Annotated in this window: 46 protein-coding genes and 1 pseudogene (2 of these 47 running past the window's edge); 27 read left to right on the forward strand and 20 right to left on the reverse strand. The window is 42.3% G+C overall.

What is annotated here, in order from left to right; all coding sequences use genetic code 11:
* The 6 genes from AQ505_RS25050 to AQ505_RS25075 form a co-directional block, all read right to left on the reverse strand.
* A protein-coding gene (locus tag AQ505_RS25050) for a helix-turn-helix domain-containing protein (protein WP_062550679.1) crosses the window boundary here: on the reverse strand, window positions 1-2,126 show its 5' portion. It extends 157 nt beyond the left edge of the window; 2,126 of the gene's 2,283 nt are visible here — the first part of the coding sequence; its start codon is at window positions 2,124-2,126; its stop codon lies beyond the left edge, outside the window.
* A gap of 185 nt (window positions 2,127-2,311) precedes the next feature.
* Window positions 2,312-3,835 (reverse strand): sulfatase family protein, encoded by a 1,524-nt coding sequence (locus tag AQ505_RS25055; protein ID WP_062550680.1) that lies wholly within the window; start codon window positions 3,833-3,835, stop codon window positions 2,312-2,314.
* A gap of 56 nt (window positions 3,836-3,891) precedes the next feature.
* A complete protein-coding gene (locus AQ505_RS25060) occupies window positions 3,892-5,550 on the reverse strand; it encodes a RagB/SusD family nutrient uptake outer membrane protein (RefSeq protein ID WP_062550681.1) in 1,659 nt (552 codons plus the stop codon).
* A gap of 11 nt (window positions 5,551-5,561) precedes the next feature.
* Window positions 5,562-8,891, reverse strand: coding sequence for a TonB-dependent receptor (locus AQ505_RS25065; protein WP_062550682.1), 3,330 nt, complete (start codon window positions 8,889-8,891; stop codon window positions 5,562-5,564).
* Window positions 8,892-9,226: 335 nt separating this feature from the next.
* On the reverse strand, window positions 9,227-10,423 hold the full coding sequence (locus tag AQ505_RS25070) for a FecR family protein (RefSeq protein ID WP_157262557.1): 1,197 nt from the start codon (window positions 10,421-10,423) through the stop codon (window positions 9,227-9,229).
* Between the two features lie 81 nt (window positions 10,424-10,504).
* A complete protein-coding gene (locus AQ505_RS25075; RefSeq protein ID WP_062550684.1) occupies window positions 10,505-11,074 on the reverse strand; it encodes an RNA polymerase sigma-70 factor in 570 nt (189 codons plus the stop codon).
* Between the two features lie 220 nt (window positions 11,075-11,294).
* Here AQ505_RS25075 and AQ505_RS25080 point away from each other — a divergent pair, with 220 nt between their 5' ends.
* Both AQ505_RS25080 and AQ505_RS25085 read left to right on the forward strand, forming a co-directional pair.
* Entirely contained in the window at window positions 11,295-14,108 is a 2,814-nt protein-coding gene (locus AQ505_RS25080; protein ID WP_062550685.1) for a TonB dependent receptor, read from the forward strand.
* Between the two features lie 4 nt (window positions 14,109-14,112).
* Entirely contained in the window at window positions 14,113-14,889 is a 777-nt protein-coding gene (locus tag AQ505_RS25085) for a GLPGLI family protein (protein WP_062550686.1), read from the forward strand.
* Here the strand turns inward: AQ505_RS25085 and AQ505_RS25090 are convergent.
* The 3 genes from AQ505_RS25090 to AQ505_RS25100 form a co-directional block, all read right to left on the reverse strand.
* Window positions 14,886-15,581 (reverse strand): response regulator transcription factor, encoded by a 696-nt coding sequence (locus AQ505_RS25090; protein ID WP_197286266.1) that lies wholly within the window; start codon window positions 15,579-15,581, stop codon window positions 14,886-14,888. The genes AQ505_RS25085 and AQ505_RS25090 overlap by 4 nt on opposite strands.
* 51 nt (window positions 15,582-15,632) lie before the next feature.
* Window positions 15,633-17,471, reverse strand: coding sequence for an ATP-binding protein (locus tag AQ505_RS25095; RefSeq protein ID WP_062550688.1), 1,839 nt, complete (start codon window positions 17,469-17,471; stop codon window positions 15,633-15,635).
* A 417-nt stretch (window positions 17,472-17,888) separates the two neighbouring features.
* Window positions 17,889-18,254, reverse strand: coding sequence for a DUF3127 domain-containing protein (locus tag AQ505_RS25100; protein ID WP_062550689.1), 366 nt, complete (start codon window positions 18,252-18,254; stop codon window positions 17,889-17,891).
* Window positions 18,255-18,326: 72 nt separating this feature from the next.
* Between AQ505_RS25100 and AQ505_RS25105 the strand changes: the two genes are divergently transcribed.
* The 6 genes from AQ505_RS25105 to AQ505_RS25130 all read left to right on the forward strand — a co-directional run bounded on the left by AQ505_RS25105 (window position 18,327) and on the right by AQ505_RS25130 (window position 23,449).
* On the forward strand, window positions 18,327-19,511 hold the full coding sequence (locus tag AQ505_RS25105; protein ID WP_062550690.1) for a THUMP domain-containing class I SAM-dependent RNA methyltransferase: 1,185 nt from the start codon (window positions 18,327-18,329) through the stop codon (window positions 19,509-19,511).
* Window positions 19,512-19,608: 97 nt separating this feature from the next.
* Window positions 19,609-19,869, forward strand: coding sequence for a helix-turn-helix domain-containing protein (locus tag AQ505_RS25110; RefSeq protein WP_062550691.1), 261 nt, complete (start codon window positions 19,609-19,611; stop codon window positions 19,867-19,869).
* Between the two features lie 61 nt (window positions 19,870-19,930).
* A complete protein-coding gene (locus tag AQ505_RS25115) occupies window positions 19,931-20,578 on the forward strand; it encodes an HD domain-containing protein (protein ID WP_062550692.1) in 648 nt (215 codons plus the stop codon).
* A 34-nt stretch (window positions 20,579-20,612) separates the two neighbouring features.
* Window positions 20,613-21,638: a sensor histidine kinase gene (locus AQ505_RS25120; protein WP_062550693.1), complete on the forward strand. Its 1,026-nt coding sequence runs from the start codon at window positions 20,613-20,615 to the stop codon at window positions 21,636-21,638.
* Window positions 21,639-21,784: 146 nt separating this feature from the next.
* On the forward strand, window positions 21,785-22,426 hold the full coding sequence (locus AQ505_RS25125; RefSeq protein ID WP_062550694.1) for a DUF47 domain-containing protein: 642 nt from the start codon (window positions 21,785-21,787) through the stop codon (window positions 22,424-22,426).
* 12 nt (window positions 22,427-22,438) lie between these two features.
* Complete coding sequence (locus AQ505_RS25130; protein ID WP_062550695.1) at window positions 22,439-23,449, forward strand: inorganic phosphate transporter; 1,011 nt, start codon at window positions 22,439-22,441, stop codon at window positions 23,447-23,449.
* Between the two features lie 109 nt (window positions 23,450-23,558).
* On the opposite strand, the gene AQ505_RS25135 is transcribed toward AQ505_RS25130, so the two are convergent.
* Together AQ505_RS25135 and AQ505_RS25140 are read right to left on the reverse strand one after the other, a co-directional pair.
* Window positions 23,559-24,818, reverse strand: coding sequence for a carboxypeptidase regulatory-like domain-containing protein (locus tag AQ505_RS25135; RefSeq protein WP_062550696.1), 1,260 nt, complete (start codon window positions 24,816-24,818; stop codon window positions 23,559-23,561).
* The gene (locus tag AQ505_RS25140; RefSeq protein ID WP_062550697.1) at window positions 24,811-25,389 is read right to left on the reverse strand and encodes an RNA polymerase sigma factor; all 579 of its coding nucleotides are present in this window, start codon (window positions 25,387-25,389) and stop codon (window positions 24,811-24,813) included. The genes AQ505_RS25135 and AQ505_RS25140 overlap by 8 nt, the downstream gene beginning before the upstream one ends.
* A 99-nt stretch (window positions 25,390-25,488) precedes the next feature.
* Between AQ505_RS25140 and AQ505_RS25145 the strand changes: the two genes are divergently transcribed.
* From AQ505_RS25145 to AQ505_RS25175, 7 genes and pseudogenes are all read left to right on the forward strand, one after another.
* Complete coding sequence (locus AQ505_RS25145; protein ID WP_062551214.1) at window positions 25,489-27,498, forward strand: YfbK domain-containing protein; 2,010 nt, start codon at window positions 25,489-25,491, stop codon at window positions 27,496-27,498.
* Window positions 27,485-28,267, forward strand: a complete 783-nt coding sequence (locus tag AQ505_RS25150; protein ID WP_062550698.1) for a DUF4197 domain-containing protein — start codon at window positions 27,485-27,487, stop codon at window positions 28,265-28,267. The genes AQ505_RS25145 and AQ505_RS25150 overlap by 14 nt, the downstream gene beginning before the upstream one ends.
* A 122-nt stretch (window positions 28,268-28,389) precedes the next feature.
* Window positions 28,390-29,610: pseudogene (locus AQ505_RS25155) on the forward strand (DEAD/DEAH box helicase); the annotation flags it as partial.
* A gap of 280 nt (window positions 29,611-29,890) precedes the next feature.
* Window positions 29,891-31,171 carry a replication-associated recombination protein A gene (locus AQ505_RS25160; protein ID WP_062550699.1) on the forward strand — a complete coding sequence of 427 codons (1,281 nt, stop codon included), beginning with the start codon at window positions 29,891-29,893 and terminating at the stop codon, window positions 31,169-31,171.
* Between the two features lies 1 nt (window position 31,172).
* On the forward strand, window positions 31,173-32,651 hold the full coding sequence (locus AQ505_RS25165) for a DUF5687 family protein (RefSeq protein ID WP_062550700.1): 1,479 nt from the start codon (window positions 31,173-31,175) through the stop codon (window positions 32,649-32,651).
* The gene (locus AQ505_RS25170) at window positions 32,648-33,346 is read left to right on the forward strand and encodes an ABC transporter ATP-binding protein (RefSeq protein WP_062550701.1); all 699 of its coding nucleotides are present in this window, start codon (window positions 32,648-32,650) and stop codon (window positions 33,344-33,346) included. Before AQ505_RS25165 ends, AQ505_RS25170 begins: the two co-directional genes overlap by 4 nt.
* Window positions 33,347-33,528: 182 nt before the next feature.
* Window positions 33,529-34,209, forward strand: coding sequence for an OmpA family protein (locus AQ505_RS25175; RefSeq protein ID WP_062550702.1), 681 nt, complete (start codon window positions 33,529-33,531; stop codon window positions 34,207-34,209).
* An 81-nt stretch (window positions 34,210-34,290) separates the two neighbouring features.
* On the opposite strand, the gene AQ505_RS25180 is transcribed toward AQ505_RS25175, so the two are convergent.
* Window positions 34,291-34,653 carry a hypothetical protein gene (locus AQ505_RS25180; protein ID WP_062550703.1) on the reverse strand — a complete coding sequence of 121 codons (363 nt, stop codon included), beginning with the start codon at window positions 34,651-34,653 and terminating at the stop codon, window positions 34,291-34,293.
* Window positions 34,654-34,820: 167 nt separating this feature from the next.
* On the opposite strand from AQ505_RS25180, the gene AQ505_RS25185 reads away from it, so the two are divergent.
* Together AQ505_RS25185 and AQ505_RS25190 are read left to right on the forward strand one after the other, a co-directional pair.
* A complete protein-coding gene (locus AQ505_RS25185) occupies window positions 34,821-35,834 on the forward strand; it encodes a Gfo/Idh/MocA family oxidoreductase (protein WP_062550704.1) in 1,014 nt (337 codons plus the stop codon).
* Window positions 35,835-35,837: 3 nt separating this feature from the next.
* Window positions 35,838-36,620 carry a zinc-dependent peptidase gene (locus AQ505_RS25190; protein ID WP_062550705.1) on the forward strand — a complete coding sequence of 261 codons (783 nt, stop codon included), beginning with the start codon at window positions 35,838-35,840 and terminating at the stop codon, window positions 36,618-36,620.
* A gap of 21 nt (window positions 36,621-36,641) precedes the next feature.
* Here AQ505_RS25190 and AQ505_RS25195 read toward each other — a convergent pair whose 3' ends face one another.
* Window positions 36,642-37,631 (reverse strand): alpha/beta fold hydrolase, encoded by a 990-nt coding sequence (locus AQ505_RS25195; protein WP_062550706.1) that lies wholly within the window; start codon window positions 37,629-37,631, stop codon window positions 36,642-36,644.
* 85 nt (window positions 37,632-37,716) lie between these two features.
* Between AQ505_RS25195 and hutH the strand changes: the two genes are divergently transcribed.
* Window positions 37,717-39,231 (forward strand): histidine ammonia-lyase, encoded by a 1,515-nt coding sequence (gene hutH / locus AQ505_RS25200; protein WP_062551215.1) that lies wholly within the window; start codon window positions 37,717-37,719, stop codon window positions 39,229-39,231.
* A gap of 146 nt (window positions 39,232-39,377) precedes the next feature.
* On the opposite strand, the gene AQ505_RS25205 is transcribed toward hutH, so the two are convergent.
* Together AQ505_RS25205 and AQ505_RS26535 are read right to left on the reverse strand one after the other, a co-directional pair.
* Window positions 39,378-41,681, reverse strand: coding sequence for a TonB-dependent receptor (locus AQ505_RS25205; RefSeq protein WP_062550707.1), 2,304 nt, complete (start codon window positions 41,679-41,681; stop codon window positions 39,378-39,380).
* 374 nt (window positions 41,682-42,055) lie between these two features.
* A complete protein-coding gene (locus AQ505_RS26535) occupies window positions 42,056-42,388 on the reverse strand; it encodes a hypothetical protein (RefSeq protein ID WP_157262559.1) in 333 nt (110 codons plus the stop codon).
* A gap of 76 nt (window positions 42,389-42,464) precedes the next feature.
* Here AQ505_RS26535 and hutU point away from each other — a divergent pair, with 76 nt between their 5' ends.
* The 6 genes from hutU to AQ505_RS25235 all read left to right on the forward strand — a co-directional run bounded on the left by hutU (window position 42,465) and on the right by AQ505_RS25235 (window position 48,828).
* Window positions 42,465-44,117, forward strand: coding sequence for a urocanate hydratase (gene hutU, locus AQ505_RS25210; protein ID WP_062550708.1), 1,653 nt, complete (start codon window positions 42,465-42,467; stop codon window positions 44,115-44,117).
* 163 nt (window positions 44,118-44,280) lie between these two features.
* Window positions 44,281-44,934 (forward strand): TetR family transcriptional regulator C-terminal domain-containing protein, encoded by a 654-nt coding sequence (locus tag AQ505_RS25215; protein ID WP_062550709.1) that lies wholly within the window; start codon window positions 44,281-44,283, stop codon window positions 44,932-44,934.
* Window positions 44,935-44,939: 5 nt separating this feature from the next.
* Window positions 44,940-46,244, forward strand: coding sequence for an ABC1 kinase family protein (locus AQ505_RS25220; protein ID WP_062550710.1), 1,305 nt, complete (start codon window positions 44,940-44,942; stop codon window positions 46,242-46,244).
* Window positions 46,241-47,686, forward strand: coding sequence for an SDR family oxidoreductase (locus AQ505_RS25225; protein WP_062550711.1), 1,446 nt, complete (start codon window positions 46,241-46,243; stop codon window positions 47,684-47,686). Before AQ505_RS25220 ends, AQ505_RS25225 begins: the two co-directional genes overlap by 4 nt.
* 271 nt (window positions 47,687-47,957) lie before the next feature.
* The gene (locus AQ505_RS25230; protein ID WP_062551216.1) at window positions 47,958-48,350 is read left to right on the forward strand and encodes a response regulator transcription factor; all 393 of its coding nucleotides are present in this window, start codon (window positions 47,958-47,960) and stop codon (window positions 48,348-48,350) included.
* A gap of 7 nt (window positions 48,351-48,357) precedes the next feature.
* Window positions 48,358-48,828 (forward strand): nuclear transport factor 2 family protein, encoded by a 471-nt coding sequence (locus AQ505_RS25235; RefSeq protein WP_062550712.1) that lies wholly within the window; start codon window positions 48,358-48,360, stop codon window positions 48,826-48,828.
* Here the strand turns inward: AQ505_RS25235 and hisS are convergent.
* From hisS to pdhA, 3 genes are all read right to left on the reverse strand, one after another.
* Complete coding sequence (hisS, locus tag AQ505_RS25240) at window positions 48,825-50,210, reverse strand: histidine--tRNA ligase (RefSeq protein ID WP_062550713.1); 1,386 nt, start codon at window positions 50,208-50,210, stop codon at window positions 48,825-48,827. The genes AQ505_RS25235 and hisS overlap by 4 nt on opposite strands.
* 75 nt (window positions 50,211-50,285) lie before the next feature.
* Window positions 50,286-51,935 (reverse strand): pyruvate dehydrogenase complex dihydrolipoamide acetyltransferase, encoded by a 1,650-nt coding sequence (locus AQ505_RS25245; RefSeq protein ID WP_062550714.1) that lies wholly within the window; start codon window positions 51,933-51,935, stop codon window positions 50,286-50,288.
* A gap of 30 nt (window positions 51,936-51,965) precedes the next feature.
* On the reverse strand, window positions 51,966-52,961 hold the full coding sequence (pdhA, locus tag AQ505_RS25250; RefSeq protein WP_062550715.1) for a pyruvate dehydrogenase (acetyl-transferring) E1 component subunit alpha: 996 nt from the start codon (window positions 52,959-52,961) through the stop codon (window positions 51,966-51,968).
* Window positions 52,962-53,188: 227 nt separating this feature from the next.
* Between pdhA and AQ505_RS25255 the strand changes: the two genes are divergently transcribed.
* Complete coding sequence (locus AQ505_RS25255) at window positions 53,189-53,743, forward strand: C40 family peptidase (protein ID WP_062550716.1); 555 nt, start codon at window positions 53,189-53,191, stop codon at window positions 53,741-53,743.
* Window positions 53,744-53,819: 76 nt separating this feature from the next.
* Window positions 53,820-54,926 carry a CapA family protein gene (locus tag AQ505_RS25260; protein ID WP_062551217.1) on the forward strand — a complete coding sequence of 369 codons (1,107 nt, stop codon included), beginning with the start codon at window positions 53,820-53,822 and terminating at the stop codon, window positions 54,924-54,926.
* Here AQ505_RS25260 and AQ505_RS25265 read toward each other — a convergent pair whose 3' ends face one another.
* Complete coding sequence (locus AQ505_RS25265) at window positions 54,927-55,112, reverse strand: hypothetical protein (protein WP_062550717.1); 186 nt, start codon at window positions 55,110-55,112, stop codon at window positions 54,927-54,929.
* Between the two features lie 104 nt (window positions 55,113-55,216).
* Between AQ505_RS25265 and AQ505_RS25270 the strand changes: the two genes are divergently transcribed.
* Window positions 55,217-56,155 carry an SPFH domain-containing protein gene (locus tag AQ505_RS25270; protein ID WP_062550718.1) on the forward strand — a complete coding sequence of 313 codons (939 nt, stop codon included), beginning with the start codon at window positions 55,217-55,219 and terminating at the stop codon, window positions 56,153-56,155.
* Between the two features lie 69 nt (window positions 56,156-56,224).
* Here AQ505_RS25270 and AQ505_RS25275 read toward each other — a convergent pair whose 3' ends face one another.
* Window positions 56,225-57,671, reverse strand: partial view of a carboxy terminal-processing peptidase gene (locus AQ505_RS25275; protein WP_335337982.1) — the 3' portion only. 719 nt of this gene lie beyond the right edge of the window; the window shows 1,447 of its 2,166 coding nt (coding positions 720-2,166); its start codon lies beyond the right edge, outside the window — the gene reads right to left on this strand; the stop codon is at window positions 56,225-56,227.

Here is a 57,671-nt window from a genome sequence, read left to right on the forward strand (position 1 = left end):
TTAGCAGAAACCTCATGTTTTGCTACGTAATAAGCCAAATGCCCCTCAATTGTACCAATCACCATTTTACGTTCTGATGCGATCTCAGCCAATGTTTTCCCAGATTTTAGCATTTCCAGAGAAACCTCTTTTGTATCTACTTTTGGTGCTTTCTCCACCTTCTCAGCAGCCGTTTTCCCTTTTGTAGTTTTGCCCTTTTTAGCTGTAAAGTCCAGTTTACCAGGAACAGCAAATACTTTGGCCATGGTAGCTGCCCTTTCCGCCTGGCTCATCAAGGCGGTCACGTCCTTTTTAGTAAATTCTGTTCCATTAATGGTAGCATTCAACATCGCAGTGGCTTTCCTGATTTTCTTATACTGATCATAAAACAAAGCTTCCATTTCCAGCAGTTCCGTTAAATAAGCAGTGACTTGTTTATCCAGTTTCACCAGCTCCATACGCTCAAAAATGCGTTTGGAAAAGCCAACTACAATCGGATTAAAATAGTTTTCTGCAGCAATCGTACGTTCCAGTAGCGCTGTTCTTCCTTCCGGCGTGTCCACTGCATACATACGCTGGATTTGCGAAAGAAATTTGTTCGCATTGGCCTTCACTTCACTCAGGTCTTTCAACAGCTGTCCGGCCCATTTCACATGTTTCTGTTTCGCAGATTTATTGATGTCTTTGGTATAAGAATGCACATGTTCGTACACATAATTATCCAGTGGCGTCAAATCAAAACATTGCAGCAGGTAGGTTCTCAAAAAGGCATCACTTTCGGTCACGATCTGCGTATCCAAGCTCATCTGACTTTCTTTAGTTTTGGAAAAGAAAGATACGTTTTGATCCTGTCGGATACCAGAACCTGAAATCTTCGAGGTCAGGATCAGTCCATCAAGTGAACGAAGACGGGATAATGCCACATAAATTTGTCCGGGGGCAAAAGCACTGCCGATGTCAATGATTGCCTTATCGAAGGTTAAACCCTGACTCTTATGTACAGTAATTGCCCAGGCGAGTTTCAAAGGATACTGGGTAAATGTTCCTGCCAGCTCCTCTTCAATCTCTCCGGTCACCTTATCCGTCGTGTATTTAATATTTTTCCAGGTATATTTCTCCAGGATAATCTTTTCATTCGTGCCTTCTGCCTGCACCTCAATCAGATCTGTTCTGAGCTCGGTTACCACGGCGATCTTTCCATTGAAAAAACGCTGCTCTCCGGTAGGATCATTCTTAATGAACATGACCTGAGCACCTTTTTTAAGCTCCAAAACGTGTTCAGCAGGATAGGCGTACTCTGAGAAATCGTTCTCCACCTTAGCAGTATACAGATAGGAAGGGGCTTTTAATTCCTCTAGCCTTTCCTTGTTTAAGGTATCCGCTTTGTTATTGTGGGTGGTCAGGGTAATGTATTTATCATTTACAGTAGGCTTAAAATCGGCCTTATAATATTTATCCAATAGCGCCACATCCTGAGCCGTCACTTCATTGTTGCGAAGGTTATTCAGCAGGTTGATGAACACCTGATCTGCCTGTCTGTAGATTTTCTCCAGCTCGATATAGATTGGTGGATTATTCTGCAGGGCCAGCGCATCGAAAAAGTAAGCGCTGTTATAAAATTGCCCCATCAGGTTCCATTCCGAAGATTTCACTACGGGTGGCAGCTGGTGTAAATCACCGATAAACAACACTTGTACGCCTCCAAAACTGGCGGTATTGTTCCTTCTGATGTAGCGCAGCACCATATCTATGGCATCCAGTAAATCGGCACGGAGCATACTCACCTCATCGATGATCAGCAATTCCATATCAATCAGCACTTTCCTTTTTGAGGAAGTCATGTTTAGATGGCGGACAATAGATTTCGGGGTATTGTATTGCTGGTTATAATGATCCCCATCTGCAGCCGGAGCTTTAGGCAGATACGTTCCAAAAGGAAGCTGAAATAAAGAATGAATGGTGACTCCCGCTGCATTGATCGCTGCAATCCCCGTTGGTGCTGCAATCACTGCTTTTTTATGAGTCAGTTCTATCAGGTTACGTAAAAAGGTTGTTTTACCGGTGCCGGCCTTTCCTGTCAGAAAGATGTGTTTAGCAGTATAATTTACAAATTTAGCGGCAAGCTCGGCGGGGTTTTGTTCGGACATATTATTGGCATCAATTAAAAATAAACCATCTTTAAATTGTTGTGCTCAAAGATAAGAAGAATGCTGTTAATTAATAATGATTAAAAATCAATCGTTATACGATATAAAATCCGGGTTTACACTCCAGGTAAAACGTCTAAAATAAGCAGAGCCCGATCTTCGATTCGGGCTCTGCTTAATTCTATTTATTTTTTCGATTTAATCTTTTCCAGCAACGCGGCCATCTCTTTTACCCTTTCCGGATATTTTGAGGCCAGGTTGTTCTTTTCTGCAAGATCTTCTGTTAAATGGTACAATTGTGCGGTTGGCAGATTGCCGGTTTCAATTCCTACATCCTGCATGAAAGCACCGCCATTACTTGGACTAATGTATTTCCAGCCATCTTTCAATAACGTAAGCGAGCCTCCTTGTTCCACAAATACGGATCTGCCTTTTGGAGATTTACCCGTCAGTGCCGCTAATACATCTTCACTATCTGGCGCATCACCCACAGGAATCGGCTGTTGGATCAACTTTGAAAAAGAAGCCAGTAAATCCATCTGGCTCACCAATGCGGAAGATACCTGAGGCTTCAGCTGACCTGGCCAGCTCACAATAAACGGAACTCTGGTACCGCCTTCCAGTGCACTGTATTTTCCACCGCGCAATACGCCCGCAGGCTGATGTCCATTTTGTTTTGTGACTGCTTCATCCTGATAACCATCGTCCAGTACCGGACCGTTATCACTGGTGAATACGATCATGGTATTTTTATCAATGCCCAGCAATTTCAGCTGTTTCATGATCTCACCAATCGTCCAGTCTAACTGTAAAATCGCATCTCCACGCAGCCCTAACCCACTCTTACCTTTAAACCTTGTGGCCGGCATGCGTGGCACATGCGGTTCTGTTAAAGCATAGTACAGGAAGAATGACTGGTGTTGATTTTTCTCAATAAAGCCCTGAGCAGTACTTAAGAAAGTGGTCGAAACCTCCTCATCTACCCACCTTGCCATTTTTCCACCGCTCATATAACCGATACGGCCAATGCCATTGACGATGGTTTGGTTGTGCCCTTGCCCAGGCGAACTCTGCATTTTCAGCAATTCAGGATGGTCTTTTCCGGTTGGGTCGTTCCCAACCTTTTGTTTATAATCTACTTCAATAGGATCATTGGCTTCTAAAGCCAGTACTTTATGGTTTTCAAGAAATACCGTTGGCACGCGGTCTGCGGTAGCAGGAAAGATGAAAGAATAGTCAAACCCAACCTCATTCGGTCCTGGTTTCAACTCCCCGTTCCAATCTTTAGCAACGGCTTCACCAATACCCAGATGCCATTTTCCGACAATCCCAGTTTGATAACCTGCTTTCTTAAAAAGATTCGGCAGTGTGGTCTTACCGGTAGGGATGATCAATGCCGCATCACCAGGCAAAATTCCGGTTCCTTTTCTACGCCATGGATATTCGCCCGTCATGAAGGCATAACGCGAAGGCGTACAGGTAGCAGAAGTAGCATGGCCATCGGTAAAGCGGATGCCTTCTGCCGCCAGGCGGTCTAAATTTGGGGTATTGATCTTTGTGGCACCATAACAGCTCAGGTCTCCATAACCGAGGTCATCTGCACAAATATAAATGACATTAGGTGTATTTTTCTTGGGCTTTTTCGCGGTCTGGCCAATGGCCGTACAGGCCAATGCCATAAAAAAAAGGGTCAATAGGTTCTTATTCATGTGTGTGTGATTTAAGCTGCCCCTAAGATAAAAACAAATAGGGGCGGCCAGATAAATTACTTCAGATTTGGGTTAATACTCACTTCCGACTGTGGGATTGGCCATAACTCATCCTGTCCAATGCGAAATGTTTTCGAAGTCACATACCATCGGCTATAAGGATCAACCGTACTTCCCTTTTTACGGAGGTTTAGGGCACCTGGAAATGCAGCCCCATAAAAATCACCGTTCAATACCTGTCCGATGTTTTTCCAGCGTAGTAAATCCCAATAACGAATACCTTCCAACGCCAGTTCATTTCTACGTTCCCTGCGCAAAATCACACGCAACGCGGTAGGGTTCATTTCTGTTACCGGAGGCATATTCACCGTACTACGTCCTCTTACTTTGTTAATTGTAGCATCTAACAAACCTTGATCATTGGCTTGTCCTGCTTCCAGTTTTGCTTCCAGATAACCCAGCAATACTTCTGCATAACGAATAATCGGCAAATCGATCCCTGAATTTTGTAAATCCCCACCACTAAAGGCTTCACTATTGAATTTCTTTAGCGCAAAGCCCGTTCTTGTTCCTTGTTTGGTAGTAGTCAGCTGATCTGCCGAACTGGTTGCATCCGGGTGACTATTATATACAATATTTTTAAATGGCTGTCCATTGTAAAGCACCGTGAACTTTAATCTCGGATCACGATTTAGCCCTGGATTCGCAGCATTATACCTTGGATCTGTAAAGGAGAAAGGCGTCCCATCATTAAACTCATAAGATTCTACCAGGCTTCCCAATGGGCAATCCAGCATAAAACCACCTAATGTAGCCGGGTAATTGTGCTGCATCATTGCATTCGGCGCCAGATCCTGCTGATATTGTGTCGCAAAAATGATCTCTTTGCTCGTTTCGTTGGTGCCATTAAATAAACTTTCAAAGTTCGGATCTATACTATTATCGCCAAAATCAATGATTTGTTTATAGGCAGCCGCAGCATCCGTCCATTTCTCTTCCGCCAGATACAAACGGCCCAGAAAAGCCAAAGCTGCCTGCGCAGTTGCTCTGCCTCTATCTGATCCCGCCATCTGCCCATATCTTGGCAATACCACTGCAGTCGCTTTAAACTCTTGTTCCGCAAAATCCTGAATCGCTTGTTTACTGGCCTTCGTTACGGTATTGGCCTCTGCTGCGGTCAATACTTTTTGAACCAATGGTACCGAACCGAAGAACTGAGAGAGGTAAAAATACTGACATGCCCTCAAAAATCTGGCTTCTGCAAGCATTCTGACCTGAATTGCCGGGTCAATATCCGCTTTGGAAATATTTTCCATAAAGTAATTACAACGCGCAATCCGGGCATAGCTGGCCGTCCAGTAATTCCCAAGGTAGCCATTGGTGGCGGTCAGCGTGCCATTGGTCAGGGTATTAAAACCGGAATTATCGCCCCTTCTGTCGTAGGCATTGTCCGTAGCAAACTCTGTATACAGCAAGCCATGGTAAGACCACCAGTCTGTAGCCGTAAATTCTGCCCCGGTAGGGTTCACAGACATTTGGATATTCCCCCGGTACATCCCTGCCAGCGCCAGGTTCACATTGGCCTCGCTCGTCCAAAAAGACTCTGTAGAAAACTGGTCCAATGGTGTTTTATTCAGTTCCTTTTTGCAGGAGCTCAATGCTGCCGAGACCAACAATAACGGCAGCAGAAATTTATATAGATAGGTAATCTTCATTTTAAATAGCTTTAGAAATTAATATTTAGACCTAGCGTATAATTCGCCATAATAGGATAATAATCACCCTCGGTATTGATCTCCGGATCCCAGCCTTTTGGATATTTACTAAATGCCAATGGATTTTGTGCTGTCAGGTATACCCTAAGGTTCTCTATGCCTGCTTTTTTCAGTCCTAGGCCATTGAACTTATACCCCAGCTGTACGTTTCGTACTTTCAGGTAATTTCCATTCAGCATCCAGAAAGAGGAAGTCAGCGTATTTGGCGTCCCTTGATTGGTGATCGCTTCCAGGCGAGGATATTTGGCATTTGGATCAGGATTGGCCGCCGACCAGTGGTTTTCTGCCTGCCATTTTTGAATATTGCCATTCTGATAGAAAGCATAACCCGCATAATTGCTGAGGTAGCCATTTACTTTCGCTACCCCTTGCAGGAGTACAGAGAAGTCAAAATTACGGTAACTCGCGCCCAGATTGATGCCGTAACTATACTTAGGGATTCTACTGCCTAGCACCTTACGGTCGTAAATAGCATCGACTTTACCATCGGGCACGCCATTGGGTCCACTGATGTCTTTGTAACGAATATCTCCAGGCTGTACTTTTGGATTGATCGTTTTCTGATCCGCGTAATTGGCGATGTCATTGGCATCTTTGAATAAACCTTCAGCTACGTACCCATAGTAAAGCTGCATTGGAGAGCCGATAAACAAAGTACTTCCATTCCCTGTTAATCCATTCAGCTGGGTAATATTTCCTACGCCAAGGTCAAGTACCTTATTGTTGATAATGGAAAGGTTGGTACTGATGTTATAAGCAAATTCACCAATCTGATCCCGATAAGCCGCGGTAAATTCCCAGCCTTTGTTGCTCAGCTTTCCAGAGTTCTGCACCCCTACGCCAAAGCCCAATACATTGGATACACTACCCGACGGACTCACTAAGATATCATAAGTATAACGGTCGAAATAAGTTGCAGTCAGGTTTAACTTCCCTTTAAATAAAGTCGCATCTACTCCCGCATCCTTAGTCCTGGTAGATTCCCAGTGAATGTTTGGATCAGTTAAGGTCACATAAGCGACCCCGGAAGAAAGCGCTCCACCAAAAGGATAATTCTTACCCGGCGTTAATTTTCCCTGGTAAGGATAATAATCCTGTTCGGTATCATTTAACATAATATTCTGATTGCCCAGCACCCCTATCGAGGCCTTTAACTTCAAATCCGTCAGCCAGCTTAGCTTGTCTTTCAAAAAGGATTCCTCAGAAATCCTCCAGCCTACCGCCATCGCAGAGAAACCTGCATATTTGTTATTTGCAGGAAAACGGGAAGAACCATCATACCTGATTGTTCCTTCTGCAAGGTATTTGCCAGCATAGTTATAATTTAACCTGCCGAAATAAGAATCCAGTGCGTACTCTGCAGCTGTTCCTGTATTCTTCTGCGTATTGGCATCACCGGCATTGAGCTCTGTCAGCGTATTGCTATTGTAACCTGTCCGGTTTGCAGTAAAAGAAGAGAACTTTTTATATTCATAAGAGTGCCCCAGCAGTACACCGAACTCATGCTTACCGATCACTTTTTTATATTCTGCCAGCTGCTGCAAAGTCTTATAAGTATTGACTGCATTTCCCTGATTTAATGATCCGGAACCTAAAGTGAGCTTCGAAGTCAGGCGCTGATTGGCCAGGAAACGCTGAGAATTATCATTCAACTGCGTATACCCTGCAATAATAGACAACTTCAAGTCTTTGATGATGTCCCAATCCAAACGGGTGTTGACCAATAGATCGGTTTGTTTATCCTTGAAAAAGGAATCGTTATCGGAGTAAGAAACAGGCGTCCCTTTACCGACTACACCTAGTCCATAATCTCCATTGCTCAGTTTATTCGCATAAATGGCTGGCACCCGCATCACCTGACTGATATTACCCAGCATGCCGGTCCAATCTAAGGTAGCCGGTGGTGCAGGCTCATGGTTCAGGTATTGCGCGCCAGACAAACGGGTCGTTAATTTCAAGTTTGGCCTAAAAGTATTGGTCATGTTAAAACGCAGATTGTAACGGCTGTAGTCGTTGTTTTTTACAATTCCATTTTGATACAGGTAGCCCATAGACAGCATATATTGCGTGTTCTGGGTACTGTTGGAAAAGGACAGGTTATGACCGGTTTGAAAAGTAGATTTCTTAAACACCAGGTCCGCATAATTGACATTCGGATAGTTATCCGGATCAGAACCATTTCTGTATTTCTCAATCTGTTCTGGCGTATAAGCACCAGGAACTGCTTCATTCATTAAGCTGGCATATTCTGCAGAATTGACAAACTCCGGATACTGCGTTGCTTTTTGCGTTCCAGAATAGCCATTATAGGCGATTTTTATCTTGCCATCACTGCTTTTACCTGTTTTGGTGGTCACCAGGATTACGCCGTTAGAAGCGCGTGAACCGTAGATTGCGGCAGTAGAAGCATCCTTTAGAACGGAGATATTTTCTACGTCGTTCGGATCGATATCATCAAATGAATTTACCGGAATCCCATCCACCAAAATCAAAGCTGCTGCACTGGCACCAAAAGAGCCAACTCCCCTCACCTGAATGGAAGTTTTGGTGACACCTGGCTGCCCACTGCGCTGAATAATACTCACCCCAGGCAGCATCCCTGTTAAGGCGTTCGACAAAGAGCTCACCGGGCGGTCGTTGATCTCTTTTGCAGAAACCTGTGCCACCGATCCGATCACATTAGCTTTCTTTTGCGTTCCAAAACCGACCACTACTAGCTCTCCCAACTGTGAAGGCTGTGGCACCAGTTTAACATTAATGTCTGCTGATTTTGAAACTTTCAGTTCTTGCGTGACATAGCCAACATAAGAAATCTGCAGAAAATCATCTTCCGATAAGTTCTTTAAAGAGAATACCCCATTTGCATCCGTCACGGCCGTTTGAGTTTTCCCTTTTACCTTGACACTGGCGCCGGGGAGACCCTGTCCACTTTCATCTAATACCTTTCCTTTGATGTCTATGGCATTGATATAATCCAGCAGGCGGTCAATCACTGAGCTTTCTTTAAGATTGAGCAGGACGATTTTATTTTCAATAGAAAAGCTAATCTGCTGCCCTTCCAAACAGGCTTTCATCGCCTCTTCTATTGTGGCACCTTTCAAATTAACCGTCACCGGTTTTGCCTTATTCAACAGCTTGCTATCGATCATAAAATCATAGCCGCTTTGTGCCCTTATTTTTTGGATAATCTTTACTAATGCCGTATTTTTCTCAGAAAGGGTAATTCTCTGTGCAAAACCAGCAGCACTTACCTGCAGCAGGCAAGTGGTTATTATAATCATGGTGAGCCTCATAATTCGCAGGATTGTCTTAGAAGACCCGGCTAATTCGCCGCTTCTAAACAGATGGTAAAATTTCATACATTTGGTTTGGTTTACGCGTAGCTTTCCTTTCCTCCAACAGATTAGGGAAGCACAGCAGGTGTTTAAATTGACAATTGATTTAGCAAGCATGAGGTAGCCCAGAAGAATTTGGGGGTGTTACGAGCACTCCCAATTTTTCAGAATAGGGCTATGCCGTCCTTAAGGAGATGTGTTTCTGTTCATAGCTGGTTAATTTGGTTTTAGGTTAATTGTATTTATTAATTGTACGATTTACAAGAATGAATCTCTTTCTTTTATAATACGGTTACTTTCTTCCCTTCTACTTTAAAATGAACCTTCCCCGTTTTATCCAGTGCATTTAATACCGCGGATATATTTTTGGTTCTCGATACGACACCGGTAAAAGTCAGGTCGGCGGGAGCTCCCTGATAGCTGACCTCCACATCATACCATCGGGCCACTTTTTTCATGATACTTTCCAATGGCTCGTCCTGAAAGACGAAATTCCCATTCTTCCAGTCCAGTATTTCCTCAGCATTCACCTCGATCACTTTTACGCCATCATTGCTGGCAATGGCCTGCTGACCCGGCAGCAGTACTTTTGGCTGTTTCCATAGTTTAGAACTGATGCGGACTGAACCTTCCATCAAAGTGGTTTTCCTTGCTGGATCATCACTATAGCTATTGATGTTGAAATGCGTGCCCAATACCTCTAGTTCTTGTGTGCCAGATTTCACTTTAAAAGGCCTGGAAGGATCTTTAGACACTTCAAAATAGCCCTCCCCTTGAAGTTCTACCTCCCGGTTTCTCTCCCCAAAACGAATTGGATATTTCAGCGAAGAAGCCGCATTCAGCCAAACGCGCGTACCATCTGGCAGGTTCAATTGATACTGCCCTCCTCTTGGGGTAGTAATCGTGTTAAAATCATTCTCAGTAGAACCCCTATTCTTTTTAGTGCTTTCCGTTAATTCATAAACCAGCTGTCCATCCGCAGTTTTGGTAATACTGATCCCTGCCTGCTCTGCAATTTTCCCATTCACCGCGCCATCCAGTACAATTTTTTTACCGTTCGCCAGCGTCAGTATGGCCTGTTCAGTACCCGGTGGAATGTCGTTGACGATTTCTGTTTCTTCCGGCCTCAAATGAAGTGTACGAGAATTAATCGCATAAAAAGACAATCCCGAAATCAGCAGAATGGAAGCGGCAATACAAAGCCTTTTCCACAGCTTAAACCCTTTTCCTATTGGATCATTTTCTACAAGATTGCTTTCTACAGGTTTATCTACCTCTGGTTTCTGCTGGATTTCCAACAGGATTCTAGCGAGCAGCTCATTTTCGATCTGATTTTTATCCCCTAGCCGCACATCTTCCCAGGAAACCGCTGGATTTCCTGCCTTACTGATCCAGAAATTATACTGACTAATTTCCTCATCTGTGGCAGAACCATCGGCAATCCGTTCTAATAATTTTAAGTAAGCTGCGCTTTCCATCTGTGGCATATATCTATAAGGCACTTGCCGAGGCGCGATCCCTTAGTCTGATTGAAAAAAAATAATTAAAAAAATAAAGTGTTAGCTTAAGAACAGCATCCAGGCAGAAGACCTGCCCATTTTTTTTCTCAACTTGTTTAATGCGGTAGTCAGATGGGTTTCTACGGTCTTTTCGGAAATATTTAACCGGCTTGCAATTTCCTTATTACTGAGGTACTCAGTTCTGCTCATTTCAAATACCTGCCGGCATTTGTCCGGAAGATCCGAAGTAAAATCCCGGATAAACGCGATCAGCTCCTTTACTTCTAAAGAAGAATCCACAAAAACAGTATCCAGGCTTTCTATCTTTATCCTTTCATAAAAGTTATTCCGGGTATGGTCTTTACGGATATAATTGACCACTTTATGTTTTACCGCTACATATAGATAACTGCGAATGGCATAGACCTTTAATTCGCTGCGGTGCGTCCAGAACCAGACAAATACCTCCTGCAAAACATCTTTTGCTGCATCCTGATCCTGAAGGATTTGAAAGCAAAACTTATACAATCCTTCCCAATGACGCTTGTAAAGTTCTACAAACGCGATCTCATTATCGGTTTTGATAAAATCAACCAACTCCTCATCAGAAAGATTACTGTAATTCCCCATAAATCAATGTTAAGGGCCAAGATAATGAATAAGTTCCGCCCAAAAATACACCTCAAAGAAAACGCAAAAAAAAGGAACAAACAAGAATAATCTACTAAAACAGTAGATTATAATTCCTCAACATTTATTAATCTTTAACATAATTTAACATAAAATTATAATTCATCAAACGTAATTACTAAAGTTTTAGTTATATATTAGGTTAACCAAATAACCTGAAATGAAACTAAAACTTTATCTACTGTATTTCCTCTGTTCCTGCTCCTTTCTAGCGCATGCTCAAATCAATTATGAAGTCAGGGGTGTAGTCACTGACACCGCTGCGAGTTACATAATGGTAAACACCACAATTACTATTTTAAATGCCAAAGATTCCACGCTCCTGAAGTATACCCGAGCGGATGCAGAAGGTGCTTTTAAACTCCATCCGCCAAAAGCGGGAAAGTTTATGATCTTAATTACCTATCCCGGCTATGCAGACTATGTGGAAGACTTTCAGCTGGACTCCCTCCATAAAACGCATGACTTTGGCCGATTGAACCTCATGTTAAAATCAACATTACTGAACGATGTGATCATCAAAGGAAAAATCAATGCCATAAAAATGAAGGGCGACACGACCGAATTTGATGCTGCTGCTTATGTGATTCAACCCAATTCAAAAGTAGAAGACCTACTAAAGCAGCTGCCGGGCATCACCATAGATAAAGATGGAAAAATCACTGCTCAAGGCAAGACTGTTAATAAAGTACTGGTAGATGGAGAAGAATTTTTCGGGGACGACCCTACCCTAGTCACCAAAAATCTCCGAGGTGATATGGTGGATAAGGTACAGCTATTTGATAAAACCAGCGATCAGGCAGCATTTACGGGCATAGATGATGGGGAAAAAGAAAAAACCATCAACATCAAACTGAAAGAAGACAAAAAGAACGGTTATTTCGGAAAAATTGATGCTGGAATGGCTACAGATGAGCTATACCAGGGCCAGGCTATGGTTAATATTTTCAAAGGAAGAAAGAAAATGGCAGCCTACAGCACCCTTGGAAATACAGGAAAGACAGGTTTATCCTGGGGCGATCGCGATAAATTTGGTTCCAGCAATATACAGGTAAGCGATGATGGCCGGCTTTATTTCAATGCAGACCGAAGTGACGATGGCCTGGACACTTATGATGGGCAATATGGGGGTGAAGGATTGCCTTCTACCAAAAATGGCGGCGCACATTTTTCCAATAAATGGAACAAAGACAGGGAAAGCATCAACACCAATTATAAGGCAGGCATGATCGACGTATCGGGGAATAAAAACACCCTGACCCAAAGAAATCTGCCACCAGGTTCAGATGTAGAAACACCCACCATCTACAGCATTTCAAATGAAAGCTCCGACAAACACCTCTTCCGCCAAAAATTAGATGGGATGTACACGATCAACCTGGATTCCAGCTCCACCATCAAGGTCAGCCTGAATGGGACGGTTAAGAACAGCAGGTCGGAAAGTGAATATTTTGAGAGCAGTACACGTGCAGACGGAACCGCCCTGAATAACAACCGCCGGTCTTTGAATAATAAAGGAGATCAGAGAGAACTGAATGCTACCCTTTTCTATTCCAAAAAACTCCGTAAAAAAGGGAGAACATTTTCGATCAGCATCGCGCAGAGCGCCAATGAGAACAACAATACTGGATTCATCAATTCTCTGGTGCAGAATTTTGACCTGAATGGTGATTTCAAAGATCAAACTCCTATAGATCAATACAAGACCAATTACATCAGAAGCTCCGTACACAATACGAATGCAACGTACTCAGAACCGCTGTCTAAAGCATGGTCGCTGGTATTCAACTATGGCTTGTACCTGAGCAAAGACCATTCTGACCGGAAATCATTCAATAAAAATACCGCTGGCGATTATAACTTGCTGGACGAAGAATTCAGCAATAAACTGGATTTGGATCAGGTAAACAATCAGGTAGGTACGTTTTTCCATTTAAATAAAAACAAATCTGTACTGAACTTCGGAACCAAGGTCAACGATGTACAGCTGAGACAGCTGGATGGCTATACGAATGAGCGCCTGAAAAGAGACTTTTTCAACTGGAGTCCTTCAGCTACTTACCGTTATAACTTTAGTCAGCAGCGCTCATTTCGCTTCAACTATAACGGATATACCAGTCAGCCGAGCATTAGTCAGCTCCAAGCGGTAAAAGTGAACACTGACCCGCTTAATATTTACATTGGAAATGCAGATTTAGATCCCTCCTTTAACCACTCGTTCAGCACTAGTTATAGTAGTTATAAAGTAATGACTTCTGAGTCCATTTATGCCAGTTTATACTATAATTTTAACACGAATGCGATTGTGAACAGCACCCTCACCGACGAAAATGGTAAAAGTACCTATCAGCCTGTCAATCTGAATGGAAAAACGCCCAGTAATTACAATCTCTATCTGGACTACAATAGAAAAATCAACCTACTGGGTTTAAATTTGGGCGCAAATGCAAGCTTCAATGGATCCAACAATTACAGCATGATCAATCAGGCATTCAATACCACAAAAAACAGGACTTACAGAACGGGCCTCTCGATCTCCAAACGGGATGTAAAATCGTATAACATTTACTTTTCCGCCGGACCAAGCTATACATTCAGCAAAGCTTCTTTAGACACCAGATCCAATAATAGCGGCTGGGGTGCCAATGGAAACCTAAGCATCAATGCGTACCTGCCCGGGAAAATAGAAATCAACACCGGTGGAAACTATGAATACCGTGGAAAAACACCTGCGCTGCAGCAAGAATTTGAGCGATTGATATGGAATGCCTCCATCAGCAAGAAGTTTTTCAAAAAAGAAGACCTTCAGCTTAGGCTTTCCGGCAATGACCTGCTCAATCAAAACATAGGTTTTGAAAGAAGTGCCAATGCCAACCTGATCACCGAAAGGCGTTACAATACGATACAAAGATATTTCATGCTGTCCCTGATCTGGGATTTTAATAAAATGGGCGGATCATCAGCTAAACTATAATCAAATGAAAAGCACTTTAATTACCCTCCTTTTACTGCTTGGCTATATGAGCCAGGTACCTGCACAAAATGTACGGTTTGCGACTACTGGCCAGATCGATTTTGAAAAGAAAATCAACATGTATGCCATCATCAAAAAAACCATTAACAAAGACAATGAAGGTTACATGCAGGCTGCTTTTGACCAGTACAAGAAGAACCAGCCGCAGTTCAAAATCCTGAAAAGCACCCTTGCATTCTCCAATGATCAGACGCTGTTTAGCCCTTTGGAGGATACTCAAAAAGACGCGAACGGGTTTTGGGGCAGCGATCCGAATGTGGTACAGAATAACATTATTTTTTCAAATTTATCCAGCCAGACCTTCATCACCCAGAAAAAGGTCTATGAAGAAACCTTCCTGGTCAAAGACAGTTTAAGAAAAATCAATTGGAAGCTCACTTCTGAGACCCGGGAAATTGCCGGATATGAATGCCGAAGAGCCAATGCCATCATCATGGATTCTATCTATGTGGTGGCCTTTTACACGGATAAGATCCCTGTTTCCGGTGGTCCGGAGTCTTTCAATGGATTACCGGGCATGATTTTGGGCGTTGCCTTGCCGCATGAGAACTCCAGCTGGTTTGCCACCAGTGTCAAAGACAGACCTGTTACCGCAGCCGAACTAAAAGCACCGATAAAAGGTAAAACTATGAATACGAAAGGCCTAAATGACACGCTGAATGGCGTCATGAAAAGGTGGGGCAATTATGCACAAGCCGTGCTTAAAGCACTTACGCTTTAATTGACTAATAATTTATACCCTTTTCCATGCACATTCAGGATTTCTACCTTAGGGTCTTCCCTAAGGTACTTCCTTAGTTTGCTCAGGAACACGTCCATACTGCGGCCGTTAAAATAATTGTCGTCATGCCAGATGCTGAGTAATGCCTCTTCCCTGGTGAGTACTGCATTTTTCTTTAAGCAGAGCAGCTGCAGCAATTCGGCCTCTTTGGTGCTGAGTTTTTGCTGCTGTCCTTTATAATGAATCAGCTGAGTGGTATAATCGAAGGTATAATCGCCAATTTGAAACTGTGTTTCTACCGGAGCTACTTCTGCCACTTCCTTGGTACTTACTCTTTTCAACAGGGCATTGATGCGCAGCAGCAACTCTTCGATACGAAAGGGTTTAGTGATGTAATCATCGCCCCCAAGGTCGTAAGCAGAAGCTTTATCTTCCATCATGGCTTTTGCCGTGGCAAAGATAATCGGAACCTGCTGGTTGATCTTTCTGATTTCTTTTCCAAGCGTGAAACCATCTTTCTTGGGCATCATGACATCCAGAATGCAAAGGTCAAATTCCTGCTTTGAAAAAGCTTTCAGGCCTTCTTCTCCATCTACACAGAGTACCACTTCAAATTTCCCTTTCAATTGCAGGTAATCTTGCAAAAGTAAACCCAGATTCGGATCATCTTCTACCAACAGAATTTTTTTCATCAGCTTTATTGTTTTTTATGGGTTGTGAAGCTATCATTGATGATGGTTTCATTAATTACGGTTTAAGGGAAGGATAATTTCAAAGACAGTGCCTTTGTCTTTTTCACTATGCACTTTGATTTTCCCATTCATCTGTTCGATGATGTCCTGGACATAATTCAGGCCTAAGCCAAATCCTTTTACATCATGTAAATTTCCGGTGGGCACTCTATAGAACTGATCAAAAATACGTTTGGTCTCTTCAGTACTCATGCCAATTCCTTCATCAGCGACTTCAATAATAAGATTTTTATGGCTAATCCTAGTACTGATTGTGATTTTAGGGACCCCCAGACTGTATTTATTCGCATTGTCTATCAGGTTGTAAATCACATTGGAAAGGTGCAATTCATCGGCATAAATCAAGGGAGGCTGGGCATCAAGGTTCAGCTGCAGCTGTGTCCCTTTCTTTTGCAATTGCAGGTCCATACTGTCTACCACCACCAGGATCAGTTCATTGATATTCAAAATAGTTTCTTCCAGTTTCAGTTCTTTTTTCTCCAGTCGGGCAATACTCAATACCCTTTCGATATGATTTCCCAATCTTACATTTTCATCATAGATGATGCCTGCCAATCGTTTCACCCTGGTTTTATCCTCAGTGATTTCCGGATCTTTCAAGGCTTCACTGGCAATCATAATAGTAGCTACCGGCGTTTTGAACTCATGTGTCATGTTGTTGATGAAATCCGTTTTCATCTCCGAAATTTTCTTTTGCTTCAAAATCGTATAGATGGTATAGGCAAAAATGAACACCAGTACGAGTAACAATGCAGCAGAAGTGGCCATGGTCACGCTCAGGTTGCTAAAGATCAAAGAGTCCTCTTTGGGAAAGGTAATGTATAACATTCCTGGATCTCTGAAGATATCATTGCTAAACAGCGTTACCTTATGAATATTGGCTGGAGCAGGCACAATACTTTCATTGGATACCTTGCGATAGAGCACGGAATCTTTATTCGCCAGTTTCACCCAGAAATCATAATCGAGCTTAATATTTCTGTTGAGGAGTTCCGTTTTGATCAGCGTATCCAGTACATCTCTGGGCACCCGCTCATCAATCGGCACATTTTCCTGACGCATTTCCTTCGCTACATCTTCCAGATAGTTGAGGCTATTGAGTTTGATGATCACGGTATCTGTTAAGAGATCTTTAAAAGCCCTTTGAAATTTTTCATTTTCAATCTCATCCTGGCTTCTGAATTTGGCAGCCATTTCCGGCGAAACTCGCGGTAAGGTGATGAGGAGTGGTTTTTTACTAAAAGGATTAAAGGCCAGGTAGCGGATACTATCAGGCAGTTTATCTGTTGAAACCTTAAAAGTCTGCGCTTTTTCAGGGATATAGGTTTGATTGACATTTGCGGTAATCACATTTCCGGCTTTGTCCACCCCAAAATTCATGTCTACCTGCAAAGGAGATTTCTTATCGTCGTCCAGCGTAGACATCGACAGGTATTCCTTTTCAGTGATGATCATTGGGCGCAGGTAATTGTTGCGGATCACACTGTCCTGCATGTTCAGATCGGCAATGATTTTTTTCTGCTGCTCCAGTTTTCGGTGTTCCTCTTTCAGCTTATGCTGCTCTTTGAAATCCACCAGGATCTGTGCTTTGTCTCGCAGCTCTGCTTCCCGCTCTTCCTTCAGCTGGTCTTCTTTTTTATTCAGGTGTGTGGCGGCATATCTTTTCTGCACTTTGTTTACGACTGCATTCAAGGCCTGACTGACATCCTGTTCAAAAAGCTGAGATTTTAGGGCATACGCCTCCCTGATGTAATACAGCTGCATTACAAAGACGCCAAGCAAAGCTATGGTCATTAGAGCGGTGATCAACCAAAGGCTTCTTCTTTTCATTGTGAGATTTCAAAAATAAATAAGGCGGGGGGATAAAGCGGCTTATTTAACACTTTTTAACATGCTGAATTTCCTAAAATTACAGCGATTAATCTGAGATGATCGCTTTTAATTTATAAAATGAAAAAAAAAGAGGAAATAGCCCAGTAGTGGTCGGTTAGTGTTCGGGAAGAGAAGCGCCTTATAATAGGGAGCGGAAGGGGTTCGTGTAGGGTTCAGGTAGAGTTGCCTTAGTCTTTGCTATCCAGACCCCATCCGAACCCCGCCTGGCGGCTAAAGAAATGCAGGTCTCTTCCCGAGCAGTGTTCGGGGTATGGTCAATGCCCTTGCAAACTGACCAGAAACAGGGTAAAAATAAAGCCTGTCCGAAGGATCGGACAGGCTCGTTTGGTCAATTTGTTTATTTAAAAAAGATCTTTAGAAAGGAAGATCATCTTCCTCACCTGGAGCATTGTTCAAATCTGCTGGCGGAGCATAAGCTGGCGTTGCCGCCGCAGCTCCTGGAGTTAAGGCATTGATACGCCATACTACCAGACTATTGAAATATGATGTTTTTCCTGTTTTATCAGTCCATGGACGACCGCGTAAGTTAAAAGAAACCTCCACATCATCACCAGTTTTTAAGCTGTCGAATAAAGCCGTTTTATCTTGTAAAGCTTCAAATCTGATGTACTCTGGATAAGTAGGATTTTCTGCGTATTCTATAATCAGGTCACGTTTCTTAAAAGTCTCACTCACCTGTTGTAATGCACCAATTTCATGCACTTTTCCTTTTATTTCCATAACAATTACTGTTTTATTCTTTGACAAAGTTCAAATCTCTATATTTTTATTGATAACTTCGCACAATATATTATGCAAGTTTTCCACACAAAAAGCAAGGTTATCTTAACCTGCAACAAGCGATTATCGCCATATCTACAGGAAGAGGTTAAAGCCCTGGGCTACACCATTGTTAGGGATTTCCCTACAGGGGTAGAGTTAAATATAACCCTAACGGAATGCATCAAGTTGAATTTAAACCTGAGGTGTGCCAGTCAGATTTTATATTGCTTAAAAAGCTTCAAAGCCAATAACCCGGAAGAATTGTATCGGGAGCTGGTGGATATGGAGTGGGAATCGCTGATTGATTTCTCGGGATATTTCTCGGTGACTTCAAATGTGGATAACCCAACCATCACGACGCCACTTTTTGCCAATCTAAAAGTAAAAGACGCGATTGTTGACCGCATTAAAGACAAAAAAGGAATCCGTCCAAATTCAGGATCGGATGCCAATAAAGCAGTGGTACATTTATACTGGAAAGACAGTGAAGCAGACATCTTTTTGGACACTTCCGGAGAAACTTTAGCCAAACATGGTTACCGTAAGATCCCTGGAAAAGCACCGATGTTAGAAGCATTGGCCGCTGGTGTGATCATGAGTACCCAATGGGATCAAAAATCACCATTCGTGAATCCGATGTGCGGTTCAGGAACATTGGCAATTGAGGCTGCACTATTGGCCACTAACCGTCGCCCTGGATTGTTCCGTATGAACTACGGTTTCATGCACATCCTGGGTTATGATGAAGAAGTGTTCTTTGCGGAACGCCGGATTCTGAAAGAACAGGTGATTAAGAACATTGACCTGACGATTATTGCAACGGATATTTCCGAAGATGCTGTTGAAGTGAGCCGTAAGAATGCACAAACTGCCGGTGTGGATACCCTGATTACTTTTGAAGTTTGCGATTTCGCAGAAACGAAAGTTCCTGAAGGTGGAAAAGGCGTAGTGGTGTTCAATCCGGAATACGGAGAGCGTCTGGGTGTACACTCGGTACTGGAAGCTACTTATAAAAGAGTAGGTGATTTTATGAAACAGGAATGCAAAGGTTATTTCGGATATATCTTTACTGGTAATCCAGACCTTGCGAAGAAAATAGGCCTTAAAGCAACCAAAAAGATCGAATTTTACAATGGTAAACTGGATTGCCGCATGCTCGAATATGAGCTGTATGATGGTACCAGAAGAGCAGATCCAAAGGAAATAACAGAGTAAACTAGAGAAATTACGTTTTTTTTTCTTTTTTAACATCTATTCTTGTTTAGTTTACGTTTATACTTGAGAATAAACGTAAACTAAACTTCCCAAGACTATGAATGAGCAACTCGAAATTAACGTTAGAGAGATTCCAACCACGATCAAAAAGATCAGGAAAATCAAATCCTTAACTCAGGAGTACCTAGCTGCAAAGCTCCACATCTCTCAAAATGCCTACAGTAAAATCGAACTGGGCCACAGTAAACTTACCGTAGAGCGATTGTGTCAGATCGCCGGCATTCTGGATGTCAAACCCAATCAACTTCTTTATTTTAAGCCCGCAGAATTCGTTGAAGCACTAAGAGCTTCCGGTTAATTCTACAAATCATTTTTTCCTGTGGTGGATTTCAGATACTTTTGCAGCAAAGCAAAATGATATGAATGAGATCCTGGAACAGACCATCGCCTTTGTTAAAAAAACTTTAGCAGGAGCAGAAGCCGGGCATGATTGGTTTCACATTGAACGTGTTTACAAGAATGCCCTGCTTATCAATCAGGCAGAAAAAGGGGACGAACTGATTGTGGCCCTTGCTGCATTGTTACATGACATTGCCGACCCAAAGTTTAACGATGGGGATGAAGAAATCGGCCCGAAAATGGCCGGAGATTTTCTGACGGAATTAGGTCTTAGCCCTGCACAGATCCTTCATGTTCAGCAAATCATCAGAAACCTCAGCTACAAAGCTAGTTTGGGCACCATCACTTTCCAATCCAGGGAACTGGATATTGTACAGGATGCCGACCGTCTGGACGCCATTGGTGCCATTGGTATCGCCCGAGCCTTCACCTATGGGGGTTATAAAAACAGGGTATTATACGATCCGGAGATTGCGCCAGACCTGAACATGAGCAAGGAAGTTTATAAAAATTCAACCGCTCCCACCATCAATCATTTTTATGAGAAGCTATTGAGGTTGAAAGCCCTTATGAAAACCAATACCGGAAAAGAAATTGCCGCACAGCGCCATGATTTTATGCTGGTTTATCTGGATCATTTCTATAAAGAGTGGGAAGGAAAGATTTAACGTTTAATTTAAATCTAAATTGTAAATTGCCTGCATGAAGTTGAGCGTACTCGTTTTAATTGCTGCATTTGCAGTAGGTCTTTCTATAGGCTTGGTGAATTTCTATTTCCAACAGAGCTGGTATTTTATGGCCATATCTTTTGGGGTGGCTTTTATGACCAGTTTCATCGTATTTTACTACCTGCTGGAGAAATACATCTATTCTAAAATCGTGCTGATCTACAAGATGATCCACAATTTAAAATTGGGAAAAGACTTAAAAGATGCACTTGGAGAATATGTGAGCAGCGACCCCATCAATGATGTGGAACATGAAGTAAAAGAATGGGCAGGCGCAAAAAAACGCGAGATCGACATCCTGAAAAAACAGGAACAGTTCAGAAGAGAGTTTTTATCGAATGTGTCCCATGAGTTTAAAACTCCCCTGTTTGCCGTACAAGGTTATATAGAGACTTTACAGGACTGCCTGCTGGATGATCCGGAAATGGCGCAGAAGTTCCTAAAAAAGGCGGAAAACAATGTAGAACGCTTAAGTTACCTGATCAATGACCTGGACTCTATCTCTAAATTAGAATCCGGGGAAATTCCGATCAATTATACCAAGTTTGATTTTGTGCTGCTGGCTAAAGAAGTAATGGAAGGCCTGGAAGACAAAGCAAAGAAAAAAAACATCACCATCTCCTTCAAGGACAAATATACCCATCCGGCTTATGTGAATGCTGATAGGGAAAAAATCCGTCAGGTGATGATCAACCTGATTCAGAATTCCATCAAATACGGGAAGGAAAACGGCTCTACGGCCATAAAAATCTTCGAACTTCATGACCAATACCTGATTGAAGTAACCGATGATGGAATTGGAATTGAGGAAAAACACCTCCCTCGTTTGTTCGAACGTTTCTACCGGATTGATTCTCACAGGTCTAGACAGGAAGGCGGTACCGGACTTGGCCTTGCCATCGTAAAGCATATCCTGGAGGCCCATCAACAGATTATTTCCGTAAGAAGTACTTTACAAATCGGGACCACTTTTGCCTTTACCCTGCAAAAGATTGGTTAACAATGACAAAGCTTTTTCAAAATAACTTAACACTTAACATTAACTTAACATTACACTCATACTTTTGTATCATATTTTATAAGTAGGATGACCAGGGCATTATGCGGTGTTTCATCTGACAATTAAAACAAAATATAATATAACAGATGAATAGCATTTTTAAGTTCTTCACGCCAAAAGACAAAAAATTCCAGCCACTATTCGAGCAGGCAGGCAGCAATGTATTGAAAATTTCTGAAGCTCTATTGCTTGCCCTTAGCGCAACAGATCTGGAAAGAAGAAAAGAATACATCAAAGAAGTAGAACGTTTAGAGCATGTTGGTGACGACATTACCCATTCGATCTTCTTAGAACTCAGCAAGAATTTCATTACCCCATTCGACAGGGAAGATATCCATGCATTAGCGAGTGCGGTTGATGATATTGCAGATTATATTCATGCTTCTGCAAGTAACATTGAACTTTACAACATTGTTCATATTGGTGATGCGATGATCAAACTAGCAGAATTGTTAGTAGAAATGTGTACCGATTTGGACAAAGCGATTAAAGAATTGAGAAGTTTCAAAAACATCCGCGTGATTGCTGATGCTTGTGTAAGAATCAATAGTGGTGAAAATCAAGCCGACTATGTGACGAACCTTGCGATTGCTCGTTTATTCGAATTTGAGACTAATGCAATTGAACTGATCAAACAAAAAGAAGTACTGCAGACCTTAGAAATGGCTACAGATAAATGTGAAGATGCAGCAAATGTGTTGGAATCTATTTTGGTAAAGAACGCTTAAACCTTCAATAAAATGGTAACTACCTTATTAGTCGTTGTAATTGTCCTGGCAATTGCCTTCGATTATATCAATGGCTTTCATGATGCAGCAAATTCTATTGCTACCATTGTATCTACGAAAGTATTATCACCTTTTCAGGCAGTATTATGGGCCGCGCTCTTCAATTTCGCTGCCTATTTTTATTTCACTGACCATAAAGTAGCCAACACCATTGCAAAGACGGTAGTGGAAAACTTTATTACTCTGGAAGTAATCCTGGCCGGCCTTCTTGCCGCCATCACCTGGAATCTTTTTACCTGGTGGTTCGGAATTCCTTCCAGTTCTTCACACACCCTGATCGGTGGATTTGCGGGTGCCGGTATGGCTAAAGCATTCACCTTAGGTGTGGGCGTAATGGAGGCTATTAACCTTGCTCCAATCCTGAAAGTAGTCGCGTTTATTGTGCTTGCTCCGGTAATTGGTATGGTAATCTCCGTGATTATATCTATTATTATCCTTCATATTTCCAAAAATGCACGCCCCTCTGTTGCAGAGAAATGGTTCAAAAGATTACAGCTGATCTCTTCTGCTGCCCTGAGTTTTACGCACGGTGGTAATGATGCTCAGAAAGTAATGGGTATCATTTACGTAGCGATGGTGGCTGCAAATGTCCTTAAAACTGGTGATACTATGCCAGAATGGATCCCAATCTCTTGTTATGCGGCAATCGCATTAGGAACCATGAGCGGTGGTTGGAAAATTGTGAAAACAATGGGTTCTAAAATTACTAAAGTGAATGCTTTTGAAGGGGTAGCCGCAGAAACTGCTGGTGCCGTGACTTTAGGAATCACTGAACATTTTGGTATCCCAGTATCTACCACACACACGATCACAGGTTCGATTGTTGGGGTAGGTTTATTGAAAAGAGTATCCGCGGTACGCTGGGGAGTAACTGTGAGCTTATTATGGGCATGGGTATTGACCATTCCAGTATCTGCTACGCTTGCTGCAATTGTATACAGTGTGATCCACCTTTTCTTTTAATCGATAAAGAATAAAAATAATATTGGGAGTACTTCCCATAAAAAAAACCGGAATGCTTAAAGCGTTCCGGTTTTTTTATGAAGATATTTTTATGAAGGTGATTGATCTGTTAGAACTTTACGCCGAGCTTTAGTCTTGCTTTAGGATCAGCAGGCAGCTCCCATTTTGGACCTTCTGAGATTAAGCGGATGGCTTCTTTTTCATATTTCGCACCAAAGGTCCGGAGTATTTTAAAATCGTAAGGCCGACCGTCTTTTCCAATTGCAAAGTTGATTTCTAAAGTTGCCCCAAGGGTACCTTCTTTAGTCAGCTGGTTATTTTCCTGAAGATATTGCTCATATTTAGCCCAACCAACAAGTGGCTTAGCGGTGGCCACAGGGCTCAACTCTTTTCTCAAGGTAATCCCCAGCGGCTCATTCAACCGCAGCACAACTTGTTCAGGTGTATAACCAGGATGACTCAAAACTACAGTATAAACTTTCCCAATACTATCGGCAGGAATCTTGAACTCTCCGTTGATGCCTGTGATTGCAACACCCCCTACTGCTCCAGGTATGGCTTGTACCGCGACCCCCGACAAGGGTTTTCCATCTACATCCGAAATTACTTTTCCTTGTATCATAGGAACTTCAACTGTCCTTATACGCATAGATTTTGCCATCGGACTAGCGTAGGCATTTTCTGCTGCTCTTGCCATTTTTGGACTTGCGACCACATTGCTGGAGATGATATCACTGGCCGCCGCATTACTTGAAAGGGCATCTGAGGATTGAGGAGCCGACATCAATTCCTTGTTCCTGGCCGCTTTTGTTTTTTTCTGTGTATTTGCAGCATAACTGTTCGTCTTTGCGGCCTGAACTGCTGCTGTCATCACTGCTTCTTTATCAACTGCATCTGCTGTTGCTGCCGGTGATCCGGCTGCTGTTACTTCAGCACTTGCTGCTGCTTTATTTTTTGCCAATGCGCCCTGATCCGCAGGAACTACCGTTCCGGGGGCAGGATTTAAATTGACTTCTACTTCTTTTCCTTGTTTAGCCAGCTGATTTTGCTGCGCGACTTCTTTCATCCAGAAAACCACGCTCACCGAGATAAACATTACTGCTGCCGTTGCTGCAATACTCAGTCGCTGCCAGGTAATCACTTTTGTTTTCTTTTCTGCCTGATGATCCGCAATGCGTTCCTGCAATTGTTTTTGCAGTAAAGAGATCGACGCCAAAGAGCGTTTAGGCGAAGCACTCAGTCCGGCCAGCGCTTCTGCCACGAAAGGATCTTCGAGCGCTTCCCGCTCCACCCTATTCATGGTTTTGGCATCGAGCTTACCGTCCAGGTAATCTTCTAAAACTGCTATATCTAACCAATCGTTATTCACCACTATTTTTTTCTATACAAATTTTCAAGTTCCGCTTTCCATTCTGGATATAACTCTTCACCTTCAACATTTCATATCCGGTAAGGTCTGCAACTTCTTTATAACATTTCTCCTCCAGATAGAACAACTGCACACTAATGCGCTGCTCTTCCGGCAATTTCTCCATACACCGTTCCATCACAGTCAGCTGCTCTTCCTTTGTATCATCAAGATCAAGATGCACAAATTCCGTGTTTTCCACAAAAGTATCCTCCATAGAAACGGTGGTATGCTTGGAATTTTTTCGGATGGCCATTAAACAGTAATTTCTGGAGAGCACATGAAGCCAGCTTTTGAAGTTTTGGACTTCATGAACTTTCAGTTTGACCACCAGTTCTTCGAAGATCTGCATGACCGCATCCTTACTCTGCTCTTCATCTTTCAGGTAATTGAGGCAAACCCCAAATACCAGGTGCATGTATTTATTGTAAAGCTGGCCCAATGATTCCAGGTCGCCGCTAACTTTATATCGGGCAATCAAAGCAGCATCGTCCTGCTCCTGAATTCTGGTATTGTTTTTAATAAATTTCAATTGCGGTATAGAACATAATTCGGTCAAGTATAAAAATATTTTCTGATAAAGGTGTGGAAATTCTTCAAAGCTTACATCATTCTGGAAATCAATGAAATTATGAAAAACAGATTCTTCCCCCTTTTCCTGGTACTGGTGCTGCTGGGATTTAATGCTTCGGCAATAAAAAAAATACAAGGTAAAGTGATTGGAAATGGCGCTGGGATTACCAACGCGACGGTCAGCAATCTTTCCGGCAGCAGATCAGCCGCCACAAACCGCGCTGGTGAATACACGATCATCCTGGAAGATAGCGATCAGGAATTGCGCTTTCAAGCTCCGGGATATTATAGGCAAAGGCTGAGCATCGGGACAAAAAGTATCCTGAATGTGAAATTGATCCTGGATCCCATTGCGACAAAAAAACTGGCAGCAGCAGAACTGGCAAGAAATAAAACGAAGCAACAGATCAGGATCCGGGGAATTAAAGATCCTGGAATGAAAACCTTAGAAGGAGATCCAACGGCCGATATCGTATCGTACAACGTGATGAGCACCAGGACACCAGGAGTGATGGCGGGCGAAGCAACAGCAAGTATGCAGAAGCCTACGATTAGACGCATGCCAATCAGGAGAAATGAGCGCAACGCATATCGTTCAGAAAGTAATACTGAAAGCTATAAGCCTATCCAGGAAAACGGCTTTATCGCTCCCAATAAAACACCGCTTTCTACCTTTTCCATAGATGTAGATGCCGCAGCCTATAGCAATGTGCGCCGTTACCTGAACAATGGGGCATTGCCTCCTAAAGATGCAGTGAGAATTGAGGAGATGGTCAATTATTTTAATTACGACTATTCTCAGCCCGGTGGAAATGATCCGGTAAACATCGGTACAGAAATCGCAGCTGCCCCATGGAATCCTCAGCATAAACTGGTAAAAATTTCCCTACAGGCCAGGCGTATCAACACAGCGTCTTTGCCAGCTGCCAACCTGGTGTTCCTGATTGACGTATCCGGCTCTATGGCCGAATCAAATAAATTACCGCTGTTGATTTCCTCTTTCAAATTATTAACCGATCAATTACGTCCCAACGACCGCGTCGCTATTGTAGTGTATGCAGGCAGAACTGAACTGGTCTTGCCTTCTACCCCGGGTTCGGCGAAAACCACCATCAAAGATGCTTTAGATAAATTAATGGCAGGCGGTGGTACTGCCGGAGGGAAAGGCTTGGAAATGGCTTACAAAGTAGCCGCAGGAAACTTCATTAAAAAGGGGAATAACAGGATTATTCTTGCCACAGATGGGGATTTCAATGTGGGTGCTTCCAGCGATCAGGAAATGGAAAATCTGATTGAAGAAAAAAGAAAAAGCGGTATCTTCCTAACCGTATTGGGCTATGGAATGGGCAATATCAAAGACAGCAAAATGGAAACGCTTGCTGATAAAGGCAATGGTAATTACGCCTATATCGACAATATTTCGGAAGCCAGAAAAGTATTGATCAATGAATTTGGCGGCACCTTATTTACGGTGGCCAAAGATGTGAAATTACAGGTAGAATTCAATCCTTCGAAAGTGCAGGCCTACCGTTTGATTGGTTATGAAAACCGCTTATTAGCAGATGAAGATTTTAATAACGACCGCAAAGATGCCGGCGATATGGGTGCAGGACATACAGTAACCGCTTTCTATGAAGTGATTCCTTTTGGGGTTAAAAGTGGATTTACACCATTCATTGACCCTTTGAAATATCAGAAACAGGAGATAATGGCCAGTAATAATGGCAGTCCGGAAATGCTGACGGTAAAGCTCCGCTATAAACAACCGGATGGTCATCAAAGTAAGTTACTGCAAAAAACGCTACTGGATAAAAATTCGCCATTTGACAAGGCTTCTGAGGAGTTTCGTTTTGCAGCAGCTGTAGCAGAATTTGGCTTGTTATTGCGTCAATCAGAATATAAACGTGATGCCAGTTTTGAGCAAGTGATCCGCATGGCGCAGGCTGCAAAGGGGAAAGATACCGAAGGATACCGCGCCGAGTTTATAAATTTAGTAAAGTCCACTGCTTTATTGGCCAAAGATTTGCTTAGTATTGAAAACACAAACAAATTCAATGAAAAAAACTAGCATTTATTTGCTCGCCACCTGCCTGATCAGTCTCAGCAGTATCGAAGCGAAAAGCCAGACAAAACTCGGTAATATTTTAAAAAAAGTAACTGCAGCTTCAAAACCTGCTACGACCAATAAAGCGAATAGCGTGACCGGAACAACGGGTACGCCAAGTACTTCCGAAATCGGCTTTGGGATTAAAGAAGCGCTGGAACTAGGGATCGGCAGAGGTGCGGATTTATTATCGGCAAAAGACGGATTTATGGGCAATGCTGCGGTGAAAATCCTTTTCCCACCAGAAGCAGAGAAGGTAGAAAAAACTTTACGCAGCGTTGGTTTAGGTTCACTTGCCGATAATGTGGTTCTGAGCTTAAACAGGGCTGCTGAAGATGCGGCTAAAGAGGCGAAGCCTATTTTTGTTTCGGCCATCAAACAGATGACCATTGCTGATGCAACTAATATTTTATTGGGTCAGCAGGATGCAGCAACCAATTATTTCAAAAGAGTCACTACAGCACAGCTGATGGAGAAGTTTGAACCGGTCATTACAAATAGCCTGAGTAAAGTTGGTGCCGCAAAATATTGGGGCGATGCCACTAAGCAGTACAATAAATTGCCAATGGTGAAGCCGGTAACTACCGACTTATCCAGCTATGTAGCCCAAAAGGCCATCGACGGTATGTTTATCCAGGTGGCTCAGGAAGAGCTTAAAATCAGAGACAATCTGGGCGCCAGGTCTACCCCGCTTTTGCAAAAAGTGTTCGGTTATGCCGACCAGAAAAAATAAACCGCATGGGCTTATAAATTAATAATCAAGCCCATGCAAGTACTGAGCCTTCGAAAAAACATTAGACAACTAATGAATAAAAGGTTACTTTTATAGGATAATACTAACAACATAGAAGTATATTGGATTTCAAAGATTTTAATTTTAACCCTGATTTATTAGAGGGTTTATTAGCCATGGGTTTTCGCAATGCGACTCCCATCCAAACAGCAGCTATTCCGCTAATTCTAGATAAAAAAGATTTAATCGCCTGCGCACAAACAGGTACCGGGAAAACTGGTGCTTACTTGCTGCCGATCATGAACATGATCAGCATGACGGAAAATCGCCATAACAATACCTTGATATTGGCGCCTACCCGTGAGCTGGCACAGCAAATAGATTTACAGGTAGAAGCACTTTCCTATTTCACGAACATCAGTTCCTTAACGGTTTATGGTGGTGGAGATGGGATAGCTTATGAGCAGCAAAAACGCTCTATGCGCGAAGGTGTAGACATCATTATTGCCACTCCGGGACGTTTAATCTCCCACCTTTCCTCAGGATTATTGAAACTGGATCAGTTGCAGCACCTGGTATTGGATGAGGCAGATAGAATGCTGGACATGGGCTTTTATGATGACATCATGCGCATCGTAAGTTTCCTGCCAAAGAAAAGACAAACGGTACTGTTCTCGGCAACTATGCCGCCTAAAATAAGAACGCTTGCGGGCAGATTGCTCCACAACCCGGAACAGATCAGCATTGCCATTTCTAAACCTGCAGCGGGAATTAACCAGCAGGCCTATATGGTTCATGACTCACAGAAAGTAAAATTACTGACGGAATTGATGAAAAATGTAGAGTTTCCAAGCATCTTGATTTTTGCTTCTACGAAGGAAAAAGTAAAAAATCTGGGCAAGGTTTTCCGTGGATTAGGATTCAAAGCAGAAGCATTCCATTCGGATTTAGGTCAGAAAGAACGGGAAGCAATTTTATCAGAGTTCAAGAATAAACGCGTTCCGGTTTTGATTGGGACAGACGTTTTATCTAGAGGAATTGATGTGGAAGGAATTAGTTTGGTGATCAATTTTGATGTCCCTCATGATCCGGAAGATTATATCCACAGGATCGGAAGAACAGCAAGAGCGGCCACTACGGGTACCGCAATTACCCTGGTGAATGAAAAGGACAAGCGCAAATTTGCGAATATTGAAAAACTGATTGACAAGACAATCGACAGAATGCCGCTGCCTGAACATTTTGGAGCAGTTCCGGCAGATGCACCAGAAAGTTCTTCAGAGAAAAAATATGACCGTAAGAAACCACAGCGTAAAGTCTGGGGCAAGAAACCTAAAGGAAAAGGTTCAGGTACTCAAAGGAGTGCTGATGCTACTGCTGGCACCAATGTAAGTTCTGCAGCAGCTGCTGCAAACCAAACGCCTGCAGGAACTGTTGATGTAAATACAAGTTCTGCTGTTGCAAATGCAACTGCGCCTGGGGTAACTAAAAATGCTCCTGCTTCAGAAAACCCAGTTAAAAATCCTTCTGAAACCACTAAAACAACAAGTACGGCCGATACTGCAGCTCCTGTTTCAGGTGATGCAAGTCCGACGAAAGAATAGGAATAAAAACTTACTGACTATGCAAAACCTACCTCCTTTAGCAGAGCGTATGCGCCCTCAAAATCTGGATGAATATGTGGGTCAGCAGCATTTAGTAGGTCCTGATGCTGTATTGCGTAAAGCCATTCAAAGCGGGCAACTCCCATCAATGATTTTTTGGGGCCCGCCGGGTGTTGGGAAAACTACACTTGCTTATATTATATCTCAAACCTTAGACCGCCCCTTTTTTAACCTGAGCGCCATTAATTCCGGTGTAAAAGACATCAGAGACGTGATCGACCGGGCCGCAGCGCTCAAAGACAGCTTCATGGGCCTTCCGATTCTCTTTATCGATGAGATCCACCGTTTCAGCAAATCGCAGCAAGATAGTTTGCTGGGTGCCGTAGAAAGAGGATTGGTGACGCTGATTGGCGCAACCACCGAAAATCCTTCTTTTGAAGTCATCTCCGCTTTATTGTCCCGCTCGCAGGTTTATATTCTAAAATCGCTGAATGAGGAAGAACTTTCCGGCTTACTGCAAACTGCAATTCAGCAGGATAAAGTGCTAAAGGAAAAGAAAATCACCATTAAAGAGCATGAGGCCTTGATTCGTTTATCCGGTGGTGACGCCAGAAAGCTGCTCAACGTCCTCGAAATTGCGATCAATGGTATTGGTGGAGATAAAATTGTGCTGACCAATGAAAATGTATTAAAACATGCCCAGCAAAACCTGGCTTTATATGATAAAGCTGGCGAGCAGCATTATGACATCATTTCTGCCTTTATAAAAAGTATCCGAGGCAGTGATCCCAATGCTGCTGTATATTGGCTTGCCAGGATGATTGAAGGTGGTGAAGATCCTTCTTTTATCGCCAGAAGGTTATTGATCCTGGCTTCAGAAGACATCGGCAATGCCAATCCAAATGCCCTTTTACTGGCCAACAACTGTTTTCAGGCGGTCAATGTAATTGGTTACCCTGAATCCAGGATCATTCTGGCTCAAGCAGTTACCTACATGGCTTCTTCGGCCAAAAGTAATGCGGCCTACGAGGCGATAAATAAAGCTCAGGCCTTGGTGAAACAAACGGGCAATTTGCCAGTCCCATTACATATACGGAATGCCCCTACTAAGCTGATGAAAAATATTGGATACGGTAAAGACTACCAATATGCACATGGTTTTGAAGGTAATTTCTCGGAACAGGAATATTTCCCTGACACCTTGAGCGGCACCAAACTATATGACCCGGGAAAGAATCCTGCGGAAGAAAAACTGAGGGAGAAATTACGTCAAAACTGGAAAAATAAGTACAACTATTAATATGCTATCGACTTTTCTAGACCATCAATGGAAAGCCTTCTGGCGATCAAAAAATAAAGGCGGAACAATTGCAACACAGCTGCTCATCGGATTTGTGGTGATCTATCTGCTGGGGGTGGCCATTTTCCTGGGCATTGGCTTAGAGATATTCATTGCAAAAGCATTCCCTGATAAAGATGTATTTGAAGTTTTCAACGGACTAATTCTTTATTATTTCGCCATGGATTTCCTGATGAGGATGCAATTGCAGGAATTGCCCACGCTGAGTATTGTCCCCTATCTCCATTTGAGGATTCCGAAAAGAAAGATTGTTAATTTCTTAAATATACGGTCGCTATTTTCTGCTTTTAATATCTTACCGCTGTTTTTATTCCTGCCTTTCTGCTTTACCGCAGTGGCTAGTGTATACAGTCCGCTAACGGCCCTGATGTATTTCATGGCTATCATCTCCTTGGTGATCTTTAACAATTATGCCGCCTTATATATCAAAAGACTGAGCATACAGCATTTGAAATTAGTACCAATCACCTTAGCCCTGATTGTTGGACTGGGCTTACTGGAATATTTCAAAGTATTTTCTATTGCGGCAATTTCAAATGCGGTCTTCAATTACATTGCAGATCAGCCTTTCGCCGCATTGGGCTTTACCTTTTTAGCGATAGGAATGTTTTTAGTCAATGCCAGGTACTTGCGCAATAACCTCTATACGGAAGAATTGAGCAGTGCAGAGGCCTTAAAGACCAGCACAGACTATCCTTTTCTGGATCGTTTTGGAAAAGTTGGCACTTATGTGGCATTAGAGATCAAACTTATTCTGAGGAATAAAAGAAGCCGTTCGGCGGTAACCATGAGTCTGCTATTTTTGTTTTACGGTTTCCTTTTTTATAAGAAGGAGCTTCTGGATAAAGACAACCTGAACCTCATGCTTTTCGCTGCTATATTTATGACGGGCAATACCATCAGTATTTATGGACAGTTCATGTTTGGCTGGCAATCGGCACATTTTGATGGCTTGATGGCTAATAAAATCGACATTAAAGACTTTATCCGGGCAAAATTCCTTTTATTCACACTATTCTCCACATTTACCACCTTGGTGGCTTGTTTATATGGGTTCATCAGCTGGAAGATATTGGTGATTCAATTTGCTGCTTATTTTTATAATATAGGGATAGGTACCATTGTGGTCTTATATTTTGCCACTCAAAATTATCGCGCGATGGACCTGACTAAAGGTTCCAGCTTTAACTTCCAGGGTGTTGGTGCTTCCCAATGGATATTGGGATTGCCTTATTTTTTAAGCCCCTACCTGATTGTCCTTCCCTTTTCGCTGAACGGCCATCCTTACTGGGGCTTGCTGGCATTGGGCTTATGCGGTCTTATCGCCTTCCTGACCCAGGAGTTCTGGGTAGATTGTTTAGTGAAAGAGTTCAATAAGAAAAAATATAAAATTGCAGCTGGCTTTAGAGAAAAATCATGATTTTAGAAATTTCAAACTTAAAAAAGACCTACGGTAACCGTACTGTAGTCAATATTGAGTCCCTACAGCTCCATGCCGGGGAAACGGTGGGAATTGTAGGTAACAATGGTGCCGGAAAAACCACGATGTTTAGAATGGCATTAGACCTGATTCGTCCTACGGAAGGAGAAATCCGATCTAAAGGAGAGCTGATCGGCCAAAATGACCAATGGAAAGATTATACCGCTTCCTATCTGGATGAAGGTTTTTTAATTGATTACCTTACAGCTGAAGAATATTTTATGTTTATCGGTGGCCTTCATCAGATGACTGCTGCCCATGTCAATGATTACCTCCAGCAATTTCAAGATTTCTTCAATGGGGAGATCCTGAATAAAGGCAAGTATATCAGAGACTTCTCTAAGGGGAATCAAAATAAAATAGGGATTGCGGCTTCGCTGATGCAAAATCCGGAGCTTTTGATTTTGGATGAGCCTTTTGCCAATCTGGACCCAACTACACAGATCCGGTTGAAAACGCTGATTAAGTCGCTGAAATCGGAACGTCAGATGGCCACCCTGATTTCCAGTCATGATTTAAACCATGTCACTGACGTATGTGACAGGATCATCTTAATGGAAAAAGGACTGATTATCAAAGACCTGCAGACTACGGCCAACACTTTGATGGAACTGGAAGCCTATTTTGCAGAATAGTAAAAAGTATTGTACAGAATTATAGTCAGTCTTCCGACCAGTTTTTACCTATTTTCAGCGCCTGCGCCTCATTTTTACACGAGATTAAGCTGTTAAATTATTTCTATGACACAATAATTTTACAAAACACGAATTTGGCATTACGTTTGATTAACGCACTGGGTAAAATAAAATATAAAACTATGGTTACTTCAAAATTTAAAATAGCAGCATTTAGTATCGCTTTAGCTATGGGTGCAATGACATTCCAAGGCTGCGATAGCTTAACTAAAACACAAAAAGGCGCAGGTATCGGTGCTACTGCAGGTGGTGTTCTAGGTGCTATTATCGGAAAAAAAGCGGGTAACACTGCTGTTGGGGCTATCATTGGTGCTGCTGTTGGTGGTACTGCAGGTGGATTTATTGGAAAAAGAATGGACAAACAAGCAGCAGAGATTCAAACTGCAATCCCAAATGCTGAAGTAATCCGTGAAGGTGAAGGTATTATCGTGAAGTTTGATAGTGGTATTCTTTTTGGATTCGACAAATCTGACTTAACTGCAGCGGCAAAAACAAACGTACAATCATTAGCGGCTTCACTTACTAAATATCCAGGAACGGACATTAAGGTAATTGGCCACACTGATAACGTAGGAAAAGAAGCTTATAACATGGCCCTTTCTGAAAGAAGAGCAGCAGCTGTTAAAGCTTATGCGGTTTCTCAAGGTGTTCCTGCATCACGTTTAATTACCATTGGAAAAGGAATGTCTGAGCCAATTGCTGACAACACTACTGAAGCTGGAAGGGCTGCCAACCGTAGAGTTGAGGTTGTAATCGTTGCAAACGATCAATTGAAACAACAAGCTACACAACAAGGCAAATAATACGCACATTTACATCTACCTATAAAAACAAAAACCCGTCGTACTTTAGTACTTCGGGTTTTTTATGTGATCAGATTTTTATTAAACTTCTGGTTGCTCTGTACCGTAGATATCTTCAAAATAATGTATCGTTAACGATTTTAGCAGTAATTCCTGCTCCATCATTGCGAATGAAGGAACGGGTTTAATCAGCTTCCAATGCGGCCATCCATCCTGGTCTAATCCTTCCAGTTCATAGAAGCCCATTTCACTCAGTAAACGGCAGGTTGCAATGTGCATTAACTCCTCCTTTTGACGTTTACTGTACTTGCCAGGTCCTTTGCCTAACTCCTGCACACCGATTAAAAACAACATCACCTTTAAATCGGGCACATCAGAATCAAACTCCTTAGCGATCTTTTGTTGCAAAATTTTCCATTTCGCATGTGTTTCTGCAGGTTTCATGGAGCAAAGATACAAATAAGCCCTTCGACTTATGACAATAATATTAAGGGTTTAGTCGGGCGTTTTACTATTTTAGCCTAATCACACTTTTAAATAAAAAAGAGAATTTTAAACCTAGTGGATCCCATCACCGGTGTTTCATAAACCTTGAAAAAAATATATACCTCATGGAAAAAACAATTATAACGGGTCTGATGGCCTACGGAATGTCTGGTAAAGTATTCCATGCGCCATTTGTACATGCCCATCCCGGTTTTAAATTACATGCCCTAACCGAAAGAAATCAGAAGAATGCCGCAGCAGATTATCCCGGAATCATCAGCTACGATACCATTGAGGATTTACTGACAGATGAAAAGATTGAACTGATCATTATCAATACGCCCAACAATACCCATTACGACTATGCGAAAAGAGCCTTGCAGGCAGGAAAACATATTCTGGTAGAGAAGCCGTTTACCGCCACTGCTGAGCAGGCAAAAGAGGTACTTGCCCTGGCAAAAGAATTGGATAAGAAAGTGCTTTTTTACCAAAACAGAAGGTGGGACAGTGATTTCAGGGCCGTTCGTGAAGTGATAGAAAGTGGAAAGCTAGGTAAATTGAGTGAAGTACATTTCCGTTACGACAGGTATCGTTCTACGATCGGCGTAAAAAGTTTTAAAGAAGAGCCGGTTGCTGCCAGTGGATTGATGTACGACCTGGGTCCGCATTTACTGGATCAGGCTTTGAGTATTTTCGGTAAACCGGAATCATTTCATAAGATACTGGGTAAAAACCGCGTAAATACACAGGTAGACGATTACTTTTCTATCCATTTGAGTTATGCAGATAGTGTCAATGTATTTGTTCATTCCAACATGATGGTGGTAGAGGCTTTGCCTGCATTTGTGATCAACGGAACCAATGGTTCATTGCATAAGGTAAGAGCGGACGCACAGGAAGCCCAATTACTGGCAGGAATGAAACTAGATGACCCTGCTTATGGAATTGAAGCTCCCGGAACGGAAGGTAAATTGTATTTACTGGATGCCGATGGAAAAAAAACAACACATATTATTCCTGCTTTACCGGGAAGCTACCTGCCATTGTTTGAAGCGGTTTATCAGACAATCATAAATGAGCAGCCTTATCCGGTAACTGAAGAGCAGGTGATCACACAACTGGAAATATTGGAGGCTTAACCCATGCAGGCATTTTTCATACTGATCCCTATTTTGCTGTTGGTTTTCTATTTTATCTTTAGAAAAGACAGCCGCCACAACTATGTCAACTTAAGTGAGGAAGACAAGCAGATGCTCTTCCAGCATGTGGTTTACTACCAGCACCTGACGGTAGAAGACCGTCTGCGCTTTGAGCAAAAAATTTCTGCTTTTCTGGCTGAGGTAAAAATTGAGGGTGTAGGCACTCCGGTGACTGTGCTTGATAAGTTATTGATTGCTTCCAGTGCGGTAATTCCTGTATTTGGTTTTGAGGACTGGCATTACCGCAACCTGACCAATGTATTACTGTATCCAGATACTTTTAATGAGGACTTTCAATATGAAGGCGGTCAGCGGAATATCCTGGGCATGGTAGGCTCTGGCTATATGAACGGTCAGATGATTTTATCCAGAGCGGCCTTGATCAAAGGTTTTTCCAATGCTGCTGATAAAGAAAACACGGCCATTCATGAATTTGTGCACTTGCTGGACAAGTCGGACGGCGCAACCGATGGGGTTCCCGAAAACCTGATGAAACATGAATATGTGGTGCCATGGATTCGGATGATCCACGAGGAAATGAAAAGAATTGAGAAAGGAAAATCAGACATTAACCCTTATGCCATCACAAATGAGGCGGAGTTTTTTGCGGTAGTGTCTGAATATTTCTTTGAGAAACCAGATCAGTTTAAGTCGAAACACCCGGAACTATATGATAGCTTAGCCGGAATATTCTCGCAGGATCTGGCAGCAGACAAGCATTCCTAGTCTGCTGAAGGGCATTCTTCTTTATAGACTGCCCAATAATGCCACATTGAATTCTGTGGGTACTTCTATATGCGGAATGTGCCCACAACCTTCAAATTCCACAATCTTTGCTCCTGGAATTTTAGCTGCAGTCTGCTTGCCTAAAAGACGATATTGGCCATGTATAGCCTGCTGATCAAGGCTTAACAAACCTTTTCCAACAATAGTTTTGTCTTCTTTTCCAATAAATAGAATCGTAGGTACACGAACATTGAAAAATTCATGAACTACTGGTTGTTCGTAGATCATGGTATAAGTCATGGCGTTTACTTTGGCCAGTCTCGGGAAATCTGCACTTTTTGTCATGCCTCCTGCGATGTTCACCAATTCGTCGTATTCTGGCTTCCATACGGTGAAGTAGGAGGTTTGATAATATTTTTTAACGCTTTCTGCAGTTGCTTTTAGTTCCGTCTGGTATTGCTGATCAGTACTCACATAAGGTACAAAATTGCGGTAATCTTCTAAACCTATCGGATTTTCCAATAAAAGTTTTTCGGTACTTTCCGGATACATCAATGCAAAGCGGGTAGCCAGTATCCCCCCCATAGAATGACCAAGGATATTTGCTTTTTGGATGCCTAAAGTGTCCAGCAATTGCTTATTCCAGCGTGCCAGCTGATGAAAGCTGTAGTGAATAAAGGCTTTAGAAGATCTGCCGAAGCCGATCTGATCCGGCACCACTACTCTAAATCCGCGGTCAGTTAATGCTTTTATAGTGCCTCCCCAATAATATCCGCCAAAGTTTTTACCATGAAGTAGGACTACTGTTCTGCCATTGGCTTTCCCTACTGGTGCGACATCCATGTAGGCCATATTTAAATCCTGACCTTCGGTATGGATTCTGTAATACTTAACTGGATAAGGATATTTAACGTTTTCTAAGGTAATAGATAGGGTATCGGCTTGCTGTGCCAAAGTCGCTGTGGCACTGAAAAGCAGACACAGGTAAAGGGCAACTTTCTTATAAAACATAATGCTGGTTTTAGGAAAAACAATAATAGGAACTGAAAGTTCTAAACTTAAGCATTATTTATATTTTTGGGGAAATATAAAATGTATGAGCAGTCACCAAATAGGTTTGGAGCGGTTAACTATGGATCAGATTTCCAGGATCATCGCAGAAAAACAATTGCTGCAATTATCCGATGCAGCGCTTCAGAAAGTAGAAAAATGCAGGACTTACCTGGACGATAAGTTAAAGCGTCATGAAGGGCCTATTTATGGGATAAATACGGGATTCGGTTATTTGCAAAATGTAGAAATTGAATCGGAAAAACTCTCTCAGCTACAGCACAACCTACTTTTATCCCATGCCTGCGGTACCGGCGAAGAGGTTGCTCCGGAGATCATCCGCTTAATGCTGCTGTTAAAAATCCAATCTTTAAGTTATGGGCATTCGGCCATCGCTTTGCCTACCGTTTTACGTTTGGTTGATTTTTACAACCATGATATTTTACCGGTGATTTATACCCAAGGTTCTTTAGGGGCCTCCGGCGACCTGGCTCCCCTTGCACATCTCGCCTTACCGCTGATCGGTGAAGGGATAGTTTGGTATGAAGGAAAGAAAATACCGGCTTCAAGCCTCTATGAAAAATCTTCCCATCTACATCAGAAATTAGGATGGGAACCTTTAAAGTTACAATCAAAGGAAGGCCTGGCATTGATCAACGGAACGCAGTTTATGAGTGCTTACGGTGTATTCTGCTTATTAAAATCTCAAAATCTGATGAATTGGGCAGACGCGATTGCCGCGATGTCTATAGACGGCTTTGACTGCAGAATCGATCCTTTTGAAACATTCAGCCATGTGATTCGTCCGCATGCAGGACAAGTACACACCGCCGCACAGATCAGCAAATGGCTTTCTGGAAGCGAGCTGATTACCCGTTCTGGCAAGCAAACACAAGATCCTTATTCTTTCCGCTGTGTGCCTCAGGTGCATGGTGCAAGTAAGGACAGTATCCATTATATCCAGTCGGTATTTGAAACGGAGATCAATTCCGTGACCGATAATCCGAATGTTTTTCCGGAAGAAGACCGGATTATTTCTGCAGGGAATTTCCATGGACAGCCATTGGCTTTAACGCTGGATTTCCTGTGTATCGCTTTGGCAGAATTAGGGTCAATCTCTGAAAGAAGGACATTTCAATTGATTTCCGGACAAAGGGGCTTACCGCCTTTCCTGGTGAAAAATGCAGGACTAAACTCCGGGTTAATGATTACCCAATACACCGCCGCTTCCATCGCCAGTGAAAATAAACAGTTGTGTACGCCAGCATCGGTAGACAGTATTGTGTCTAGTAATGGTCAGGAAGACCATGTCAGTATGGGTGCAAATGCCGCTACCAAGTGTTTAAGGGTAGTGAATAACCTGGAAAGAATTTTGGCAATAGAACTGCTGACCGCAGCGCAGGCTTTGGATTTAAGGAAACCCTTACGTTCTTCTGAGCTGATAGAAAATCTGGTTGCTGAATATAGGAAAGTGGTGTCTTTTAATGAAGCAGATCGCTTGCTGGCAAAAGATATTGCCGCTTCTGTGGGTTTCTTGAATACAGCGTCTGGTTTATGCTAAGTTGCAGATTTAGATGCTGCTGAATTAAGAATAGCTACCCCCATACGGATTGTTTTTATATAAAAATCCCCCAATAGTAAATACTATTGGGGGATTTCACAGGATATCTCTATCCTCTGATTTTACGGTTTAAGCCAGGCCTACATCTACAAGAAAGGCACGCTGACACCGAAAGTCACATTTCTTCCGGTATTGTAAATTCCTTCCATTTTATACCTGCTCAGGTGGTTAAAATACTTTTTATCCAATAGATTTTGTCCGGTTACCCAAAGATTAAATTTACCTTTTTTAGTATTGATCGCCGTTCCGATTCCTGCATCTAACAAAGTATATCCATCCGTTTGAGTTTCAAAACTATCAAAACGTGCCTGTTTCAATACATTGGTTAATCCAACTTTCACATAGGTGCCGGAAAGGCCTTTGATAGTTGGTTCAAAGCGCAATTCATTGTTGATCGACGCTGCCGGGATAAAAGGTAAAGGCTGATCATCTGCACGGTTTGTTCCTTTCACATAAGCGAAAGAGTTTTCAAAGTGCAGGGATTTGATCAGGTGAAAATCCATCGAGGCTTCTCCCCCGATCAGGTCTGCATTGGTTTGCACAAAACGATACACTGGTAAAGTTGCAGTCATGCCGTTTCCGTCGCTTACACCTGTGGTTTCATTGTTGAAATTCCCCGCGTAGATGTAGTTATAAATGCGGTTGGCATAGGCATTTAATCCGAAAGTAACCGAATTAGCCGTGTATTCCAGTCCGAGGTCAAACTGTAGACTAGTTTCCTGTTTTAGGTTTGAATTCCCGATCTCATATCTGAATGTTCCTTCATGGCGACCGTTAGCTGCCAATTCTGCAATATTTGGAGCGCGGAATCCTGACCCTGCATTTCCTTTCAACACCAGGTTTTTAGCCACTTCATACGCGAAACCCAATGATCCGGAAACATTAGAAAATTGATTGTGGAAAGCGGTAAATAAAGGTTCTCCATCCACTGCCAGTGCTTCTCCGTTTATTTTTTTATAATCGTAACGTGCACCAATATTAAAGGCACCTTTTTCGAAATTACGTTTCAAGTACACAAAAGCACCGATGTTATTGCTGTTATAATCAGGGATCAAAAACTCATCGCCTTTGTTTACGTTGTTCTGATACATGCCTTGAACACCGATCGCAGGCTCCCATTTCCCAGCATTTGGGAAATAATATTTCACATCATAAGTATAAGAGTTCAGGTTTAAATTCAACCCTGGTTCAGTCGCGCTTTCTTCAAATTCCTTCCTGATATTGCGTTGAAAGGCGAAAGTTGTTTTCAACTGCCCAGAACCCAGGATAAAATTACTGTTTAATGCAGCGCGGTAATGGTTGATATTTTGAAAAGGCAGTCCTAATCTGCGCTCTTGTGCTTCGGCTTTAGAGATCACTTCGCCTTCGTCATTTACATATTGACCATCTTCATTCGGTCCATGTTCTACTAAACCAATATTGGTTTGGAAACGGGAGAAAGTCAGGTGAGAATATCCCCAGCTCTTATTTAAACCCACCATACCATTTAAATTGAATTCGTTAAATCCGGAATTCGGCACTACCGCATCTTTATAAGCAAAGCCGTAGGCATTTTTATAAGAAGCTCGGCCTCGATATACGAAACCATTGTCATTGCCCTGAAGCATCAATGAGGAAGCGCTTAATCCATTGTTGGTCGCATAGGAAGTGGTGAAATTACCGTTAAAAGTACCAGGAGGAGGGACTAAATCATCAATAATATTGATTACACCACCCAATGCATCAGATCCGTAAAGCAAACTTGCGGGACCTTTTAAGATTTCTACCCTTGCTGCAGAGAACTGATCGACTTCAATACCGTGTTCATCGCCCCATTGCTGTGCTTCTTCTCTTGCGCCATCTACCATGGTCAATACCCGGTTGTATCCTAAACCCCGAATGGTCGGTTTAGAAATCGCACCGCCAGTACTCACCTGAGAAATTCCAGGAACCTTTGAAATGGCATCTACTAAATTTGTGCCGCCGGCCTGTGCCAGCTTATCTTTTCCTACCGTCACTACGGATAAGCTATTGGTTTTGTTGTTGGCACTAAATGGCGATCCGGTGATGACCACTTCCGCACTTTCTATAGCGGAAGGCTCCATAGCGATATCTAGCTTGTTCAAGCTGCCAAGATCTACGATTTGCGAAAAGGTTTTATAACCTACAAAGCGAACTTCCAATAGGAACCGTCCTTTTGAAGGGATATTTTTCAGGATAAATTCTCCGTTTGCATTCGTACTGGTGACTGCTTTTAAGTCGCTGATGTAGACTGTAGCCCCAACCAGTGGCTCTTTATTGTCGGCATCAGTTACTTTACCTTTAAATTCTGCCAATCCTCCGGCAGCATAAGAAGGAATTGAAAATAAGGTATATAATAAGACCATTAATACCAGATGTATCTTTTTCATGTGTATGTGTTTATATCGATAATTTGCTGGGCAAAATCATCGCGTTGGCCAAAGCCAATTAGCTGTAAAATGTGAAATTGAGTAATTGCGGCTGAAATCAGCCTTCCCCCCTGGGTTAAATACATCGTTTGATTTCTGGATCGAAATACGGTTAATTACCTGTTTCATAAAAGTGAAACTCTGCTATGAAAGCTAAAAGACAGCCATATAAAATGATCAGTCTGACTTACAATCGCGTAAACTGTTAGCAGTTAGCAGTTAGCAGTTAGCAGTTAGCAGTTAGCAGTTAGCAAAAATCGATAATACATAGATAGTACAGATATATCTCTTGGTAAAAAGGCATACGATCCCGTATTTTCAGGGCAATGAAGAGATTAGGCGATTGGAGGCCCCCGAAGTGAGGTACTGATCAGCGCTGTATACGCACCGGTTAGTAAGGCGTAATACTTAATTACAGGTCTGGTTTCCAGGTAAACATGAAATTGAGTTTGTTCCTGAAGGTAGTTTTTCTCGAAATGTGCCGCACAAACCAAACAGGTTTCTACATGACTGCCCACATGTAATTTATGGGTACATATTTTTTCATTTTGGCAAAGCACTTCTTCCTCATGGTGATGAAGGGCGCTAAATGGAGTCAAAGCTATCGCAAATACCCAAAGCAATGCTATGGATATGATTTTATGGATATGTTGCTGACGCGTTTTCAATTTCGAATGCTAAAGTACGCAATCTCACATAATTACATACATTTGTTTTATAACATTGCCCTTACATGACCGCATAATGGATATAAGTTTAGATTTAAGTAAAAGACAAACCCCAACCGGAAATACATTGACTTGTAAAGGATGGGTGCAGGAAGCTGCATTAAGAATGCTGTTGAACAACCTCGATCCCGATGTAGCCGAGCGACCCGAAGAGCTGATCGTATATGGTGGTCGTGGAAAAGCTGCCAGGAATAAGGAAGCTTTAGCACTGATCATTAAAGCCCTTCAGAATTTAGAAGACACGGAAACTTTGTTGATCCAATCAGGAAAACCTGTTGGTGTTTTACCCACGCATAAAGATGCGCCAAGAGTATTGATTTCTAACTCTCAGCTGGTTCCAAAATGGGCTACACAGCAGCATTTTGACGAGCTGGAGGACAAAGGACTGATGATGTACGGACAGATGACTGCAGGATCCTGGATTTATATTGGCTCCCAGGGCATCGTTCAGGGAACGTATGAAACTTACGCCGCATTGGCACGCAAACATTTCAATAGTAACCTGAAGGGTACGCTGAACGTAACCGCCGGATTAGGTGGTATGGGCGGAGCTCAGCCATTAGCCATTACTATGAATCAGGGCGTATGCCTGGCCGCAGATGTTGAGGAATGGCGCATCCAAAAACGTCTGGAAACACGTTACATCGACGAAATTGAGCATGATATCGATACGGCTATCGACAAAGCCTTACAGTATAAAAAGGAAGGAAAAGCGATTTCTATTGGCGTCGTTTGTAATGCGGTAGATCTACTACAGCGACTGATCGACCGCCATATTACGCCAGATACACTAACGGACCAGACTTCTGCACATGACCCCTTGATTGGCTATTTCCCGGAAGGATTAACCGTGGAAGGAGCCAATGAATTGCGCAAAGCAGCTCCCGAAACTTATGTGAAACGGAGTTATGAAACGATGGCTAAGCATGTCCGTCAGATGTTGCAACTGCAAAATCGCGGTGCCATCACTTTCGACTATGGCAATAACCTGCGTGGAAGGGCATTGGAGGCAGGAGTAGAAAATGCATTTGACTTCCCTGGATTTGTACCTGCCTATATCCGTCCCTTGTTTTGCGAAGGAAAAGGACCTTTCCGATGGGCTGCATTAAGTGGCGACCCGCAGGATATCTATGAAACTGACAAATTAATTCTTGAGCTTTTCCCTGAAAATGAAAGTCTGAAACAATGGATTACCATGGCTCAGGAACGCATTGCCTTTCAAGGATTGCCGGCAAGAATTTGCTGGCTTGGACAAGGAGAAAGAGAAAAGGCAGGACTTGCATTCAATAAATTAGTAGCTGATGGCAAGGTAAAAGCGCCATTAGTGATTGGAAGGGACCATTTAGACACTGGATCTGTGGCTTCTCCAAACCGAGAAACCGAGGCGATGCTGGATGGTTCAGATGCGGTGGCCGACTGGCCGATTCTAAATGCACTGATCAACACTGCTGGTGGGGCAAGCTGGGTTTCTCTGCACCATGGTGGTGGTGTAGGCATCGGGTATTCCATCCATGCAGGTATGGTGATCGTTGCCGATGGCACGGAAGATGCCGCGATCAGAATCAAGCGCGTGCTTCATAATGATCCTGCTATGGGCGTAATCAGACATGCAGATGCAGGTTATGACATTGCAAAAGATACGTTAAGAAAACATCGACTGGGTTTATAAGGTCTATTGCTTGTCTTTCCAAAATTGCTTTGTCTGTCAGTAAAAAACCTTGTCTTTTGTTTTGTCCTATATTTTTATTACAAAACCATGATCGAATAATCAGCTAAATTAGGTGGTTTGCGAAACTAAGCAGACCCCTTTAACGTTTATTAAATAAAAAGAAATGGCAACTGCTCAGCAAATCAAAAACGGATACCTGGATTACGTTCTTCTCAATGGTGAAAAACCAGCATCAGTATATAGTTTCGTTAAGAAATTAAAGATTGCGGAAGCAGATTTTTATGACTTCTACCCTTCTTTTGAAAGTATTGAAAAGAACCTATGGGTAGAGCTTACCCTCGAAACCATCCAGGCGATTGAGGCACAGGAAGTCTGGAGTCAGTATTCTTCAAGAGAGAAAATCCTTTCCTTCTTCTACAGCTATGTAGAAGTTTTAAAAAAACACCGAAGTTTCATCATATATAGCTTAAGGACTCACAAAAATAAATTTGGTACTCCAGAAGTTTTATCTGGCGTAAGGCCAATTTTTGAGAACTTCGCAGAAGGCGTCATCAATGAAGGATTGGATAGTGGAGAATTGGCCAACCGTAAATTTTTAAGCAAACGCTATAAAGATGCAGTATGGGTACAATTTGGCTTTATCGTTAACTTCTGGACTACTGATGACAGTGCTGGATTTGAAAAAACTGATGAGGTGATTGAAAAAGGCGTTAATGTAACATTCGACCTGTTTGAGCGCTCTCCGCTAGATAACCTCCTGGAATACGGGAAGTTTCTTTCCAGAAATGGAAACTTTAAAGATAAGATGGGACTATAAAATTCATGAAAGAACAAGAGCGTATTCCGGTAACAAAGGGACAGAGATCAGCGAAGTTTGTAAAAACAGGAATCCAGATTGGCGGCAATTACATCAAGCATTATTCTAAGAAATTGTTTAACCCGGAGCTGAGCAGGGATGAGCTGAATGAAGACAATGCTACGGATATTTATAAGTCGCTGAGCGAGCTGAAAGGGAGTGCTTTAAAAGTTGCCCAGATGTTGAGCATGGATAAGAATATCCTGCCAAAATCCTATGTAGACAAGTTTACACAGTCGCAGTACAATGCTCCTCCCCTTTCCGGGCCCCTCATTGTCAGAACTTTCAGCAAATCTTTCGGAAAAACACCGGAGCAGATTTATGACAGGTTCAACCTGCATTCCAGCAATGCAGCTTCAATCGGTCAAGTGCATCAGGCAGAACTGAATGGGAAAACTTTAGCGGTTAAAATCCAATATCCTGGCGTTGGTGACAGCATCTCTTCCGACCTGAAATTGGTAAAGCCTTTTGCTTTTCGCCTGCTTGGAATGAATGAAAAGGAACTCAATATTTACATTAAAGAAGTAGAAGAACGACTGCTCGAAGAAACTGATTATGAGCTGGAAGTACGCCGATCTATTGAATTTTCCGAAGCCTGCAGTCATTTAAAAAATATCGTATTCCCAAAATATTATCCGGAACTTTCCAAAAAACGGATCATCACAATGGACTGGATTGAGGGCTTACACCTGAAAGAATTTTTGAACACCAATCCTTCACAGGAACTGAGGAATAAGATCGGTCAGGCGCTATGGGATTTCTATAATTTCCAGCAGCATGAGCTGAGGGCGGTACACGCAGATCCGCACCCAGGCAATTTTATGATTACGCCTGAGGAGAAATTGGGTGTCATAGATTTTGGCTGTATCAAAGAAATGCCGGATGATTTTTACTATCCTTTCTTCTCGCTAATCTCCACAGATGTGATTAAAGACAAGGCGAAAACTATTGCCGCATTCCGTCAGCTGGAAATGATTCATCCTGAGGATACAGATAGCCAGGTTGAGTTTTATTATAAGGCGTACCGGGAAATGATCGAATTATTTGCCAGACCATATACCAGTAAATCCTTCGATTTCAGTAAACCTGAATTCTTTGAACAACTGTATAAATATGCGGAAAAAGTAGCGACTATGCCTGAATTTAAACAGGCCAGAGGCGTGAAGCACTTCATTTATGTGAACCGCACCAATTTTGGCTTATACACCATCTTGCAGGAACTAAAAGCAGTGGTGAATACAGATACTTTTCAACCACATACCTTAAAATGAAAATCCTGCTGACCGGTGCTAATGGTTATATCGGCACCCGATTGCTGCCTGTTCTCCTAGCAGCCGGGCATGAAGTAGTCTGTATGGTGCGCGACAAAAGGCGTTTTGCGGAGGCTTCGGACTTTTGTGATCAGGTGCAAATCATCACCGGAGACCTATTAAAGCCTGAAACACTAGTTGAAATCCCTGCAGATATTCATGCCGCTTATTACCTGGTTCATTCTATGTCGGCCAGTGAACATGGCTTCTCAGAGCTGGAAACAGCCTCTGCACAAAATTTTACAGCCGCACTGAAACCCAGTCAATGCCAGCAATTGATTTACCTGACTGGTATTGTGAATGACCCCGGCTTATCCGAGCATTTAAGCTCCAGACTAGCCGTGGAAGACGTATTAAAACAATCTGGAATTCCTTTAACTATTTTAAGAGCGGCCATCATTATTGGTTCCGGAAGTGCCTCATTTGAAATCATCCGGGATCTGACGGAAAAATTACCCGTCATGGTAGCGCCAAAATGGATCAAAACGAAGTGTCAGCCGATTGGAATCCGTGATGTTCTCCGTTATTTAAGCGGTGTATTGTCAAATGAGAAAGCCATGCAGCAAACTTTTGACATTGGAGGTCCGGACATTCTGAGCTATAAAGAGATGATGCTGCAATATGCGGAGGTCAGGCATTTAAAGCGTTTCATCCTTACATTACCACTGCTTACCCCACGTTTATCGTCATTATGGTTAAACATGGTGACCTCCGTTCCTTATGCTTTAGCCAGAAGTCTGGTGGACAGCATGAAAAATGAGGTGGTTTGTAAAGAGAATTACATCAGCAGTGTTGTTCCTGGTATTTGTCTGTCGTATCGTAAAAATCTGGCGCTTGCTTTTGAAAAAATTGAACAAAATTCTATTGTTTCCAGTTGGAAAGATGCACTGAACCGGGGTTATCTGGACACCAGTTTCATGGATCAGGTCAAAGTTCCTCAAAATGGAACACTGGAATATAAAGTCAAGATGCCTTTTGAAAGAGATCCTCAGGAGGTTTTTGAGAATATATGGAGCATTGGCGGAAACAGAGGCTGGTATTATGCGAACTGGTTATGGAATTTAAGGGGATTTTTGGATAAACTGATGGGCGGTGTAGGCACACGCAGGGGCAGGACCAGCAATGCTTCCATACATGCAGGCGATGTAGTAGATTTCTGGCGGGTGCTGCTGGCCGACCAGCAAAATAAACGATTGTTATTATTTGCGGAAATGAAAGTCCCTGGAGAAGCCTGGCTGGAGTTTAAAGTCATTGAATTTCATGGTCAGTACTTTCTCTCACAGATTGCCACTTTCAGGCCTTCGGGATTATGGGGACGGATATACTGGTATGCCATGTTTCCATTTCACATCTTCCTGTTCAATGGAATGGCCAGACGAATCACCCAATTTAAAGCGCAATAAAAAAGGTACAATCGCCACAATCGTACCTCTTTTAAAAACCTAAAACTTAATACTAAGACAGTCAAAAACTCAAAAGGTTTCATGATATAATATATTTTTTTTCCTGAAGGTCTTTCCTCTTATTTACCATCTTAATCCGGGTCTATACCCCTAGGCTCTAAGATTTCACATTTATCAAAAAAATACTTGATTTTGTTGATTTAAAACAATCAATGTGTGAACAAATCAAACCTGAATAAATATATTTGTATTACATCCAACCCCCTTGATTTTGGCAAAAAGCTCTAAAATTTACAAAAACATACTCGTCGTTGAGGACAATCACGCCATACTTGATGTCATCACGCTGATCTTACAAAGCGAGGCGTATAAGGTAACCGGTCTCAATAAAAGCATCAATATGATGACGCATATTGAAAAATCCAGACCGGATCTTGTCATTATGGATATTATGCTGCCTGACGGAGACGGCAGAGAGTTATTAACTCAGCTCAGGTCTAATGCCAACACCGCCGAAATTCCCGTATTAATGATCTCCGCAAGATATACTGAAGCCAATATCCAGCATGGTGCTTTTAAGCCAAATGGATTTCTGGCCAAACCATTTGACATTGACGATTTACTAGATAGAATTGAGGGCATCCTCGCAGGAAAAGTATATTAATCAACTTATGAACGCCAATCAGGAACTCATCACCAAATTTTATACGGCCTTTAAAAATAAGGATGTTGCCGGAATGCAGGACTGTTATAGTGACCAGGCCACTTTCAGCGACCCCGTATTTACCGATCTGAATGCAGCACAGGTCCGCGCCATGTGGGCAATGCTGATCAAAAGCGGAAAAGATATGCATGTAGAATTTAGCGCGGTGAAAGCGACCGAAAATGGCGCGACAGCACATTGGGATGCTCATTATACTTTTTCGGCAACGGGAAGAAAAGTGTGGAATCAGATTGATGCGCAGTTCCTCATTGAAGATGGTAAAATCGTACAGCACCGGGATCATTTTGACTTCTATACCTGGTCGAAGCAATCGCTGGGACTTACCGGAAAGTTACTGGGCTGGACTTCCTTTCTAAGGAATAAGGTAAAAAAGCAGGCCAGCGATAAACTGGCCGCTTATATGTCCAAAAACTATTAATTTTTTATTTTCTCCATAATGTCATTCAGGGAAAGTTTTTCCTGAACGCCGCTGTGCATGTCTTTTAGCGTTAAAAGGCCACTTTCCAGCTCATCACTACCAATTAAAATCACGTAGGGAATCTTTTTATCATCCGCATAGCTCATTTGTTTTTTCAGCTTCGCAGCAGTAGGATATAGTTCTGCAGCGATATCGGCATTTCTCAACTGCTGTACGATAGGCAAGGCATATAATTCTGCCGCTTCATCAAAGTTACTAATCAGGACCTTCGTTCCTGCCGCAGCAGATGCAGGGAAAAGATTCAGTTCCAGTAATACGTCATAGATGCGGTCTGCACCGAAAGAAATTCCAACCCCGGTTAAACCTTTCAGGCCAAACATACCGGTCAGATCGTCATAACGACCACCACCACCAATACTGCCCATTGCCGCTTCATTTGTTTTCACTTCAAAGATACAACCGGTATAGTAGTTTAAACCGCGTGCTAAGGTAATGTCCAGCTCTACATCAGGTCGAAGATCCGGCGTGGTCTGCAGCAATCCTTGCAGGTATTTGAATACCGTTTCGATCTCTGCAATCCCGTCCATTCCCCTTGCTGAACCTGCCAATACTTTACGTAAACTTTGCAGTTTCTCTTCATTGCTGCCTTGCAGTAGAATGACTGGCTTCAATTTCTCCAGGTCTTCTTCTGTAAATCCGCGTTCTAACAGCTCTTTACTTACGCCATCCAGTCCGATTTTATCCAGCTTATCAATCGCTACCGTCATGTCGATAATCAACTCCGGTTTACCAATGATTTCTGCTATTCCAGTAAGGATTTTGCGGTTATTTAATTTAATCGTGAAATCTTTAAGACCAAGGTTACTCAATGCTTCCTGGTAGATCAGGATAAATTCTGCCTCATTTAACAGGCTGTCTGAACCTACCACATCTACATCGCACTGATAGAACTCTCTGTAGCGACCTTTCTGCGGTCGGTCAGCTCTCCATACCGGCTGCACCTGAAAGCGCTTAAAAGGCAGGGAAATATCGTTCTGGTGCATGACTACGTAACGTGCAAAAGGCACTGTTAAATCATACCTCAATGCTTTTTCAGAAATCGAGGAAGTCAGGGCATTTGAGTTGGCTGCTGCCAGCAGTTCTGGTTTCGCTTTAGAAAGGAAATCACCACTGTTTAAGATCTTAAAGATCAGTTTATCGCCCTCATCTCCATATTTACCTGTCAAAGTACTCAGGTTTTCCATCGTTGGGGTTTGTATTTCGGCATAGCCATACTTTTTAAATACCGTCTTTATGGTATCAAAAATATGATTGCGTTTGACCATTTCCTGGGGTGAAAAATCACGGGTTCCTTTAACTAGAGAAGGTTTAATATTCGACATAGCGACAAAAGTACAAAAAGTAACAGGCATAAAAAAAGCTGCCGAAGCAGCTTTTTAGATTATTTAGGATATTAGTTATACCAATAGTCTTACTGGTTCTTCTAATAATGCTTTTAATGTTTGTAAGAAAGCAGATCCAGTTGCGCCATCCACTACGCGGTGATCGCAGCTTAAAGTAACTTTCATTACGTTTCCTGGAACTACAGCACCATTTTTCACTACAGGAACCTGAGAGATTCCGCCGATCGCAAGAATACAAGCGTCAGGTGGGTTAATGATGGCAGTAAATTCGTCTATTCCGAACATTCCTAAGTTAGAAATGGTGAAAGTAGAACCTTCCCAATCCGATGGCTGTAATTTTTTAGCTTTAGCACGCTGTGCGAAGTCTTTCACTTCCGCAGAGATGTGCGACAATGATTTGCCATCTGCAAAACGAACTACAGGAACTAATAAACCGTCTTCAACAGCTACAGCTACACCAATGTTTACATGCTCATTGTAACGAATTTTATCACCTAACCAAGAAGAGTTCACATTAGGGTGTTGTTTTAAAGCAATCGCAACTGCTTTTAACACCATGTCATTGAAAGAGATTTTTACCGGTGCATATTCATTGATTTTGGTACGTGCAGCAATTGCACCGTCCATATCAATAGACATCGTTAAATAGAAATGAGGTGCAGTAAACAAGCTTTCAGATAAACGCTTAGCGATTACTTTACGCATTTGAGTCACTGGTTTCTCTGTATATTTCTCTTCACCAATAAACTGAGGAATGCTGACCGAAGCTGATTTCTCAGCTGGGGCTGCACTTGCTGTTGCTGCCTGAGGAGCCGCTGCTGCTGCAGGTTTAAAGTTTTCGATGTCTTTTTTGATGATACGTCCGCCATCAGCACTACCTGCAACTTTAGCAAGGTCAATACCTTTGTCTTTCGCAATTCTCTTTGCTAATGGAGATGCTTTTACGCGATCAGAACCTTCAGCAGGGGCTGCTGTAGTTTCTGCTGCCGGAGCAGCTTCCGCTACTGGAGCATCAGCCTTTTTATCAGCGGCTGGTTTTGCAGGTGCATCACCTTGCTTAAGGAACTCGCTGATGTCAGTTCCTTCCGGGCCAACAATCGCCATAATGCCATTCACTTTCGCGGCAGCACCTTTTTCCACACCGATATGTAATAATGTTCCGTCTGCGTAACCCATTACTTCCATAGTTGCCTTATCGGTTTCTACATCAGCAAGGATGTCATCATTCTTCACTTTATCACCAACTTTTTTATGCCATTCAGCGATTACGCCTTCAGTCATTGTATCACTTAGCAAAGGCATTCTGATAACCGTTACACCGATCTTTTCAAGATCAGCATCAGTAATTCCAGCTGCTGCTGCTTCTTTTTTATCTTCAACCGGAGCTGCTGTTTCCGCAGGCGCCGCTTCAGCTTTAGGGGCCGCAGCACCTTCTTCTGCCGCTAATGCCGCTTTATAGTCTTCTCCTTCTTTACCTATTACAGCGATAACTGCATCTACCGGAACGGATTGACCTTCTTCTACACCAATGTATAAAACGGTACCATCCCAATAAGATTCAAGATCCATGGTTGCCTTATCGGTTTCCACTTCGGCCATTACATCGCCACTTTTAACTTTATCGCCAACTTTCTTATGCCACTTAGCCATCACACCTTCGGTCATGGTATCGCTCATTTTGGGCATTTTAACTACTTCAGCCATTCTATATTATTAAATGAAATGCGTTCTAAATTAATCTTGTACGTATGGATAATCAGTTTGTACGTAAACATCCGTATACAATTCTGATGCTTCCGGCCATGGAGATTCTTCCGCAAATTTAACAGAATCATCAACGATTTGTTTCACTTTTGCTTCGATCTCTTCGATCCATGCTTGATCAGCATATTTTTCCTGAAGGATAGTTTCTCTTACCTGCTCAATTGGATCTTTCGATTTGTAAGCTTCCAATTCGTCTTTAGAACGATATTTAGCTGGGTCAGACATGGAGTGACCACGGTAGCGATAAGTTCTGATTTCAAGGAAAGTTGGTCCGTCACCATTTCTGGCACGCTGAGCCGCTTCATCCATTGCAGTGTGCACTGCTACAGGATCCATTCCGTCTACAGGAGCACATGGCATATCAAAACCTAAACCTATTTTATATATATCAGTCATGTTTGTAGTACGTTCTACAGAAGTACCCATGGCATAACCATTATTCTCACAAACAAAGATAACTGGCAACTTCCACAGCATCGCCATATTAAAAGCTTCGTGTAAAGCGCCCTGACGAACCGCTCCATCACCCATGTAACAAACGTTTACATTTTTCGTGCCTTTATATTTCTCCGCAAAAGCGATACCTGCGCCCAATGGAACCTGCCCACCAACGATACCGTGTCCACCATAAAAGTTATGCTCTTTGCTAAATATGTGCATAGAACCACCTTTACCTTTTGAACATCCTGTTGCTTTACCGTACATCTCAGCCATAATGCTGTTTGCACTCACACCTTTTGCAAGGGCATGTGCATGATCGCGGTATGCGGTGATCATAGAATCTTCTGGTCTTAACGCTGAAATAGCTCCTGCTACGACAGCTTCCTGACCAATGTATAGATGACAAAAACCACGGATTTTTTGTTGTCCGTATAGTTGACCTGTTTTTTCTTCGAACTTGCGCATCAGCAACATCGACTCAAACCACTTCAGATAGGTATCTTTATTAATTTCTACTGCACTCATTTTTGGGTATTGGTTTTTATTTACAAGAGCAAATCTACTTTTTTATTGCAACATATAGAAGAAATACCTGTAAAATGAACACTAAGGTTACACAAAATGTGGATAACTTTTATTTTTAAACCGTTTACATTTGGATAACATTTGTAAAATACATAGTTTTGGCACCGGACAATAAGCCCCAGTGGTGTACGTTTAAGTGTAAGTGTCTATTACCCAAACTTAAGAGTATGATAAAAAAATTTTTGTTTTCTACCCTAATTGTCGCGTGCAGCCTCTCAGCCGTCCATGCACAGACAAAATCAAAAGAAACCAACAAATTAGAAGACCCTGATAATTTAGCTTCCCAATATTTTTCTCAGGTAATGGGTGTTGCGGTAGATGCAACTTCTAACATCAAACTTTACAAATTCATTTACGAATGGATTGGCACTCCTTACCGATTCGGTGGAAATACCAAAAGAGGGATTGATTGTTCCGCTTTTACAAAAGCGATTTACGATAAAGTTTTCAACACTACGATACTCCGCAATTCACGTGACATCTTCAGCATGGTAGATCCATTGCCAAAAGACGAGCTAAAAGAAGGAGATTTGGTGTTCTTCAAGATCAAAAGCCGCAGCATTACACATATCGGGATCTATCTTGGCGATAACCGCTTCGCTCATGCCTCTTCCAGTCGTGGAGTAGTCATCAGCAATTTAAACGAACCCTATTATTCAAGGTATTTTTATAAGGGTGGCAGAATTCTGGACCCAGTGAAAAATGACCTGATGGAGGAATAATCCTTCACAAACAAAAGACATTGAGTCCTCCTATTTTACTGGGAGGACTTTTTTTATGAAAAAATACCGCCTACTCATGAAATCATTAAATGCGCTCGCCTTATGCTTCTTATCTGCCTTATTGCTATTCAGCTGTGAAGGAAATCGCGCGAGTGTACCTACTGCTCCGCTTGTTCAAACAGACTCTATCCAAAAAAAAACAATAAAAGATACCATTAATATTACCGCAGTTGGCGATATCATGTTAGGCTCTGCCTATCCTAGTAAAGCAAATCTTCCTGCAGATGATGCCCTGAATAGTTTCCAGGCAGTGACCTCCTATTTAAAAGGAGACCTGGTTTTTGGCAATTTGGAAGGCTGTTTCCTGAACAATGGTAAATCTACCAAGTGTAAAGATACCTCAGGTAATAGTTGCTTTGCGTTCAGAATGCCAGAGCGATATGCTGGAATTATTAAAGATGCCGGATTTAATGTCATGAGCATTGCCAACAACCATGTAGGTGATTTTGGCAGCACAGGAAGGAAACGTACGATGGCGATACTGGATTCTTTGCAAATCAACTATGCAGGTTTACAGTCGAAACCTTTCCAGATTTTTGAAATAGACAGTGTAAAATACGCGATCTGTGCCTTTGCTCCTAATGAAAATACTGTTTCTATCAATAACCTTCCTGCAGCAAAAGAACTCATATCCCGCCTAAAACAGCAAGTAGATATCGTGGTCGTTTCTTTCCATGGTGGAGGTGAAGGTGCAAAATTTGAGCATGTTCCGAAGAAAAATGAAATCTTTTACCAGGAAAACCGGGGCAACGTCTACGAATTTGCCCATGGTGTAATTGATGCGGGTGCTGACATTGTATTAGGCCATGGCCCCCATGTCACGAGAGCTGTAGAATTGTATAAAGATAAATTTATCGCTTATAGCCTTGGCAACTTCTGTACTTACGGAATGTTCAGTCTGAAAGGTCCAAACGGCATTGCACCTCTCCTGCAGATCAAATTAAATGGCAAAGGTGATTTTATTGCTGCTGAAGTAATTTCGGTAAAGCAGGATAAAATCAACGGCCTACGACTGGACGATCAGGACGCTGCATTTCAAAAAATAAAAAATCTAACTGATACTGATTTCCCAGGACACCAGTTAGACTTCTCTGAAAAGGGCAAGATCAGTCGTAAAAACTAATTAGGATTCGTCCTTTGTATTTTTTATTAAGCCAATACCGGATACAAAGAAGATCAGCCCAATGACTCCGGCTACGATCAGTTCTCTGCTTTGCAAGCTATGCTTCACAAATCCATAACCGGCATAAATAAGGCCCACAATACCTAATACGGTCAATATTGTTCCGAAAGTGCGTTTTACATTCATAATATCTGTGTATTTTATACTGAGCAGGCAAAATCTATGCCTCAACTCAGAAAAGAAGATTTCTTCGTACCTTGAAGCCAATATATTCACCAAAACGCTTCAATATGATTTATACGTACGTTATAGTGGTTCTTGCACTAGTGATTCTGATGAGTTCTTTTGTGACGGTCAAACAAGGAACTATTGCTGTAGTTACCATTTTTGGAAAATACAGAAGGTTATTAAGACCGGGCTTAAGTTTAAAAATTCCATTATTTGAAAACATTCATTCCCGGATCTCGATACAGAACCGTTCAGTGGAACTCTCTTTTCAAGCGGTTACTCAAGATCAGGCCAATGTGTACTTTAAGGCGATGCTGCTGTACTCTGTCCTGAACCACGATGAGGAGACCATCAAGAATGTAGCTTTTAAGTTTGTGGATGCCACGAACCTGATGCAAGCACTGATCAGAACCATTGAAGGATCAATCAGGGCTTATGTAGCTACCCAGCGTCAAGCCAATGTATTGGCACAGCGAAATGAGATCGTAGACCATGTAAAACACCAGATCGATCAGGTATTGGAAACCTGGGGTTACCATTTACAGGATCTTCAGCTAAATGACATCACCTTCGACGAGGAAATTATGCGTTCGATGAGTAGAGTTGTAGCTTCAAACAATTTAAAGGCCGCAGCTGAAAATGAAGGTCAGGCACTATTGATTACTAAAACCAAAGGTGCAGAAGCAGATGGTAATGCCATTAAAATTGCCGCAGCGGCAGAAAGAGAAGCTGCTCAGTTACGTGGACAAGGGATCGCTTTATTCCGCGCTGAAGTAGCGCACGGGATGACCAAAGCGGCTCAGGAAATGGAAGAAGCTAACCTCGATATTTCTGTCATCTTATTTACCATGTGGACAGAATCCATCAAGCATTTTGCAGAAAACAGTGAGGGCAATGTAGTCTTTCTGGATGGTTCTACAGAAGGGATGAACAAGACCATGAAGGAAATGATGGCCATGCAAATTCAGAAAAGAGTAGATGATAAAAAGGATAATCTTTAAAAACACCTGATATAAAAAGAGGAGGATGTCTTGCGGCATCCTCCTCTTTTTATGATTATATATTGCCCTTTAGTTAATACCAGTACCTCTGTTTACCAGCTCTGATTTCTTAGGATCAGTCAGCTTAATCATATCGGCCATGATCTGTAAACTTTCATCTTCGATAAAGTCAACGTTTTCTTCTTTCTTCACCTTATCTCCTTTTTTAACCGGAGGCAGGCCTTTTGAAGCTCTTAATTTGTTGATTCTATCCAGAGATTTAGCTTCGAGACTATCACGTTCTGCTTTAAGTTTGACTTCATTTAAAGTGATAGAAATTTCCCCGTCACGTTTTTTCATGTCTGCAATATCTTGCTCCAGCGTTTTATAATCCAGTGATTTCGCCATTCTTTCTTCATGACGTTTAACCAGTTCCGGTTTCAATGGACTCAGGTCAGCTACGGCTTTAAAGTTAGATTTAGGCACTTCATCCCAAGGCAAAGCTGATGGCTCGGTATCTTCTCCAATTTTATTCATTGGGTAAAGAGAAGGGAACTGAATATCCGGCATTACACCTTTATGCTGCGTACTGCTGCCATTCACACGGTAAAACTTAGCCATAGTTAAGTTGATTTGTCCCAATTGAATTGGAGAACCATCTTTAGTGGTGGTCGCGGTCACTTTAGCATCTTTATTTACCAATGCTGCGATTCTTTGCAGTAAAGAAGGATTTACCAGCCTGTTTAAGTCGATCGAAGACTGCACAGTTCCTTTACCATAAGTTTGCGTACCCATGATCACTCCTCTTCCATAATCCTGGATTGCACCAGCAAAAATTTCCGAAGCAGATGCACTCAAACGATCTACCATTACTCCTAGTGGGCCATCCCAGGCTACACCAGGATTGGTATCTTCATTTACTTCAATTTCATTTTTTGTGTTTCTCACTTGTACTACCGGGCCTTTATCAATAAACAGACCGGTTAAGTCGATCGCTTCTACTAATGAACCACCACCATTGGCACGTAAGTCCATCACAATCGCATCCACTTTATCTTTATTTTTCAGTGTATCAATCAATAGTCTCACATCACGTGTGGTACTTTTGTAGTTCGGATCACCCGCATTGGCAGCTTTAAAGTCTGCATAGAAAGCAGGAACTCTAATGATTCCAATTTTATAAGGTTTACCATCCGACTGGATTGTTTTCACTGTTTTCTTAGCCGACTGGTCTTCCATCACAATACGCTCTCTCATTAATTCAATAATGACAGGTTTAGAGGAAAGCTCACGTCCGGCAGGAATGATTTTCAGTCTTACTTTAGTGCCTTTAGGGCCTTTAATTTTAGACACTGAATTGTCGATTCTCCAACCAATGATGTCTTCAAACTCTCCATTACCTTGCGCTACACCAACGATACGATCGCCAGCACTTAGCAATTTACTTTTGAAAGCAGGACCTCCAGGGATTACTTCATCAATTTTAAGGATATCATTTTCCAATTTCAGTCTCGCACCGATGCCCTCGAAAGAGCGG

The sequence above is a fragment of the Pedobacter sp. PACM 27299 genome, from assembly GCF_001412655.1.
Taxonomy (GTDB): Bacteria; Bacteroidota; Bacteroidia; order Sphingobacteriales; family Sphingobacteriaceae; genus Pedobacter.

Excerpts from the sequence above, each read along its gene's own strand:
- AQ505_RS25055 (WP_062550680.1), bottom strand. The coding sequence starts at position 3,835 with ATGAATAAGAACCTATTGACCCTTTTTTTTATGGCATTGGCCTGTACG.
- AQ505_RS25060 (WP_062550681.1), bottom strand. The coding sequence starts at position 5,550 with ATGAAGATTACCTATCTATATAAATTTCTGCTGCCGTTATTGTTGGTC.
- AQ505_RS25065 (WP_062550682.1), bottom strand. The coding sequence starts at position 8,891 with ATGATTATAATAACCACTTGCCTGCTGCAGGTAAGTGCTGCTGGTTTT.
- AQ505_RS25070 (WP_157262557.1), bottom strand. The coding sequence starts at position 10,423 with ATGGAAAGCGCAGCTTACTTAAAATTATTAGAACGGATTGCCGATGGT.
- AQ505_RS25075 (WP_062550684.1), bottom strand. The coding sequence starts at position 11,074 with ATGGGGAATTACAGTAATCTTTCTGATGAGGAGTTGGTTGATTTTATC.
- AQ505_RS25080 (WP_062550685.1), top strand. The coding sequence starts at position 11,295 with ATGAAACTAAAACTTTATCTACTGTATTTCCTCTGTTCCTGCTCCTTT.
- AQ505_RS25085 (WP_062550686.1), top strand. The coding sequence starts at position 14,113 with ATGAAAAGCACTTTAATTACCCTCCTTTTACTGCTTGGCTATATGAGC.
- AQ505_RS25090 (WP_197286266.1), bottom strand. The coding sequence starts at position 15,581 with ATGAAAAAAATTCTGTTGGTAGAAGATGATCCGAATCTGGGTTTACTT.
- AQ505_RS25095 (WP_062550688.1), bottom strand. The coding sequence starts at position 17,471 with ATGAAAAGAAGAAGCCTTTGGTTGATCACCGCTCTAATGACCATAGCT.
- AQ505_RS25100 (WP_062550689.1), bottom strand. The coding sequence starts at position 18,254 with ATGGAAATAAAAGGAAAAGTGCATGAAATTGGTGCATTACAACAGGTG.
- AQ505_RS25105 (WP_062550690.1), top strand. The coding sequence starts at position 18,327 with ATGCAAGTTTTCCACACAAAAAGCAAGGTTATCTTAACCTGCAACAAG.
- AQ505_RS25110 (WP_062550691.1), top strand. The coding sequence starts at position 19,609 with ATGAATGAGCAACTCGAAATTAACGTTAGAGAGATTCCAACCACGATC.
- AQ505_RS25115 (WP_062550692.1), top strand. The coding sequence starts at position 19,931 with ATGAATGAGATCCTGGAACAGACCATCGCCTTTGTTAAAAAAACTTTA.
- AQ505_RS25120 (WP_062550693.1), top strand. The coding sequence starts at position 20,613 with ATGAAGTTGAGCGTACTCGTTTTAATTGCTGCATTTGCAGTAGGTCTT.
- AQ505_RS25125 (WP_062550694.1), top strand. The coding sequence starts at position 21,785 with ATGAATAGCATTTTTAAGTTCTTCACGCCAAAAGACAAAAAATTCCAG.
- AQ505_RS25130 (WP_062550695.1), top strand. The coding sequence starts at position 22,439 with ATGGTAACTACCTTATTAGTCGTTGTAATTGTCCTGGCAATTGCCTTC.
- AQ505_RS25145 (WP_062551214.1), top strand. The coding sequence starts at position 25,489 with ATGAAAAACAGATTCTTCCCCCTTTTCCTGGTACTGGTGCTGCTGGGA.
- AQ505_RS25150 (WP_062550698.1), top strand. The coding sequence starts at position 27,485 with ATGAAAAAAACTAGCATTTATTTGCTCGCCACCTGCCTGATCAGTCTC.
- AQ505_RS25160 (WP_062550699.1), top strand. The coding sequence starts at position 29,891 with ATGCAAAACCTACCTCCTTTAGCAGAGCGTATGCGCCCTCAAAATCTG.
- AQ505_RS25165 (WP_062550700.1), top strand. The coding sequence starts at position 31,173 with ATGCTATCGACTTTTCTAGACCATCAATGGAAAGCCTTCTGGCGATCA.
- AQ505_RS25170 (WP_062550701.1), top strand. The coding sequence starts at position 32,648 with ATGATTTTAGAAATTTCAAACTTAAAAAAGACCTACGGTAACCGTACT.
- AQ505_RS25175 (WP_062550702.1), top strand. The coding sequence starts at position 33,529 with ATGGTTACTTCAAAATTTAAAATAGCAGCATTTAGTATCGCTTTAGCT.
- AQ505_RS25180 (WP_062550703.1), bottom strand. The coding sequence starts at position 34,653 with ATGAAACCTGCAGAAACACATGCGAAATGGAAAATTTTGCAACAAAAG.
- AQ505_RS25185 (WP_062550704.1), top strand. The coding sequence starts at position 34,821 with ATGGAAAAAACAATTATAACGGGTCTGATGGCCTACGGAATGTCTGGT.
- AQ505_RS25190 (WP_062550705.1), top strand. The coding sequence starts at position 35,838 with ATGCAGGCATTTTTCATACTGATCCCTATTTTGCTGTTGGTTTTCTAT.
- AQ505_RS25195 (WP_062550706.1), bottom strand. The coding sequence starts at position 37,631 with ATGTTTTATAAGAAAGTTGCCCTTTACCTGTGTCTGCTTTTCAGTGCC.
- hutH (WP_062551215.1), top strand. The coding sequence starts at position 37,717 with ATGAGCAGTCACCAAATAGGTTTGGAGCGGTTAACTATGGATCAGATT.
- AQ505_RS25205 (WP_062550707.1), bottom strand. The coding sequence starts at position 41,681 with ATGAAAAAGATACATCTGGTATTAATGGTCTTATTATATACCTTATTT.
- hutU (WP_062550708.1), top strand. The coding sequence starts at position 42,465 with ATGGATATAAGTTTAGATTTAAGTAAAAGACAAACCCCAACCGGAAAT.
- AQ505_RS25215 (WP_062550709.1), top strand. The coding sequence starts at position 44,281 with ATGGCAACTGCTCAGCAAATCAAAAACGGATACCTGGATTACGTTCTT.
- AQ505_RS25220 (WP_062550710.1), top strand. The coding sequence starts at position 44,940 with ATGAAAGAACAAGAGCGTATTCCGGTAACAAAGGGACAGAGATCAGCG.
- AQ505_RS25225 (WP_062550711.1), top strand. The coding sequence starts at position 46,241 with ATGAAAATCCTGCTGACCGGTGCTAATGGTTATATCGGCACCCGATTG.
- AQ505_RS25235 (WP_062550712.1), top strand. The coding sequence starts at position 48,358 with ATGAACGCCAATCAGGAACTCATCACCAAATTTTATACGGCCTTTAAA.
- hisS (WP_062550713.1), bottom strand. The coding sequence starts at position 50,210 with ATGTCGAATATTAAACCTTCTCTAGTTAAAGGAACCCGTGATTTTTCA.
- AQ505_RS25245 (WP_062550714.1), bottom strand. The coding sequence starts at position 51,935 with ATGGCTGAAGTAGTTAAAATGCCCAAAATGAGCGATACCATGACCGAA.
- pdhA (WP_062550715.1), bottom strand. The coding sequence starts at position 52,961 with ATGAGTGCAGTAGAAATTAATAAAGATACCTATCTGAAGTGGTTTGAG.
- AQ505_RS25255 (WP_062550716.1), top strand. The coding sequence starts at position 53,189 with ATGATAAAAAAATTTTTGTTTTCTACCCTAATTGTCGCGTGCAGCCTC.
- AQ505_RS25260 (WP_062551217.1), top strand. The coding sequence starts at position 53,820 with ATGAAATCATTAAATGCGCTCGCCTTATGCTTCTTATCTGCCTTATTG.
- AQ505_RS25265 (WP_062550717.1), bottom strand. The coding sequence starts at position 55,112 with ATGAATGTAAAACGCACTTTCGGAACAATATTGACCGTATTAGGTATT.
- AQ505_RS25270 (WP_062550718.1), top strand. The coding sequence starts at position 55,217 with ATGATTTATACGTACGTTATAGTGGTTCTTGCACTAGTGATTCTGATG.